The organism is Tropicimonas omnivorans (genome assembly GCF_031846565.1).
Taxonomy (GTDB): Bacteria; Pseudomonadota; Alphaproteobacteria; order Rhodobacterales; family Rhodobacteraceae; genus Tropicimonas_B; species Tropicimonas_B omnivorans.
The window spans coordinates 451,412-507,852 of record NZ_JAVRHL010000002.1 but is presented as its reverse complement, the minus strand read 5'-3'; the positions used below and the strand labels follow the sequence as shown (position 1 = coordinate 507,852).

53 protein-coding genes (2 of these 53 running past the window's edge) are annotated in these 56,441 nt (G+C 68.2%); 26 read left to right on the top strand and 27 right to left on the bottom strand.

Annotated elements, in window-relative coordinates:
• The 4 genes from RM543_RS07745 to RM543_RS07730 form a co-directional block, all read right to left on the bottom strand.
• Window positions 1-878 carry the 5' portion of a F0F1 ATP synthase subunit gamma gene (locus RM543_RS07745; RefSeq protein WP_311690317.1) on the bottom strand. 4 nt of this gene lie to the left of the window's left edge, so 878 of the gene's 882 nt are visible here — the first part of the coding sequence; it begins with the start codon at window positions 876-878; its stop codon lies beyond the left edge, outside the window.
• A 23-nt stretch (window positions 879-901) separates the two neighbouring features.
• Window positions 902-2,440, bottom strand: coding sequence for a F0F1 ATP synthase subunit alpha (gene atpA, locus RM543_RS07740; protein ID WP_311690316.1), 1,539 nt, complete (start codon window positions 2,438-2,440; stop codon window positions 902-904).
• Window positions 2,440-3,000 (bottom strand): F0F1 ATP synthase subunit delta, encoded by a 561-nt coding sequence (locus RM543_RS07735; RefSeq protein ID WP_311690315.1) that lies wholly within the window; start codon window positions 2,998-3,000, stop codon window positions 2,440-2,442. Before RM543_RS07735 ends, atpA begins: the two co-directional genes overlap by 1 nt.
• Before the next feature lie 425 nt (window positions 3,001-3,425).
• On the bottom strand, window positions 3,426-4,208 hold the full coding sequence (locus RM543_RS07730; protein WP_311690314.1) for a methyltransferase domain-containing protein: 783 nt from the start codon (window positions 4,206-4,208) through the stop codon (window positions 3,426-3,428).
• A gap of 69 nt (window positions 4,209-4,277) precedes the next feature.
• On the opposite strand from RM543_RS07730, the gene gloB reads away from it, so the two are divergent.
• Window positions 4,278-5,045, top strand: coding sequence for a hydroxyacylglutathione hydrolase (gene gloB / locus RM543_RS07725; RefSeq protein WP_311690313.1), 768 nt, complete (start codon window positions 4,278-4,280; stop codon window positions 5,043-5,045).
• Window positions 5,046-5,293: 248 nt separating this feature from the next.
• Complete coding sequence (clpA, locus tag RM543_RS07720; protein WP_311690312.1) at window positions 5,294-7,630, top strand: ATP-dependent Clp protease ATP-binding subunit ClpA; 2,337 nt, start codon at window positions 5,294-5,296, stop codon at window positions 7,628-7,630.
• Between the two features lie 354 nt (window positions 7,631-7,984).
• Here the strand turns inward: clpA and RM543_RS07715 are convergent, their stop codons facing one another.
• The 5 genes from RM543_RS07715 to RM543_RS07695 form a co-directional block, all read right to left on the bottom strand.
• Window positions 7,985-10,207 (bottom strand): TRAP transporter permease, encoded by a 2,223-nt coding sequence (locus RM543_RS07715; protein WP_311690311.1) that lies wholly within the window; start codon window positions 10,205-10,207, stop codon window positions 7,985-7,987.
• Between the two features lie 81 nt (window positions 10,208-10,288).
• A complete protein-coding gene (locus RM543_RS07710; protein WP_311690310.1) occupies window positions 10,289-11,275 on the bottom strand; it encodes a TAXI family TRAP transporter solute-binding subunit in 987 nt (328 codons plus the stop codon).
• 272 nt (window positions 11,276-11,547) lie between these two features.
• Window positions 11,548-13,608: a peptidoglycan -binding protein gene (locus RM543_RS07705; RefSeq protein ID WP_311690309.1), complete on the bottom strand. Its 2,061-nt coding sequence runs from the start codon at window positions 13,606-13,608 to the stop codon at window positions 11,548-11,550.
• Between the two features lie 3 nt (window positions 13,609-13,611).
• Complete coding sequence (locus RM543_RS07700) at window positions 13,612-14,820, bottom strand: biopolymer transporter ExbB (protein ID WP_311690308.1); 1,209 nt, start codon at window positions 14,818-14,820, stop codon at window positions 13,612-13,614.
• Between the two features lie 75 nt (window positions 14,821-14,895).
• Entirely contained in the window at window positions 14,896-15,483 is a 588-nt protein-coding gene (locus RM543_RS07695; RefSeq protein ID WP_311690307.1) for a gamma-glutamylcyclotransferase, read from the bottom strand.
• A 122-nt stretch (window positions 15,484-15,605) separates the two neighbouring features.
• On the opposite strand from RM543_RS07695, the gene RM543_RS07690 reads away from it, so the two are divergent.
• Entirely contained in the window at window positions 15,606-16,577 is a 972-nt protein-coding gene (locus tag RM543_RS07690) for a DUF2125 domain-containing protein (protein WP_311690306.1), read from the top strand.
• Between the two features lie 8 nt (window positions 16,578-16,585).
• Here the strand turns inward: RM543_RS07690 and RM543_RS07685 are convergent, their stop codons facing one another.
• From RM543_RS07685 to RM543_RS07670, 4 genes are all read right to left on the bottom strand, one after another.
• The gene (locus tag RM543_RS07685) at window positions 16,586-17,428 is read right to left on the bottom strand and encodes an extensin-like domain-containing protein (protein ID WP_311690305.1); all 843 of its coding nucleotides are present in this window, start codon (window positions 17,426-17,428) and stop codon (window positions 16,586-16,588) included.
• Complete coding sequence (locus RM543_RS07680; RefSeq protein ID WP_311690304.1) at window positions 17,425-18,360, bottom strand: prephenate/arogenate dehydrogenase family protein; 936 nt, start codon at window positions 18,358-18,360, stop codon at window positions 17,425-17,427. The genes RM543_RS07685 and RM543_RS07680 overlap by 4 nt, the downstream gene beginning before the upstream one ends.
• Window positions 18,361-18,370: 10 nt before the next feature.
• On the bottom strand, window positions 18,371-19,474 hold the full coding sequence (gene hisC / locus RM543_RS07675) for a histidinol-phosphate transaminase (protein WP_311690303.1): 1,104 nt from the start codon (window positions 19,472-19,474) through the stop codon (window positions 18,371-18,373).
• A gap of 96 nt (window positions 19,475-19,570) precedes the next feature.
• On the bottom strand, window positions 19,571-20,989 hold the full coding sequence (locus RM543_RS07670; RefSeq protein ID WP_311690302.1) for a homospermidine synthase: 1,419 nt from the start codon (window positions 20,987-20,989) through the stop codon (window positions 19,571-19,573).
• 218 nt (window positions 20,990-21,207) lie between these two features.
• Between RM543_RS07670 and RM543_RS07665 the strand changes: the two genes are divergently transcribed.
• Window positions 21,208-21,558, top strand: coding sequence for a hypothetical protein (locus tag RM543_RS07665; protein WP_311690301.1), 351 nt, complete (start codon window positions 21,208-21,210; stop codon window positions 21,556-21,558).
• Between the two features lie 81 nt (window positions 21,559-21,639).
• On the opposite strand, the gene rpsD is transcribed toward RM543_RS07665, so the two are convergent.
• The 3 genes from rpsD to RM543_RS07650 all read right to left on the bottom strand — a co-directional run bounded on the left by rpsD (window position 21,640) and on the right by RM543_RS07650 (window position 24,353).
• On the bottom strand, window positions 21,640-22,260 hold the full coding sequence (rpsD, locus tag RM543_RS07660) for a 30S ribosomal protein S4 (protein WP_311690300.1): 621 nt from the start codon (window positions 22,258-22,260) through the stop codon (window positions 21,640-21,642).
• Window positions 22,261-22,473: 213 nt separating this feature from the next.
• Window positions 22,474-23,568 carry a Hint domain-containing protein gene (locus RM543_RS07655; protein ID WP_311690299.1) on the bottom strand — a complete coding sequence of 365 codons (1,095 nt, stop codon included), beginning with the start codon at window positions 23,566-23,568 and terminating at the stop codon, window positions 22,474-22,476.
• Between the two features lie 122 nt (window positions 23,569-23,690).
• Entirely contained in the window at window positions 23,691-24,353 is a 663-nt protein-coding gene (locus RM543_RS07650) for an SOS response-associated peptidase (protein WP_311691342.1), read from the bottom strand.
• 103 nt (window positions 24,354-24,456) lie between these two features.
• Here RM543_RS07650 and RM543_RS07645 point away from each other — a divergent pair, with 103 nt between their 5' ends.
• Both RM543_RS07645 and RM543_RS07640 read left to right on the top strand, forming a co-directional pair.
• Window positions 24,457-25,356 carry a hypothetical protein gene (locus RM543_RS07645; protein WP_311690298.1) on the top strand — a complete coding sequence of 300 codons (900 nt, stop codon included), beginning with the start codon at window positions 24,457-24,459 and terminating at the stop codon, window positions 25,354-25,356.
• A gap of 159 nt (window positions 25,357-25,515) precedes the next feature.
• Complete coding sequence (locus RM543_RS07640) at window positions 25,516-26,073, top strand: nucleotidyltransferase family protein (RefSeq protein WP_311690297.1); 558 nt, start codon at window positions 25,516-25,518, stop codon at window positions 26,071-26,073.
• 142 nt (window positions 26,074-26,215) lie between these two features.
• Here RM543_RS07640 and RM543_RS07635 read toward each other — a convergent pair whose 3' ends face one another.
• Window positions 26,216-27,796 carry a bifunctional metallophosphatase/5'-nucleotidase gene (locus tag RM543_RS07635; RefSeq protein ID WP_311690296.1) on the bottom strand — a complete coding sequence of 527 codons (1,581 nt, stop codon included), beginning with the start codon at window positions 27,794-27,796 and terminating at the stop codon, window positions 26,216-26,218.
• A 183-nt stretch (window positions 27,797-27,979) separates the two neighbouring features.
• Here RM543_RS07635 and RM543_RS07630 point away from each other — a divergent pair, with 183 nt between their 5' ends.
• From RM543_RS07630 to RM543_RS07620, 3 genes are read left to right on the top strand one after another with little or no spacing between them, the layout of a single operon-like run.
• Window positions 27,980-28,318, top strand: a complete 339-nt coding sequence (locus RM543_RS07630; RefSeq protein ID WP_311690295.1) for a DUF952 domain-containing protein — start codon at window positions 27,980-27,982, stop codon at window positions 28,316-28,318.
• The gene (locus RM543_RS07625; protein WP_311690294.1) at window positions 28,315-29,364 is read left to right on the top strand and encodes a quinone-dependent dihydroorotate dehydrogenase; all 1,050 of its coding nucleotides are present in this window, start codon (window positions 28,315-28,317) and stop codon (window positions 29,362-29,364) included. Before RM543_RS07630 ends, RM543_RS07625 begins: the two co-directional genes overlap by 4 nt.
• 42 nt (window positions 29,365-29,406) lie before the next feature.
• Window positions 29,407-30,258 (top strand): alpha/beta hydrolase, encoded by an 852-nt coding sequence (locus RM543_RS07620; RefSeq protein WP_311690293.1) that lies wholly within the window; start codon window positions 29,407-29,409, stop codon window positions 30,256-30,258.
• Here RM543_RS07620 and RM543_RS07615 read toward each other — a convergent pair.
• Genes RM543_RS07615 through RM543_RS07605 form a run of 3 tightly spaced genes read right to left on the bottom strand, consistent with a single transcriptional unit; the run spans window position 30,225 to window position 32,540 of the window.
• On the bottom strand, window positions 30,225-31,580 hold the full coding sequence (locus RM543_RS07615; protein WP_311690292.1) for an MATE family efflux transporter: 1,356 nt from the start codon (window positions 31,578-31,580) through the stop codon (window positions 30,225-30,227). The two genes, RM543_RS07620 and RM543_RS07615, sit on opposite strands and share 34 nt — an antisense overlap.
• Complete coding sequence (locus RM543_RS07610) at window positions 31,573-32,085, bottom strand: PaaI family thioesterase (RefSeq protein WP_311690291.1); 513 nt, start codon at window positions 32,083-32,085, stop codon at window positions 31,573-31,575. The genes RM543_RS07615 and RM543_RS07610 overlap by 8 nt, the downstream gene beginning before the upstream one ends.
• Entirely contained in the window at window positions 32,082-32,540 is a 459-nt protein-coding gene (locus RM543_RS07605) for a PaaI family thioesterase (protein WP_311690290.1), read from the bottom strand. Before RM543_RS07605 ends, RM543_RS07610 begins: the two co-directional genes overlap by 4 nt.
• A gap of 129 nt (window positions 32,541-32,669) precedes the next feature.
• Here RM543_RS07605 and RM543_RS07600 point away from each other — a divergent pair, with 129 nt between their 5' ends.
• The 7 genes from RM543_RS07600 (at window position 32,670) to RM543_RS07570 (ending at window position 40,194) form a co-directional block, all read left to right on the top strand.
• Window positions 32,670-33,059, top strand: a complete 390-nt coding sequence (locus RM543_RS07600; protein ID WP_311690289.1) for a MerR family transcriptional regulator — start codon at window positions 32,670-32,672, stop codon at window positions 33,057-33,059.
• A gap of 355 nt (window positions 33,060-33,414) precedes the next feature.
• The gene (locus tag RM543_RS07595) at window positions 33,415-33,813 is read left to right on the top strand and encodes a MerR family transcriptional regulator (protein WP_311690288.1); all 399 of its coding nucleotides are present in this window, start codon (window positions 33,415-33,417) and stop codon (window positions 33,811-33,813) included.
• A gap of 91 nt (window positions 33,814-33,904) precedes the next feature.
• Window positions 33,905-35,683 (top strand): acyl-CoA dehydrogenase C-terminal domain-containing protein, encoded by a 1,779-nt coding sequence (locus tag RM543_RS07590; RefSeq protein ID WP_311690287.1) that lies wholly within the window; start codon window positions 33,905-33,907, stop codon window positions 35,681-35,683.
• Between the two features lie 64 nt (window positions 35,684-35,747).
• On the top strand, window positions 35,748-35,960 hold the full coding sequence (locus RM543_RS07585) for a hypothetical protein (protein WP_116083046.1): 213 nt from the start codon (window positions 35,748-35,750) through the stop codon (window positions 35,958-35,960).
• Between the two features lie 162 nt (window positions 35,961-36,122).
• The gene (locus RM543_RS07580) at window positions 36,123-36,749 is read left to right on the top strand and encodes a glutathione S-transferase family protein (RefSeq protein ID WP_311690286.1); all 627 of its coding nucleotides are present in this window, start codon (window positions 36,123-36,125) and stop codon (window positions 36,747-36,749) included.
• 20 nt (window positions 36,750-36,769) lie between these two features.
• A complete protein-coding gene (locus RM543_RS07575) occupies window positions 36,770-37,981 on the top strand; it encodes an acetyl-CoA C-acetyltransferase (protein ID WP_311690285.1) in 1,212 nt (403 codons plus the stop codon).
• Between the two features lie 14 nt (window positions 37,982-37,995).
• The gene (locus tag RM543_RS07570) at window positions 37,996-40,194 is read left to right on the top strand and encodes a 3-hydroxyacyl-CoA dehydrogenase NAD-binding domain-containing protein (protein ID WP_311690284.1); all 2,199 of its coding nucleotides are present in this window, start codon (window positions 37,996-37,998) and stop codon (window positions 40,192-40,194) included.
• Window positions 40,195-40,380: 186 nt separating this feature from the next.
• Here RM543_RS07570 and RM543_RS07565 read toward each other — a convergent pair whose 3' ends face one another.
• A complete protein-coding gene (locus RM543_RS07565; protein ID WP_311690283.1) occupies window positions 40,381-40,872 on the bottom strand; it encodes a thermonuclease family protein in 492 nt (163 codons plus the stop codon).
• Between the two features lie 195 nt (window positions 40,873-41,067).
• On the opposite strand from RM543_RS07565, the gene RM543_RS07560 reads away from it, so the two are divergent.
• The gene (locus tag RM543_RS07560) at window positions 41,068-42,084 is read left to right on the top strand and encodes a hypothetical protein (RefSeq protein WP_311690282.1); all 1,017 of its coding nucleotides are present in this window, start codon (window positions 41,068-41,070) and stop codon (window positions 42,082-42,084) included.
• A gap of 7 nt (window positions 42,085-42,091) precedes the next feature.
• Here the strand turns inward: RM543_RS07560 and RM543_RS07555 are convergent, their stop codons facing one another.
• The 5 genes from RM543_RS07555 to RM543_RS07535 form a co-directional block, all read right to left on the bottom strand.
• Window positions 42,092-43,003, bottom strand: a complete 912-nt coding sequence (locus tag RM543_RS07555) for a pseudouridine-5'-phosphate glycosidase (RefSeq protein ID WP_311690281.1) — start codon at window positions 43,001-43,003, stop codon at window positions 42,092-42,094.
• Between the two features lie 27 nt (window positions 43,004-43,030).
• Window positions 43,031-43,987 (bottom strand): PfkB family carbohydrate kinase, encoded by a 957-nt coding sequence (locus tag RM543_RS07550; protein ID WP_311690280.1) that lies wholly within the window; start codon window positions 43,985-43,987, stop codon window positions 43,031-43,033.
• 10 nt (window positions 43,988-43,997) lie between these two features.
• Window positions 43,998-44,288, bottom strand: a complete 291-nt coding sequence (gene rpmB, locus RM543_RS07545; RefSeq protein WP_311690279.1) for a 50S ribosomal protein L28 — start codon at window positions 44,286-44,288, stop codon at window positions 43,998-44,000.
• 114 nt (window positions 44,289-44,402) lie between these two features.
• Complete coding sequence (gene meaB, locus RM543_RS07540; RefSeq protein WP_311690278.1) at window positions 44,403-45,389, bottom strand: methylmalonyl Co-A mutase-associated GTPase MeaB; 987 nt, start codon at window positions 45,387-45,389, stop codon at window positions 44,403-44,405.
• Window positions 45,390-45,551: 162 nt separating this feature from the next.
• Window positions 45,552-46,364 carry a response regulator gene (locus tag RM543_RS07535; protein ID WP_311690277.1) on the bottom strand — a complete coding sequence of 271 codons (813 nt, stop codon included), beginning with the start codon at window positions 46,362-46,364 and terminating at the stop codon, window positions 45,552-45,554.
• Window positions 46,365-46,493: 129 nt separating this feature from the next.
• Here RM543_RS07535 and RM543_RS07530 point away from each other — a divergent pair, with 129 nt between their 5' ends.
• The 7 genes from RM543_RS07530 (at window position 46,494) to RM543_RS07500 (ending at window position 52,675) form a co-directional block, all read left to right on the top strand.
• Window positions 46,494-46,691 (top strand): NepR family anti-sigma factor, encoded by a 198-nt coding sequence (locus RM543_RS07530; RefSeq protein ID WP_311690276.1) that lies wholly within the window; start codon window positions 46,494-46,496, stop codon window positions 46,689-46,691.
• Entirely contained in the window at window positions 46,688-47,260 is a 573-nt protein-coding gene (locus RM543_RS07525; RefSeq protein ID WP_311690275.1) for an RNA polymerase sigma factor, read from the top strand. The genes RM543_RS07530 and RM543_RS07525 overlap by 4 nt, the downstream gene beginning before the upstream one ends.
• Entirely contained in the window at window positions 47,260-48,990 is a 1,731-nt protein-coding gene (locus RM543_RS07520; protein WP_311690274.1) for a sensor histidine kinase, read from the top strand. Before RM543_RS07525 ends, RM543_RS07520 begins: the two co-directional genes overlap by 1 nt.
• Window position 48,991: 1 nt before the next feature.
• The gene (locus RM543_RS07515; protein WP_311690273.1) at window positions 48,992-50,578 is read left to right on the top strand and encodes a phospholipase D family protein; all 1,587 of its coding nucleotides are present in this window, start codon (window positions 48,992-48,994) and stop codon (window positions 50,576-50,578) included.
• A 125-nt stretch (window positions 50,579-50,703) separates the two neighbouring features.
• Complete coding sequence (locus RM543_RS07510) at window positions 50,704-50,907, top strand: CsbD family protein (RefSeq protein WP_311690272.1); 204 nt, start codon at window positions 50,704-50,706, stop codon at window positions 50,905-50,907.
• Between the two features lie 83 nt (window positions 50,908-50,990).
• On the top strand, window positions 50,991-51,965 hold the full coding sequence (locus RM543_RS07505; RefSeq protein ID WP_311690271.1) for an amidoligase family protein: 975 nt from the start codon (window positions 50,991-50,993) through the stop codon (window positions 51,963-51,965).
• Window positions 51,962-52,675: a gamma-glutamyl-gamma-aminobutyrate hydrolase family protein gene (locus RM543_RS07500; RefSeq protein WP_311690270.1), complete on the top strand. Its 714-nt coding sequence runs from the start codon at window positions 51,962-51,964 to the stop codon at window positions 52,673-52,675. The genes RM543_RS07505 and RM543_RS07500 overlap by 4 nt, the downstream gene beginning before the upstream one ends.
• Window positions 52,676-52,679: 4 nt before the next feature.
• Here the strand turns inward: RM543_RS07500 and hrpB are convergent, their stop codons facing one another.
• Window positions 52,680-55,103: an ATP-dependent helicase HrpB gene (gene hrpB / locus RM543_RS07495; protein ID WP_311690269.1), complete on the bottom strand. Its 2,424-nt coding sequence runs from the start codon at window positions 55,101-55,103 to the stop codon at window positions 52,680-52,682.
• A 144-nt stretch (window positions 55,104-55,247) separates the two neighbouring features.
• Here hrpB and RM543_RS07490 point away from each other — a divergent pair, with 144 nt between their 5' ends.
• Window positions 55,248-55,904, top strand: a complete 657-nt coding sequence (locus RM543_RS07490) for an ABC transporter ATP-binding protein (protein WP_311690268.1) — start codon at window positions 55,248-55,250, stop codon at window positions 55,902-55,904.
• On the top strand, window positions 55,904-56,441 hold the 5' portion of the coding sequence (locus tag RM543_RS07485; RefSeq protein WP_311691340.1) for an ABC transporter permease. Its footprint extends 1,853 nt past the window's final position; the window shows 538 of its 2,391 coding nt (coding positions 1-538); its start codon is at window positions 55,904-55,906; its stop codon lies beyond the right edge, outside the window. Before RM543_RS07490 ends, RM543_RS07485 begins: the two co-directional genes overlap by 1 nt.

Genomic DNA, 56,441 nt, shown 5'->3' with positions numbered 1-56,441 from the left:
AGCGCCTCGGCGCCCGAAATGATCTCGATCAGCTCGTTGGTGATGACGGCCTGGCGCGAGCGGTTGAACTCGATGGTCAGGTCGTCGATCATGTCGCCCGCGTTGCGCGTGGCGTTGTCCATGGCCGACATGCGTGCGCCCTGCTCGGACGCGGCGTTCTCGAGGAGCGCCGTGAAGACCTGGGTCGCCACGGCACGGGGCAGCAGATCCGCAAGGATCTCCTCCTCGTTCGGCTCGTAGTCGTAGAGCGTCGCATCGCCTTCGTCGCCCGCATCCATGCCGGAGGTATCGGCCGGGATGATCTGCTGCGCGGTCGGGTTCTGGACGACGACGTTCTCGAACTCGCCGTAGAACAGGGTCGCCACGTCGAACTCGCCGGCATCGAACCGATCGAGGATGTCCTTCGCGACCTTCTGCGCATCACCGTAACCGAGGCGCTTGACCTCGCTCATGTCATGGTGGCCGACGAAGAGATCCTTGAAATCGCGGCGGAGCTGGTCACGCCCCTTCTTGCCGACGGTCAGGACCTTGACGGTCTTGCCGTCCGCCTGCGCATCGCGGATCGCCTTGCGTGCGATCTTGACGATGTTCGAGTTGAAGCCGCCGCAGAGGCCGCGCTCGGAGGTCATGACGACCATCAGGCGCGTCTCGTCCTGACCGGTTCCGGACAGGAGGCGCGGCGCGCCCTCCGATCCTTCGACGGACTTTGCGAGGCCTGCGATCACCCGTTCCATGCGCTCGGCATAGGGGCGCGCGGCCTCCGCCGCCTCCTGCGCACGGCGCAGCTTGGCGGCGGCGACCATCTGCATCGCCTTGGTGATCTTCCGGGTCGACTTGACGCTGTCGATCCGGTTTCTGAGGTCTTTGAGACTGGGCATTCAGTGCTCCTGGCGATCCGCGATCAGGCGAAGTCCTTCGCGAACTCGTCGATGACCGTCTTGATACGGTCGGCGGCGTCGCCCTTGATCTTCGGGTCCTCGGTGGTGATCCAGTCCAGCAGATCGGCGTGCTTGCTGCGCATGAACTGCAGCAGGCCCTTCTCGAACCGGCCGACATCCTTCACGGCGACCTTGTCGAGATAGCCCTGCGTACCGGCGAAGATGACACAGACAATCTCGGCATTGGTCAGCGGAGAATACTGCTGCTGCTTCATCAGCTCGGTCAGACGCGCACCGCGGTTCAGCAGCCGCTGGGTCGACGCGTCGAGATCGGAGCCGAACTGGGCGAAGGCGGCCATCTCGCGGTACTGCGCGAGCTCCAGCTTCACCGGACCGGCGACCGACTTCATCGCGTTCGTCTGGGCGGCGGAGCCCACGCGGCTGACCGAGAGGCCGGTGTTCACGGCAGGACGGATGCCCTGGTAGAACAGGTCGGTCTCGAGGAAGATCTGGCCATCGGTGATCGAGATCACATTGGTCGGGATGTAGGCGGACACGTCGCCGGCCTGCGTCTCGATGATCGGCAGCGCGGTGAGCGAGCCTGCGCCATGCTCTTCGTTGAGCTTGGCCGAGCGCTCCAGAAGCCGGGAGTGCAGGTAGAACACGTCCCCCGGATAGGCTTCGCGGCCCGGCGGACGGCGCAGCAGGAGGGACATCTGGCGGTAGGACACGGCCTGCTTGGACAGATCGTCGTAGATGATCAGCGCGTGGCGGCCGTTGTCGCGATAGTATTCGGCCATCGCGGTCGCGGTGTAGGGCGCGAGGTACTGCATCGGCGCCGGGTCGGACGCCGTCGCGGCGACGACCGTGGTGTATTCGATGGCGCCGGTTTCCTCGAGCTTCTTGAGAAGCTGGGCCACCGTGGAGCGCTTCTGACCGACGGCGACGTAGATGCAGTAGAGCTTCTTGCTCTCGTCGTCGCCAGCGGCTTCGTTGTAGCTCTTCTGGTTGAGGATCGCGTCGAGCGCCACGGCGGTCTTGCCGGTCTGGCGGTCGCCGATGATCAGTTCCCGCTGGCCGCGGCCGATCGGGATCATCGCGTCGATGGCCTTGAGGCCAGTCGCCATCGGCTCGTGAACCGACTTGCGCGGGATGATGCCCGGCGCCTTCACGTCCGCCACGCGGCGCTCGGCGGCGGCGACATCGCCCTTGCCGTCGACGGGCTCGCCGAGAGCGTCTACCACGCGGCCGAGGAGGGCATCGCCCACCGGAACGTCCACGATGGAGTTGGTCCGCTTGACCACGTCACCCTCGGAGATCGTCCGGTCGGAGCCGAAGATGACGACGCCGACGTTGTCGATCTCGAGGTTCAGCGCCATCCCCTGAATCCCGCCCGGGAATTCGACCATCTCACCGGCCTGGATGTTGTCGAGGCCATGAACGCGCGCGATGCCGTCACCGACGGACAGGACGCGGCCGACCTCGGCCACTTCGGCCTCTTGGCCGAAATTCTTGATCTGGTCCTTGAGGATCGCGGAAATTTCCGCGGCTTGCAGTGCCATCACCCGACCTCTTTCATCGAATTGCGAAGCGCGGCGAGCCTGGCGCGGACCGACGTGTCGATCATCTTGGAGCCCACCTTCACGATAAGACCGCCGATGAGGCTATCGTCGACGGTCGTGTTCAGTTTGATATCCTTGCCGAAGCGGGACTTCAGCGTCTCGGCGAGACGTCCGCGCTGGCTGTCGTCCAGTTCGATGGCGGAGGTCACGTCGGCCGTCACCTCCCCCTTCTCCTCGGCGATCATTTCCCGCGCGGCGGCGACGAAATAAGGCAGCGCGAAGAGGCGGCGATTGTCGGCCATGAGCCCGAGCGTGTTGCGGGTCAGCGGATCGAGGCCCGCCTTCTCGCCCACGGCGAGAACGCCCGTGCGCTGCTCCTGCCGGGTATAGACCGGCGAATGGATCAGCTCGCGCAGATCGGCGCTCTGGTCGAGCGCGGCCGCCAGCGTGTCCACATCCCGCTCGAGGACGTCGAGCTTGCCCTCGCCCTTGGCCAGATCGAACAGGGCAGCGGCATAGCGCCCGGCGATACTGTTTGAAATCGAAGCCGTTTCGGACACGTCCACCCTTTCGTTTGTCGGCCGCGATCGTGGCCGGCCCGGATCGTTGAATGGCGTCCCGGCCCCCGCGATGGGTGGACCGGGCAAACAACGACGGGCGCCGCGACCGGCCCCCGTCAGATCGAGAGCGGGTCTAGCAGCATGGTTCGGGCCGCGCAACTCTATTGCCCGCCTATCTTCATGCTTCGAAATCCGTTGTTTACTTGCCCGATGCAGTGTTTCGGCTGACCGGGGCGGAGTTTTTTCCGGGCGGGGGTCGGCACGTCACCGAGCCTCCCCTGCCCGCGCCAGCGCAGCGGAGCCCAAGCAGGGCGGATATCAATCAGGAGTGGAGTAGCCGGATCCGGCCCGCGAACCGGGCTCTGCGCGCGGGTGCCGGTCGGGCCGCGCCGCGGGGGGGACGTGCCCCCCTGCCCTGCCTCGCCTCAGCGCTCGATGCTCTTGCCGATCCGGGACGTCGCCCCGGCGGTTCCGGGCTGCTTCGCCCCATCCAGCACGTCGAGCGGGCGGCGGACCATGTCGCGGACACCGGGGGCGCGCGGCATCGTCACCTGCTTGCTGGCCTCCACGAGGATCACACCGCCCGCGAAATAGGAAGAGACGCGCCGTCCCATCCGCTCCAGGAGATCCGCCGACCGCAGCCAGAAGCGGCGCGAGGATGGCGGCGAGAAGAGCGCGGCGGAATGGCGTTCGGCGGTAAAGCCGTGGCGGCTCAGTTGCGCTTCGAGCTGGGACAGCGAATAGGGGCGGCCGTAGCCGAAGGGCGTGCGATCACGGCGGGCCCAGAGGCCGGCACGGTTCGGAACGATGAAGAGCGCCTTCCCTCCCGGACCCAAGACCCGGGCGCATTCCTCGAGGAGCGCCGGCGGGTGCTCCGACGTCTCCAGCCCGTGCATGACGATCAGCCGGTCCACCCGGCCCGTCTCGAGAGGCCACATGGTCTCCTCGCAGAGGACGGAGAGATTCGGCATCCCGGCCGGCCACGGCATCACGCCCTGCGGCCCCGGCATCAGCCCGATCACGCGCCGTGCGCTTCCCATGTAGGGCCGCAGGAGCGGCACCGCGAAGCCGTAGCCCGCGATGGTCTGCCCGCGCGCGCGCTCGACGTCCCAGAGGGCAGCGACCTGATGACGCACCGCGCGCTGCGCCACGCGCCCCAGCTGGGTCCGGTAGTAGAAGGTCCTCAGATCCAAAACGTCGAGATGCATTGAGGCGGCGGCGTCCCCGGCTAGGTGCAGTGGCTACACCTTACCCAAGCACCACGGAAAGGAAACGCCGTGCCGCTCGAAATCGTCACCGTCCCCTGTCTCTCTGACAATTACGCCTTCATCGCTCACAACCCCGTCACGAACGACACCGCCGTGATCGACGTGCCCGAAGCCGGACCGATCCAGTCCGTCCTCGAGGCCAGGGGCTGGGAGCTCGGCAAGATCTTCATCACCCATCACCATTCCGACCATGTCGGCGGCGTCGAGGAGTTGCGGACCCACTGGTCCCCGCGCGTCATCGGCGCGAAGGCGGATGCGCACCGCCTGCCCGCGCTCGACGTCGAGGTCGAGGAAGGCGACGAGATCATGATCGGCGGCGAGAAGGGCCGCGTGATCGATGTCTCCGGCCACACGATGGGCCACGTGGCCTTCCACTTTCCCGGATCGGATGCCGTCTTCACCGCGGACAGCCTGATGGCGATGGGGTGCGGGCGCTTGTTTGAAGGCGATGCCGACACCATGTGGAAATCCCTGAGCAAACTCGCGGCCCTGCCGCAGGACACCATCGTCTATTCCGGCCACGAATACACCGCCGCCAACGCCCGCTTCGCGATGACGGTGGACCCCGAGAACCCCGCCCTCGCCCGCCGCTCCGGTCAGATCGAAGCGGCCCGCGCCAAGGGTGACGCAACAATCCCCTCCAGCCTCGCCGAGGAAAAGGAGACCAACCCCTTCCTTCGCGCCGGCGACCCGGCCATCCGGTCGGGCCTCGGCATGGAAGATGCCTCGGATGCCGAGGTGTTTGCCGAGATCCGGCGCAGGAAGGACAATTTCTGAGCGTTCGCGCCTCGGATGCATCGGACGGGCCGGGGTTGCCCGGGGAGGGCGTCCGGCCGGTCCGGCGTCCCGCGACGCGGCCCGTTCGATCACAATTCGTGCACGAAGCCCGGAACCGGGCCGTGCAAGGCAAGAAAACACTTGAAGCGTGGCGTCCACCAACCAAACTTTAAGATCATGAGGCCACGGTTGGAGAAGGCGGGTCCGCCCCCCTTCGTTCGGCCCCGATGAGGAAAGGAGCACGCAACGTGCCGTCGTTTTCGAATACCCTCGAGCATGCCATCCACGCGGCGCTGGCCATCGCCAACGCCAAACGTCATGAATTCGCCACGCTGGAGCATCTGCTCCTCGCCCTGATCGACGAGCCCGACGCGGCCAAGGTCATGCGGGCGTGCGACGTGGACCTCAGCAGCCTCCGCAAGACCCTGGACGAATATATCGACGACGACCTGTCGACCCTCGTGACCGAGATCGAAGGCTCCGAGGCCGTGCCGACGGCCGCGTTTCAGCGCGTGATCCAGCGCGCCGCGATCCACGTCCAGAGCTCCGGCCGCACCGAGGTGACGGGCGCCAACGTGCTTGTCGCGATCTTCGCCGAACGCGAATCGAATGCGGCCTATTTCCTGCAGGAGCAGGAAATGACCCGCTACGACGCGGTGAACTTCATCGCGCACGGCGTGGCCAAGAACCCCTCTTTCGGCGAAAGCCGCCCCGTCACGGGGGCCTCCGAGGAGGACGAGGATGCCGAGACCGCCCAGGCCGAACCGCAAGCGGAGGATGCCTCCAAGGAAAGCGCGCTCGGCAAGTATTGCGTCGATCTCAACGTGAAGGCCCGCAAGGGCAACGTGGACCCGCTCATCGGCCGGTCCTCTGAGGTCGAGCGCTGCGTGCAGGTCCTCTGCCGCCGCCGCAAGAACAACCCGCTCCTTGTGGGCGATCCCGGGGTCGGCAAGACCGCCATCGCCGAGGGTCTCGCGCGGAAGATCGTGTCCGGCGAAACGCCCGAGGTGCTGTCCGGCACCACGATCTACTCGCTCGACATGGGCGCCCTCCTCGCTGGCACCCGATACCGCGGGGATTTCGAGGAGCGCCTGAAATCCGTCATGACGGAGCTCGAGGAGCATCCCGACGCGATCCTGTTCATCGACGAGATCCATACCGTCATCGGCGCCGGCGCGACCTCCGGCGGCGCGATGGATGCGTCCAACCTGCTGAAGCCCGCGTTGCAGGGCGGCAAGCTGCGCTGCATGGGCTCCACCACCTACAAGGAGTTCCGCCAGCACTTCGAGAAGGACCGGGCCCTGTCCCGCCGGTTCCAGAAGATCGACGTCAATGAACCCTCTGTCGAGGACAGCGTGAAGATCCTGAAGGGTCTGAAGCCCTATTTCGAGGACCATCACGAGATCAAGTACACCAACGACGCGATCAAGACCGCGGTGGAACTCTCCTCGCGCTACATCCATGACCGCAAGCTGCCGGACAAGGCGATCGACGTGATCGACGAAGCCGGCGCGGCGCAGCACCTCCTGTCGGAAAGCAAGCGGCGGAAGACCATCGGCACCAAGGAGATCGAGGCCGTCGTCGCCAAGATCGCCCGCATTCCGCCCAAGAACGTCTCCAAGGACGATGCGGAGGTGCTGAAGGACCTAGACGCCGCGCTCAAGCGAGTGGTCTTCGGTCAGGACGCGGCCATCGACGCGCTGTCTTCCGCGATCAAGCTGGCGCGCGCCGGCCTGCGGGAGCCCGAGAAGCCGATCGGCAACTATCTCTTCGCCGGCCCCACCGGCGTCGGCAAGACGGAGGTGGCCAAGCAACTGTCGGAAACGCTGGGTGTCGAAATGCTACGCTTCGACATGTCCGAGTACATGGAGAAGCACGCCGTCTCCCGCCTCATCGGCGCACCTCCGGGCTATGTCGGGTTCGACCAGGGCGGCATGCTGACGGATGGCGTCGATCAGCATCCGCACTGCGTCCTGCTGCTCGACGAGATCGAGAAGGCGCATCCGGACGTGTTCAACATCCTCCTGCAGGTGATGGATCACGGCAAGCTAACGGACCACAATGGCCGCTCGGTGGACTTCCGGAATGTCGTTCTGATCATGACGTCGAACGCGGGCGCGTCGGACATGCAGAAGGCCGCCATCGGCTTCGGCCGGGACAAGCGGGAAGGTGAGGATACCGCCGCCATCGAGCGCACCTTCACGCCGGAATTCCGCAACCGTCTCGATGCGGTGATCAGCTTCGGCGCCCTGCCGAAGGAGGTCATCCTTCAGGTGGTCGAGAAGTTCGTCCTGCAGCTCGAAGCACAGCTCTTGGATCGCGGCGTCACCATCGAGCTCACCAAGCCGGCTGCCGAATGGCTGGCCGAGCGGGGCTACGATGACAAGATGGGGGCCCGCCCGCTCGGCCGCGTCATCCAGGAGAACATCAAGAAGCCGCTCGCCGAGGAGCTTCTCTTCGGCAAGCTCGTCAAGGGCGGAAACGTCCGCGTGACAATCAAGGGCGACGCGATCGACCTCGAGGTGGAGGAGCCGAAGAAGCGCCAGCTCTCGTCCCGCAAGCCGCCCCTCCTGACGGCTGAATGAGTCTCGCATGAACGATCGGGGGGCGCTTTCGGGCGCCCCCGTTTTCGTGTCCGCACGCCCCCGCCCTTGCCTCGATCAAGACCGGGCAGGTGCCTTAGGCGGGCCGGGATCCCTTGGCCCTCGCCCTCCGGCCGCATGTGCTTGCAGACCCGGCCGGGGACGCCTTGCGCATCGAGATCACGGGATCGGGACAGAGGAGGTCGAGCCCGGTAAGGATCGGCCGGACCTCTTCCGCGCCCGGGACAACCCCGCACCGCGAGTCCGGGTCGGCAACACGCCCGATCAAGGGCAGGTCACGCTTTTCCGGGACGGTGCCGCCCTCGCGCGGAGGGCGGTCACGGTCCCCTACCCCCTTTAGCCGGCGGCCCTGGCCCCTGCGCCGGACGGGCCGGACAGCATCCGGCTCGCGCCGACCGCCGCCACGGCGAGCGCGACACCCAGCAGGTCGGACATCAGGCCCCCTTCGATCAGCGACAGCGCCGCCAGAACCGCCAGGCCCCGCACGATCCAGCCCGCACGCGCACCGAAGAACCATCCCTGCACGCCGGCTGACAGAAGGAACACACCGACCACGGCCGTCAGGCCCGCCCGGGCGATCTCGAACCACGTTCCGTCCATCAGGATGGCGGAGTTGTAGAAGAACATGAACGGCACGATGAACGCCGCGATGCCGATCTTGAACGAGGCGGTCGAGGTCTCCATCGCGTTCGCCCCCGAAATACCGGCAGCCGCGTAGCTGGCCAGCGCGACGGGCGGCGTGATTGCCGAGAGCACCGCGAAGTAGAAGACGAAGAAATGCGCCGTCAGCGCCGGAATGCCGAGTTGAACGAGGCCCGGCGCGACGACGGACGCTGCCACGGCATAGGCGGCCGTCGTCGGCATCCCCATCCCGAGCAGGATCGAGATGCACATCGCGAAGAACAGCGCCAGGAGCTGAGAGGCATCCGCGAGGCCGAGGAGCAGCGAGGAGAACCGCGCTCCCACGCCGGTCAGGCTGATGACGCCGACGATGATGCCGGCGCAGGCGCAGACCGCGATGATCTGGATCGACATGATACCGGCGAGCTCGAAGGCCTTGCCGACGGCCCTCGGCCCCATCCTGTGCCGGGTCAGCCAGCTGACGACGACGGCGGCGAGGGTGGCGTAGACGCCGGCACGGATCACGGAATAGCCCATGAAGAGCGCGACGATGAGGATGACGATGGGCAGGAAAAGGAAGCACTTCTTTGCCAGCGCCCGGGCGCTCGGGATCTCGTCCTCGTGCATCCCTTCCATGCCGAGCTTGGCCGCTTCGAAGTCCACCATGAAGTAGACCGAAACGAAGTAGAGGATCGCCGGAATGATCGCAGCGATCGCGATCTCGGTATAGGGGATGCCGGTGATCTCGGCCATGATGAAGGCGCCCGCGCCCATGATCGGCGGCACGATCTGCCCCCCCGTGGAGGCGGCGGCCTCGATCGCGCCAGCGGTCTTCTTCTTGTAGCCCACCTTCTTCATCAGCGGGATCGTGAGCGAGCCGGTGGCCACGACGTTGCCCGCCGAGGTGCCGTTGATCATGCCCATCAATCCGCTCGCGAAGATCGCGACCTTGGCCGGACCGCCGCGGGCCTTGCCGGCGAGCGCGAAGGCAAAGTTGACGAAGTAATCCCCGACCTTCGAGGCCTGCAGGAACGCGGCGAAGATGATGAACAGGATGATGTAGGTTGAGGAGACGGCCGTGGTCGGCCCGAGGATCCCGGCATCCGTATAGACCTGGCTGAAGAAACGGGTCCATTCGATGGGCGGCGAATTGAGGAAGCCCGGCAGGTACTGCCCGGCGAAGACATAGACGAGGAAGATCGCCGAGATCACCACGAGGGCGAGGCCGGCGACGCGGCGGGTCAACTCGAGGATCAGCGCGCTGCCGGCGACGGCGGCCATGGAGATGCCGATCGGGGCGAAGGGCGTGCCCGTCGAGTTGCGCATCAGGGTGCCGTAAATGGTGATCAGGTACGTCGCGACCGCCACTGCACAGATCGCGAGGACGAAATCAGGCGCGGCGAAGCCCTCCCGCACGCGGCGATGACGCCAGCTCAGGGCGATGGCGCCGCCGGTGGCAATCCAGAGCGGCGCGCCGAAAAACCAGGTTTCGTTGAAGCGGATGGTCTCGTCGATCCCGGTCCACTGCGCGCCCCCGTTGATCTGGAGGGCGAACCAGATCGCCGTGCCGAGAGCGAGAAGGGCCGGAACGGCGAGCGCGAGGGCAAGAAGGCCGAGGATCCGCGTCTCGCCACCGGCATCCTCCGGGAAGGCATTGGGCGCATAGATCAGGAAGCCGAGCATGAGGGCGCCGGCGACGTGGACGATCCGGAAGTTCCACGTCTCCATCGGGAATGTCGGCAGGAACGGCAGGTCCACGCCGGTCATGGAGGATATCGACAGCCCCGTCAGCGCAGCCATGTGGAACGCGGCATAGAGCCCCGCCGCCACGGCGATGGCGATGAAGCGCCAGCCGCCGAACAGGCGCCTGTTCTCCTCGATGGCCTCCTCGTCGACGCCTTCGGCGATGATGCGCTCGTCTTCGCGGCTCTCGGCCATTCCTCGGTCCCTCACCCTGTTCAATTGTGACGAAGGCCCCGGCCGCGCGGCCGGGGCCTCCTTTTTAGTACAAGCGTCTAATCAGCCGCCGTGGACCATGTCGTCCGGGATCTCGGCGTCGGTGTTCTCGCGGAACCACGCGGCCGCACCCGGATGCCAGGGCAGGACGGTGTTCTTGTCCGCGTTCTCCGGCGTCGTGGATTCGGCGGCGCGGTGGATGTTCACCATGCGCGCGTTGTCGGACATGACGGTATCCACCACCGCCTCGACGAAGGAGGCCGGAAGGTCGCAATTCGCCACCGCGAAGTTCCACATCGCAACCGATGTCGCCGGTTCCTCGAGGGTGGAATAGGTGTCCGCCGCGATGTCGAAGGCGGCGACGGGGAATGCGTCCAGGAGCGTCTGCTGCTCTTCGTCGGTGAACTCGATGATGTTCACGTCCGTCTGCACCTCGAGCTGGCTGACCGCGGGGACGGGGATGCCCGCCGCGAAGGCGATGACGTCGAGCAGACCGTCCTGGAGCTGACCGCCGAGGTCGGACCAGCCGCCGTTGCGCCGCTCGTAGTTGACGCCGAGCTCATCCATCATCCTCGGAAAGTAGGTGTCCGAGGTGGAGCCTGCCGGGCCGAAGCCGATCCTCGCGCCATCGGGGATATCGGAGATGCTCTCGATCCCCGAGGAGGACAGCGCGGTCACGGAGAACGGCGTCTGGTACATCGGGAACATCGCGCAGACATTGGTCATCTCGAGGCCGGGCGCGATGGGGTTGGTGCCTTCGAGGCTCTCGCGGGCGGGGCCCATCGTGGTCATGCCGAAGGCCGCGTCGCCGGTATGGACGAGCGCCATGTTCTGCATCGGGCCGCCGGTCACTTCGGCGCCGCCGCTGAGGCCGAGCTCCTCGCCGACGAGGTTGGCCCAGCCGGAGCCATAGGCGAAGTAGGTGCCGCCCTGGCTCGCCGTGCCGACGGTGAAGGAGGACGGCCAGTCCGTCCGGTCGTAATCATCCTGTGCGAAGGCGGGGGACGCGGCGAGCGCGCAGGCCGCGATGGCGGTGAAACGGAAAGTCATTCTTGTCCTCCTCTGGTGTAGGGCGACGCACGGGGGTGGAAAGGAGCGCTCAGCGCCCCCTCGCCCCCGGTGTCTGTCCATGAGGACGAGTTGAGCCTATGCGAGGGGAGCCATGCAACCCGCGCAACTCCGTTTTGCGCCGGAAGAGGGCCCTCGCAGGGGCGACATGTTCCGATCCGCACCCATAGGGGGCCAGGCGTGGGTGGATATGGCCCCAATCCCGTGGGGGCCGGCCGGGAACGCGGGGGAGCGATTCGCGCTTGAGGCGAATGCTACCGCTCGGTCAGTTTCAGTTCGATCCGGCGGTTCTGGGCGCGGGCAGCCGGGCTGTCGCCCTCGGCGATGGGCTGGTACTGGCCGAAGCCGTTGGCGGCGAGCCGGTCCGGCGGGAAGCCGAGCGCGTCGGTCATGTAGCGCACGACAGAGAGCGCCCGCGCCTGGCTCAGCTCCCAGTTGTCGGCATATTCGCCGGTCCCGATGAGGGGCACGTTGTCGGTGTGACCGTCCACCCGGATCACCCAGTCGATGCCGTCCGGGATCTCGCCGGCGACGTCGGAGAGGATATCGGCAACATTGGCCACCCCCCGGCGACCCTCGGGCGACAGGTCCGCCGAACCTTGCTGGAACAGCACCTCGGAGGAGAACACGAAGCGATCCCCCTCGATCCGGACGCCGTCCCGACCGCCGAGGATATCCCTCAGCGAGCCGAAGAACTCGGAGCGGTAGCTCTCGAGGTTGTTGGCCTGTGCGCGCAGTCGTTCGGCCTCCTCGGCGAGGCGCATGCGCTCCGTCTCTTCCAACTCGGCCCGGCGACGCTGCTCGGAGGCAGCCCGGGCGAGCGCGGTGTTGAGACGGCTGCCGAGGGATTGAAGCTGGACCTGCGCCGCCTCGTCCCGCTCCTCGGCAACCTCGAGAAGGCTCTGCAGGGAGCCGAGCTGGCGCCGGAGCTCGGCGACCTGCTCATTCAGAACGGTGACGCGCCGCTGCTGGTCGGCGCTCTGGGCCTCGACCTCGGACAGCTCCTCATTCGCCTGCCGCAGGAGGGCCTGACGTTGCTCCGCCTCGCTGCGGGCCTCGGCGGCGTCCCCTTCCGCCGCAAGCTTCGCGGCCAAGGCGGCAGTCAGTCGGTTGCGGATCTCCTCGGCGGAGCCCGCGTCCTGCCGCAGCGCCTCGTTCTCGGCGCGGAGCTCGGCGGCGACGGTCCGCGCCTCGGCCAAATCACTCTCCAGCGCGGCCAGCCTTTGCGCGCGATCCTCGGCTTCTGCCGTCACGGCCTCGGTCTCGCCGCGCATCTCGGACAGGGTCGCGGCCAGATCGTCGGCCCGCCCCGTGGCAGCCGCCAGATCGTCCCGGAGGCTCGCGATCTCCGCCTCGGCGCCGGTCAGCTCTTCGGCGGCACCCTCCTGCGTTTCCAGGCGGGTCTCGAGATCGGAGCGGGCGGCAAGAGCGGCGGCGAGGCGCGCATCGAGATCGTCCCCGGCCTCTTCGGCGGCGGCAAGAAGCGTCAGCGTCTCCTCCGCCTCGCGGCGCTGCTCCTCGAGGGAGAGCTGCATCGCGGTCAGCTCGTCCTCGGCCCCTTCGAGGCGCGCACGCAGGGCCTCCGCCGCCGCGGCTTCCGCGAGCCGGGCCTCTTCTTCCTCCGTCAGCTCGGCGCGCAGCTCGGCCTCCGCCGCCTCGGCCTCCGACACATCGGCCCGGAGCGCAGCGATTTGTGTTTCGTCTGCCTCGCCCTGGCTCTGCAGGTCGGCGACGAGGGCTTCAAGCGCCTCCCGCCGGGCGGCGGCGAGGCGGGCGGCTTCGGCGGTCTCGTCGATCTCCTCCCGCGCCGTGGCGAGGGCGGTCTCGAACGCGTCCCGTTCCTCGGCGGCTTCGTCGCGCGCGGCCGTCACGGTCGCGACCCGATCCTCGGCGCTGTCCCGCGCGGCGATCAGGCTCGCGACCTGCTCCTCGAAGCTCGCGATCCGCCCCTCTGCCGCGGCAAGAGCCCGGTCCCGGTTCTCGATCTCGCCGCCGAGTTCGTCGATCAGCGCGGCCTGCTCTGCGCTCGCGCTCCGGCTGTCCTGAAGCGAGGCGGACAGGTCGGTCACCTGTCCGCTGAGGCTGGCGCTGCGCTGGCGCTCGAGACCGAGGGCGCCGGACAGCTCCGAGATCTCCGCCGACAGCGCGTCGAGCTCGGAGGATTGCCCGCTGATCGTTTCCTGCAGCATGAACTGCACGATCATGAAGATCGACAGGACAAACATCAGCACCAGCAGGAGCGCCGTCATCGCGTCGACGAAGCCCGGCCAGATGGCGTTCGAGAAGCGGTTACCGCTGCGCCGCGAGAGCGCCATGGGTCACTCCCCCCTGAGGTTCGCGGCCGGCCCGGTGCGGGCCTGCCCTCTCGGGGCCTGCCGGCGGAGTTCGCGGGTCACGCCGGCGAGATCGGAGCGCAGGTCCGCCACGGTTTCCTGGCGGCCGGCGGCCAGTTCCTCGAGGATCCGCACGAGCTGCAGGTCGATGGAGCGCAGGCGCATCCGGCTTTCGGCGTCGCCGCCGTCATCCTCGCCCTCGCTGTCCGCCGTCCGTCCAAGCCGCTCGATCAGCCGCTCCTGCCCGTCGGCCACGCGCATGAGCGCCTCGGAGGTCGCATCGCCCCGCTCCAGCCGGGCGGTCAGCGCGGTGACCGAGGTGGCGACGTCCGAAAGGCGTTCGTCCATCATCGAGCGCGAGATGTCCGACTGGGTGAACATCTCCCGCATGGATTCCATCTGGTCGGCCATATGCTCCAGCACGCCGACCATGGTCGGAGCATCCGCCGCCTCCCCGTCGCCCGACGTGAAGCCCAGCTTGGTGATGGTGGAGAGCCATTCCTCCAGCTCGCGGTAGAAGCGGTTCTGGCCGTGGCTGGCGAAGAGCTCCAGAAGGCCCACGACGAGGGATCCCGCAAGACCGAGGAGCGAGGAGCCGAAGGCCGTGCCCATCCCGCCGAGCTGCGCTTCGAGACCGCTCATCAGGCGGGAGAACACCTCGACGCCGCCCTCCCCGTTCTGTGGCGCCAGGGACCGGATCGTCTCGACGACCGCCGGCACCGTCGTCGCGAGACCGTAGAAGGTGCCGAGAAGGCCGAGGAAGATCAGGAGCGAGACGAGGTAGCGCGTGATGTCCCGCGCTTCCTCGATCCGGGTGGCGACGGAATCGAGGATCGATGTCGCCGACGTGGCGCTGATCTTCCGCGTTGTGCCGCGGGTATAGAGAAGCTGGGCCAGGGGCGCGAGGAGCCGCGGCGCGGTATCCTCCGAAGTGACCTCACCGCCGACGAACCGCTCCACCCAGCCGACCGAGAAGAACAGTTGCAGCACCTGGAAGAAGCAGGCGGCCACGCCGACCACGAAGACGAACGCGATCAGGCCGTTCAGGAAGGGATTGGACAGGAAGATGGGCGCGACGCTGGGATAGATGAACCACGCGCCCGCGATGACGAGGACGAGCACGCCCAGCATGAGCGTGACCTGCCGAACCGGCTTCGAGAATTGCTTTTGCGCGCCGTGCGCGGTCACGTCCATGATGCGGGCGTCATCCTGCGTTTTGCGGTGCGGACCATAGGCCCGCCCAGATCAAGAGCCAATCAACAAATCCGTTCAGTCCGGATCCTGACCGGTGAGATCGCGAACGTGGGCCGCAAGATGATCGAGATCGGGGTCGGCAAGGCCGAGCTCGGCCAAGTGGGAGGCGGTGTTGTGCAGGTATTCCGCGTTCGTCCCGCGCCCGCCGGTCGCGGTGGCGATGATGCGGGCCTGCTCACCCAGGTCCAGCCCGCCGCAATACTGCTCGTGGTCGCGGTCGATGACATAGGCGACCGCCTCCACGCTCCGTCCGTCCCGGAGCGAGAGCGTCACGATCCGCTCAAGATAGGCCGAGGAAATCAGTTCCCTGTCCCGCAGGTCCTCGATCGCCTGTGCCTCCGTGCCGGGCTCGACGCGGAAGGCGACGCCGGAGCAGCTCTCTCCCTCGCCTTCGTCGAGCGCGAGCACCAGCCCAGGCACCTCGACGGACCCGCGATGGTGGATCGAGCGCATGCAGAAGCTGCGGGAATATCCCGGCAATGTTGCAAGCGCCCGCTCCGCGACCTCGAAGCCGGGATTCCACACAAGGGAGCCGTAGCCGAAGACCCACAAGGGATCGGGCAACACATTCGGGGGATGATCTCGCTTGGGATGGCTGGTCATGGAAGACTCCGGGACGCGCAAAGTGTAAAGGGCGACGGCAGCAGGATAAAGCCCCCTTCCCCGATGCCGGATCGGCCGGGCGGACGGCGTGGCGGCGACATGGAAAGGACCCGAAGCGCGCGATGACCCCCAAACGTCTGTTCCTGATCGTCCTCGTTCTCGCCGCGCTCTGGTCGGGGTACTGGCTTGCGGGGGCGCAGGGCGCGAAGGTGGCCATCGGCCGGCTGCAGGAGAACATGCAGGCCTCGGGATGGGAGGCCGAGTGGTCGGACGTCGCCCTCCGCGGCTTCCCGAATCGGTTCGACGTCACCCTCGACGAGCCCGCCCTCGCCCCGCCGGGCGGGGACTGGCGCTGGACCGCGCCGTTCTTCCAGGTGCTGTCGCTGAGCTACAAGCCGCACCACCTGATCGCGGTCTGGCCGAACCTGCAGACGATCGAGCTCGGCGGCGAGAGTGCGCAAGTCCGCTCCGATCGGATGCGCGCCAGCGTCGTCTTCGTGCCCGGCCTCGCGCTGGAACTGGACCATGCCGCCCTCGTGATCGAGTCCCCGCGGCTTCAGGGAGACACCGCCTCGGCCCGCGCGCGGGAGCTGCGGCTGGCGATCCGTCCCACGCCGGGGCGCGAGAATGCCCGGGATATCGGCATCACCGCACTCGAGCCGCGCATCACAACCTATCCCGGCGCGCCGGACGTGGCGGCGCGGAACGTGCGGGCGGACCTCGCCGTCACGTTGGATGGCCCGCTCGACCGATCGGCGCTGTCCCGTGCGCCCCGGGTGGAGCGCGTGGAGATCCGCAGCGCCACGGTGGAACTCGGCCAGTCGCGCCTGCGGGTCACCGGCGATCTGGCGGCCGGAAGAGGCGCCTATGCCGAAGGCGATCTGCGCCTCGTGGTCGAGAACTGGCGGGCGATGCTCGACGCGGCCGTCGCAAGCGGCCTCGTGCCGCAGCGCATGGCGGAGCAGATCCGCGGCGCGATGGGCCTTCTGTCCTCGGGCGAGGATGTGGACCTGACACTGAATTTCGCGGACGGCCAGACCCGGCTCGGCCCGGTCTCCCTCGGGCCGGCGCCGCGCCTCGGCTCTGGCGACTGAGCCGCCGGTCAGCGGCAATAGCTGCCGGAGCGATAGCGGGCGGTGTCGAAGTGGAAATGATCGCGGTGCGCGGCATTGGCTTCGGGGCCGAGAACGGTGCCGAACGTACCGCAGGCGGCGCGGTGCATCTGCCGGAGCGCCGGCCCGTCCCGTTTGCTGTTCCATCCGTTCAGGACCGTGATGGAGGTTCCGTCCGCCAGCGTGAGGGCGGAGATGTCCACCGCGCGGCCCTTGCCATGCTCGCTGATCCGAGCGTTCGGATTGTTGTATCGCCCGCGGCAGATGTAATGCGCCGCGATCCGGAGCGATGAGATGCCGCCTCCGCGGCCTCCGATGGCGGGATTTGCCCCCGTCACCACCCAGTTTCGCAGCGCCGACGCCGTCGGACAGTCCATCGTCGCGGCCGTGGAGAGGCGCACGCCTGCAACCTCGGTGATCCTGACCGGCGCCTCGACGCCGCAGCCCTCGACGCGGCCCGGGATCGGCGGAAGGGTCTCGCCGCGGATCGAGACGTCACCGCAGACGGAGCCGCGCGCCGGCAGGGCAGCCTGCCGGGCAGCATTCGGGAGACGGCCGTCCGGCCGCTCCTCTGGCCGGCCAACGCGGGCGGCGGGACCGGCAGCCACGACCTGTTTCTCGGGCGCCGTCGGGGCGACCGGGCGCGGGCGGGGCTTGAGCGAGCGGCGGACGATTACGCCCTGATCGGTGACGGTCACGTCCGGACCCGCGACGGGCTCGGGCGCGGCGGCGCGCCGCTGCTGCGGGCGGGGCGAGGTGTCCGGGGCGAAATCCGCCGATGCCGGAGCGCCGATCATCGCCAGGACAGCGACGAGGCGCAGGGCCCGCCTCACTCGGCGGCGCCCCTGCGACTGGCGGCGCGTCCAAAATCGGGGGCGTCCGTATCCTGGCCCGCCTCGAGGATGCCGCGGCGGATCGCGCGGGTGCGGGTGAAGTAATCGTGCAGCTCCTGCCCCTCCCCCGTCCGGATCGCGCGCTGCAGGGCGAAGAGCTCCTCGGTGAAGCGGCCGAGAATGTCGAGCACCGCCTCCCGGTTGGTCAGGAACACGTCGCGCCACATGGTTGGATCGGACGCGGCGATGCGCGTGAAGTCCCGGAAGCCCGCGGCGGAATACTTGATCACCTCGCTGTCCGTGACCCGGCCGAGATCGTCGGCGACGCCGACCATCGTGTAGGCGATGAGGTGCGGCACGTGGGAGGTAACGGAGAGGACGAGGTCGTGATGATCGGCCTCCATCCGGTCGGTCAGCGCGCCCATGCCCTGCCAGAGCGCCTCGAGGCGGGCAATCGCCGCCTCCTCCGCCCGGCTGCCGTCCGGCACGATCAGACACCAGCGGTTCGCGAACAGCTCGGCGAAGCCGGAATGCGGGCCGCTGTGCTCGGTGCCCGCCAGCGGGTGCGCCGGAACGAAATGGACGCCGTCCGGGATATGCGGGCCCACCGCGTCGATCACCGCCTTCTTGACGGAGCCGACATCGGTGACGGTTGCGCCTGGCTTCAGGTACGGGCCGATGGCCTCGGCGACGGCGGACATGGCCCCGACCGGCACGGCGAGGACAACGAGGTCCGCGCCCGTCACGGCCTCCCCGGCGGTCTCGACCACGCGGTCGACCAGCCCGATCTCGGCCGCGACGCGGCGGGTCTCGGCGGAGCGGGCCGTGCCGACGATCTCCCCCGCGAGGCCGTCCCGCCGCATGGCAAGCGACATCGAGCCCGCAATGAGACCAAGGCCGATCAGGGCCACGCGGTCGTAGATCACGCTCATCGCTTCGCCCTCACGCCATCGCCCGGAAGTCCGCGAGCGCGCGGGCGAGCCGCGTGCAGGCCGCCTCGTCCCCCACCGTGATCCGAAGGCCCTCCGGAATGTGGTAGCCCGCCACCTTTCGCGTGATGAGACCGGCCCGCATCAGGTGGGCATGGGCCGCATCCGCCTCCGCCGCGTCCCTGAACCGGGCGAGGACAAAGTTTGCAAAGGATGTATCCAACGCGATCCCTAAGCCACGAAGATCGGCGGTGAGCCGGCTCCTCAGACGGTCATTCTCCGTCCGGCACCACTCGGCCCAGTCCCGATCCCGCACGGCCGCCTCGGCGGCCATGAGCTGGGTGTTGGACAGGTTGAAGGGCTGGCGGACGCGGGTGAGCACGTCGATCATGTCCCGCGGCCCGTAGGCCCAGCCGATCCGAAGGCCGCCCAAGCCATAGAGCTTGGAGAAGGTGCGCGTCATCAGCACGTTCGGCCGCGTCGCCGCCAGACCGGCGCCACCGTCGAAGCCCTCGACGAACTCGGCATACGCGCCGTCGAGAATGAGGAGGACATGCTCCGGCAGACCGTCCGCCAGTCGCAGGACCTCCGCCTCGTCCATCATCGTGCCGGAGGGGTTGGCCGGGTTGGCGATGAAGACGAGCCGCGTGCGCTCGGTGACGGCCGAGAGGATCGCGTCCACGTCGACCACGCGCTCCCGCTCCGGCACCTCGACCGGCACGCCGCCGGCCCAGAGCGTGCAGATGCGGTACATCGCGAAGCCGTGGCGGGTGTGGATCGCCTCGTCCCCCGGCTCCAGGTACGCCATGCAGACCATGCCGAAGATCTCGTCCGAGCCGACGCCGCAGATGATCCGGTCCGCCTCCAGCCCGTGGACCTCGCCGATGGCGCGGCGCAGGGAGGCGTGGTCGGTGGACGGGTAGCGATGCACCCCCTCGGACAGGCTCTCCCGGATCGCCGCCCTGGCGCTTTCGGGCGCGCCGAAGGGGTTCTCGTTGGAAGACAGCTTGATCGGGTTCTCGGCACCGGGCGCGCTCGCCGCACCGCCCACATAGAGGGCGATGTCGAGGATGCCGGGCTTGGGGGTCGGTCCCTTGCGGGTCTCGCCTTGGGTCATGTCGTCCGTCCTGAAGTCACCGCCACCGGCCTTACCCCGCACCGCACGCACTGACCAGTCCCGCCCGCGCGCGGGGGACGCGCCCCCGCCCCCCCGTCAGGAGGCGAGGACGTTCCGGAAGAGCCAGGGATCGCTTTCGTCGATGTCCTCCTCGAAATGCTCCCACCGGTCCTGGAGCGGGGTCCAGTCCGTGTAGTGCCCCTCCACGGGTCCGAGGTAGGGACGCTGCACGCCGAGGCAGAAGGCGTGGTCCATCTCGTCCGTCTCGACGATGCCAGCCTCCGGATTCGCCAGCGCCCACGCCATGCCGGCGACAACCGCGCTCGTCACCTGCAGACCCGTGGCGTTCTGGTCCGGGGCGATCTGCATCGTCTCCTCGTTGGACAGGCGCGAGCCGTACCAGAGCGCGTTCTTCTCGTGGCCGAAGAGGAGGACGCCGAGCTCGTCGATGCCGGTGACGATCTCGCCCGGCTCGAGGATCTCGTGGACCGTCTGCTGCCGGCCGGAGCCGAACATCTCGTGCAGCGAGAGGACCGCGTCGTCGCAGGGGTGGTAGGCGTAGTGGCAGGTCGGCCGGTACTGCGGATCCCGCCCCTCGCCGACGGTGTAGTAATCCGAGATCGAGATCGCCTCGTTGTGGGTCACGAGAAAGCCGAATTGCGGACCGGGCGTCGGGCACCAGGTATGGACGCGGGTGATCGCGCCCGGCCGGCCGAGCCAGATCCCGGCATGGCAGCCCGTCTCGTGGCGGTTGCCGTTCTCGGGGAACCAGGTCTCGTGCGTGCCCCACCCGAGTTCGGCAGGCTGGAAGCCTTCGGCGATGAAGCCCTCGACCGACCATGTGTTGACGAAGACGTCACGCGGCCGGGGTTTGGCGCGGGCCTGCGTGTCCCGCTCCGCGATATGCACGCCCTTGACGCCGAGGGATTGCATCAGCAGGGCCCAGTCCTCGCGGCTGGCGGGCGTCTCGACATCACGCCCGGTATCCTCGGCGAGCTTGAGGAGCGCCTCCTTGACGAACCAGGACACCATGCCCGGATTCGCGCCGCAGCAGGAGACGGCGGTCGTCCCGCCGGGATTCTCGGCCTTCTCCGTCCGCACCGTCTGGCGCAGGGCGTAGTTCGTGCGGGCGGCGTTGTCGGTCGTGTCGAAGTAATAGCCGGCCCAGGGCTCCACGACCGTATCGATGTAGAGACAGCCCCGCTCCCGGCAGAACCGCATCAGCTCCAGAGAGGAGGTATCGACCGAGAGGTTCACCACGAAGCCCCCCGGCGCGATCACCTCGCCCAGGATCTCGCGGTAGTTTTCGCGGGTCAGCGCTTCCTGGCGATAGGGAATGCCGCGCTCTTTGAGAAGTGCGCAGGCCTCGCTGCCGGGCTCGATGACGAGGAGCTTCTCGCGGTCGAACTCGAAATGGCGCTCGATGAGCGGAAGGGTCCCGCGGCCGATCGAGCCGTAGCCGATCATCACGACGGGCCCGTCGATGCGGCCATGGATGGGGTGGGTCTCGGCCATCTCTCACTCCGTTGGTCTGACGTCGGGGGGCCTTCTAGCAGCGCCCGCCGAAAAGGAAACCGTGGGAAAGCCGGCATGTCCCGTCCGGCGGGGCGCCGTATGACGAAGACGTGACCCCGAGCGGCATCGCAATCGCCGCCCTGGCGCGCCTGCCGTCCCTCGGCAGAGGAACGCCCACCCCCCCTCTTCGCGTTGTTGACCCAAAGGAGGACACCTTCATGACAGATGAAAAACGAAACCCCACGACACCGCCCCGCGAGGCCTCGGCACCGCCGCGGCAGACCGGCCATCCGACGGAATCGGAGGCGGCTGCGGGCACCATGTCTCCCAATCTCGATCCCGAGGACGTCCACGATACCCCGCAGCCCCCCCGGTCAGGCGCAGGCGCGCCGCCGCCGAAATCGGGCGAAGACACGACCGCGAGCCGCGCCTCTCAGCGTCCGCTCGACGCGGTGACGGATCCAAAGCACAAGACCGCGCCCAAAGCCGACAGCCCGGTGAAAAGCGGCATGATCTGGGGCGTCGTCGCCGTGATCGTCCTGCTCGTCGTGGTCTTCATCGTCCTCTGAACGGCAGATTTGACGGCGCAAACGAAAATGGCCGGCCCCGAAGGGCCGGCCATTTCTGCAAAAAAAGGTCCCTGAAAGGGATCAGTTCTGCGCGTAGAATTCGATGACGAGGTTGGGCTCCATCTGAACCGCGAAGGGCACGTCGCCGAGGGCGGGCGTGCGCACGAAGGTCGCGGTCATCTTGGAGTGGTCGGCCTCGATGTAATCCGGCACGTCGCGCTCGGCGAGGCCCACGGATTCGAGGACCAGCGCCATCTGCTTGGACTTCTGGCGCACCTCGATCACGTCGCCTTCCTGCACGCGGTAGGACGGGATGTTGACCTTCTTGCCGTTCACCAGAACGTGGCCGTGGTTCACGAACTGACGCGCCGCGAAGACGGTGGGCACGAACTTGGCGCGATAGACGACGGCATCGAGGCGGCGCTCGAGGAGGCCGATCAGAAGCTCGCCGGTGTCACCGCGGACCCGCTCGGCCTCGGCGAAGATGCGGCGGAACTGCTTCTCGGTCAGGTCGCCGTAGTGGCCCTTGAGCTTCTGCTTGGCGCGGAGCTGCAGGCCGAAATCGGACAGCTTGCCCTTGCGGCGCTGGCCGTGCTGGCCCGGGCCGTACTCGCGGCGGTTGACCGGGGACTTCGGGCGGCCCCAGATGTTTTCGCCCATGCGGCGGTCGAGCTTGTACTTGGCAGAGGTGCGTTTGGTCACCGTCTGATCTCCTTCATGGCGCCCCGCAAAACGCAGCGGGGTCGATTTCGAAGGGCGTTGTCCTTTGCCTCAAGCGCCTCTTCACGAAGAGAAGCGGGATCGGCCGACAGGCATCCTCTTGCGAGGGCCCCCAACACCAATGGATACCGGTACGCGAGAGCCAGAGGCCCCCGTGATCCGGAGGGCGCCGTCTATCCCCGGCCCGGTGAGGTGTCAAGCGTGAAGCCGGGCGGTGCCCGCCATGAGGATCGCGGCCTCGGCCCGGCCGAGCACGCGGCGCGCCGGCGGCCCGTAGGCATCAAGGTTTTCGCCTGCGAGAACGTGCCTGATCCGGGCGCGATCCGCGTCGCCCAGCGCCCCGATCGCCGCCTCGTCCGGGTGGAAGCTCTCGCTCTCCACGCCGTTCGCGAACAGCACCTGATGCCGCTCCATGAGGACATGGACATAGCTCACGTCCCGCGCGGCGATATCGGTGGAAATACCGGCATGACCCAGCAGGTCCTCGGCGTGAACGAGAACCTCGGACTGGTTGAAGAGCGCCCGTGCCGCCGGCCCCGCCAGGAGGAGCCTGTGGCGCGGCGAGACGAGAAGGTCCCCCTCGGGCCGCTCGATCCCGAGCGCGCCCGAGCGCACGCGGATCGGGCGCAGATGCGGCATGACACGGAGGCGCGCCCCGCTCAGGTGCCGCGCACCGGTCCAGAGCACGGGCCGGGGGCCGTCATCCTTGGTCAGGACGAGATCGCCGGGCCGCAGCGCCTCGACCGGGCGCGAGCCCCCCGGCGTCGCGATGGAGGTTCCGGGCACGAAGCAGATCAGGCCTTCCGCGGAGGGCGCGGCGCGGTCCCGCGCGCGGCGGCGCGGGCAGACGTCGCTGCGCACCACGTGGAGATCCGTGCCGGAGGGCGGCACGCCGTCATCGAAAAGGACCAGCCCCTTCCCGCGCGGCCCACCCGGCACCCAGGCTCCCTGCCACGCGCAGCGTCCGTCCGTGACAACGAAGGTCAGGCCGAGCGCTCCGGGCTCCGCCCCCTTCGGCTCGGGCGCCGTCGCGGCATCCCTCGCCGCCAGACCAAGCCGTCGCGCCATCCGGCCCGCCGCCCGACCGGCGCGCGCGTTCATCTCCTCGTCTCCCCGGGCGCCGGTGAGCAGCAGCGGGCCGCCCCGCGCATCGATCCGCGAGGGGATACCGTCCCAGCGCCAGGTCTCGCCGGGAAGGATATCCGCCACCGGTCCGCCGGGAAGGCCTGCTGTCTCTGTCCGTGCCCAGGGAACGACATAAGCGCCTTGCTCGGCGCGTGCCCGTTCCATTTGCTCTGCTCTTTTGTTGTTTATGCGCGACAGCTTGCCCGGTGAAGCTCATGCGGCAAACCCCTCCCCCGACGGGTCTGCCCGCCTCCGTGGCGTTTGGGCCACGGGTCGGGTGGCCCCCTTCAGGCGGCGAGGGGCTCGATCAGGGAGGGCCCTTCGGCGCGGTTGGAGTTCACCGCCGGGTCCACGCGGTGAAAGGTGAACGTCCCCTCCGGCGCCGGCCGCATCAACCGGGCAGCCCCGTGCCCCGCCTCCCCGAGCCACAGCGCCCAGTCCTCGGGTCCGAGGACCAGCGGCGCACGGGAATGCAGCTCGGTCATCTCCCCGCTGGCCGCGGTCGTGACGATGGCGACCGTGTCGAACGCCCCGGCCTCCCCCTCCCAGCCTTGCCATATCGCGGCGAAGACCAGCGGCACGTCGTCAGCCCGGCGGATGAGCCACGGCAGGCGCGCCTCGCCCTCCTTCGTCCATTCATAGAACCCGCTGGCCGGGACGAGGCAGCGGCGCTCCCGGCAGGCGGAGCGGAAGGCGGGCTTCTCCGCCATGGTCTCCGATCGCGCGTTGATCAGGAGCGGACCGCCATCCGGGGCCTTGTACCAGTGCGGGATGAAGCCCCAGCGCATCGGTCTGAGCCGCCGCGCGCCCGCCTCGGAGGTGACGGTATGGATGCTGTCCGTGGGGCAGACGTTGTAATTCGGCGTGGGCGGCAGATCGTTCGACGGGGCTGCGTCGAAGATTTCGGCGATGGCCGGTCCGGGCGGGGTGATGATGAAGCGTCCGCACATGAAGGTGATGTAGTCCGCGCCCCCGCCGCGGGGAACCCCGGGGAGCCATGTCGTGTTTGGCCGCCACACCATGCCCCCCCCTTTTGCCCGCGAGGTCCTCCCCGTGAGACGCACCGCCCTTCTCGTTCTCGTCGCCGCGCTGCCCGCCGCCCCTGCCCTCGCGCAGAGCTCGCTATCGGACGAGGCACTGGTCGGACAGATCGAGCGGGCCCTCGAAGGCAGCGGAGCGACAAGCGGCGCACCTGCGCAAAGCGAACCGAGCGCCCCGATCCGCGGATCGGACGTCATCACGCCGCCGTCCGGCACGATCACGTCGCGACCTCTGGGCACGATCGACAATGCCGCCGCCAGCCGGTCCTCGAGCACGGATCGCCTGCCGCCGGAATATACCGGGGACTGGCGCATCGAAGGCGGGCGCTGCGACCAGCCGGGGGACGTGCGCAGCATCACGGCAAGCAGCATCGAGTCCGGCGGCACGGCCTGCAGCATCGCCAGCGTATCGGACCGGGTGACCTCGGTCTCCGCCACCGGCACATGTCCGCCCGCAAGCGCCGTCGAGGTCGAACAGACGCGCAGCTTCGATCTGCGCCTGTCCGGCCGGGACGGACTGTCGATCACGGATGAAGGCCAGTCGGAGCGCCTCCTGCGGTGCGGCGCCGCGCCGAGCGGCGGCGGTGGCGGGCTCGCGGCCCCTGCCCCCCAGCCGCAAGGGCCGACGCTGGCGCGCGAATGGGCCGATGACTATCCGGGCTCCTATGCCGTCGGCGGCGCCTGCGAGACGTCTGGCTTCGTCGTGTCGATCTCCCCCGAGACGGTGCGCGTCGCCGAAACGGTCTGCGATGTGGCGGATCTGTCGAGGTCCGGCAGCGGGATCGTCGCCTCTCTCGGCCAGTGCGTGGCGGATGGTCTCGGCGCCGACGACCGGACACGCTTCTTCGAGATGCGGGACGGTACGCTGATCTACGAGGACGGCTATGGAAGCTGGGCCCTGTCCCGCTGCTGAGGAGCGCCACACGGGTCTGATAACCGCCCAAAGAACCTGAGCGGCTAAATTCGGTGCCTGGAGGCACGACTGGCACGAGTGCGGCATGCGGACATCATCCGGTCATCATGAAACTGCGCTGGAGGTGGTGTCGCCGCGACCGGTGCCCGGTTCCAAACTATGAAGCAGATACGCGATTACGAAACGGCTGACTTGATACGGGCCGACAAGCTGCGCTGGGAGGCTCTTGGTGCCGTGGAGGAGTTGGACCTTCCAGGAGGCAGCATAGGCGCCGGGTTCGTCAGAAATCTCGTCTGGGACCATTTGCACGAACGAAAAAGCGACTGTCGAAATGAAGACGTGGACGTCCTGTTCTTTCATCCAGAGCGCCTCGACCGCGATTACGAGGCTGAGCTCGAAGAGCAGCTTGTGAAAAGCGCGCCACACCTTTCCTGGAGCGTGCGGAACCAAGCGCGCATGCACCATCGCAATGGCGATCAGCCATATTCTTCAGTCGAAGATGCCATGCGGTTCTGGCCAGAAACGGCAACAGCCGTAGCTGTGTCTCGCGCCGGTGAAAGGTGCCACATCTCCGCTCCATTCGGCCTGCAAGATTTATGGCGTATGGTTCTGCGACCGACCAGCATCGCAGATCATAAGGTTGCCGCCTTCGAGCACCGGATCATCTCGAAGAACTGGCTGACCCGCTGGCCGATGCTCTCCGTTCACCCGATTTGAATCGATGGCGTGAGGTGTCGGCCATCTTGTGGTCATGGCCAACACGGTTTGCGGACACCCCCAAAAATAAAGGGTGGCCCTCAAGCCACCCTTTACCAACTCGTTACGAAACGTACTGGTTACGAGCCCGTCTGCGCGGGGATTACTCGACCACGGTGATGCGGCCGTCAGTGTAGGGCGTGTAAGGTCCCTCTTCCGCGAGATACTCGGCAGTAACATCTGCGAGATCTGGGCCGAAGTCATACACGTTTTCGGCATTTTCGGCAAACATCGAATATCCGTCGCCGCCGTTGCGAACGTAGTTGTTGGTCGCGACGCCGTAGGTGGCGCTTTCGTCCAGAGGCTCCCAGTTGCCGTCCATGTCGACCATCACATCGGAAATCCGGCTGCCCGCTTCGGCGGAGGGATCGACGGTGTATTTCAGGCCCGACACCTGTGCGAAGCGGCCCGCCCCGTCAGCCATCTCGCTTGCGCCATTTTCGAGCGCGGCGAGAACGGTGGCCCCGTCGGTCTGGAACGTGGCGAGGGTGTTCTGGAACGGCAGCACCGTCAGGACCTCGCCCTGGGTGACCTCACCGGCATCGATGGTGGCGCGCAGGCCCCCGCCATTGGTGATCGCGAGCTGGATGCCCTGATCGGCGGTGCGCGCCAGCATCGCGTCCGCGACGAGGTTGCCCATCTGGCACTCCATGGCGCGGCAGGTCTCGCGGGAGCCGTCGATCACGTCGGTACTCTCGGCGACGACGCGGCTGCGAAGCTCCTCGAGGGGGCCCGCAAGCTCGCTCATCCGCGCAAGGGCCTCCTCATCCTCGGCCACGGACGCGTCGAGCACGATGGGATCGCCGGAAATCTCGGTGATCTCGCCCGCATCGTCGAAGGTCACGTCGACCTCGCCGAGATACTTGCCGTAGGCATAGGCGGTGAAGATCGGAACGTCGTTCACCATGACCGGATAGGGGCCCTCGGCGTCCTCGTCCGTGTTGGACAGAAGCGTATGGCTGTGCCCGCCGATGATGATGTCGACGCCGGTCAGCGCCTCGGCGAGACGGCGGTCCTCCGGCAGGCCCACATGGGTGAGAAGGACGATCTTGTTCACGCCCGCCTCGGTCAGCCGGTCGATCTCGTCCTGCGCCGCATCGACGGCCGAGGAGAAGATGACGGTATTGCCGGGGGACGACGTCTCGGGCGTATCCTCGGCGAGAACCGAAACGATGCCGACCTGCTCGCCGCCCACATCGAGGGTCACGGAATCGTCCACGCGGTCCGCGAGGAGGTTGTTCTGGGACACGTCGATATTCGCCGACAGGACCGGGAACTCGACCTGGTCGAGGAACTCGGCCAGCCCTTCCGGGCCATTGTCGAATTCGTGGTTGCCCACGGCCATCGCATCGTAGTCGAGCTGGGTCATGAACTCGGCCGCGAGATCGCCGCCGTACTGGTTGAAGAAGAGCGAGCCCTGGAACTGGTCACCGGCGTCCAGCAGGATGACGTTCTCTCCGGCGCGCTCCCGGCCCTCGGCAATGGCCGTGATCATCCGTGCGATCCCGCCGAAGCAGTCGCCGGCTTCGTTATCCTCGGCCGAGCAGCTCGAGTCGTAGGCGTTGATCGGCTCGAACCGGTCGTGAAAATCGTTCGTGTGCAGGATCGTCATGCTCAGATCGGCCTGCGCCGTTCCGGCCGCGAGCGCCATGGCGCCGGCGCTGAGGAGGAAACGGTGTTTCATTTTGAAGCTCCCTGTTGGTTATGGAGGACACGATGGCGCCGGCCTCTCTCGGAGTCAAAGATGCCTTGCGTCTCTTGCTGCACTCAGGTGTCATCCGCATGACGGTCGGCGCACCTCCCGAAGACCCCGGGGCAGCGCGCAAGACGGATTGACCCCGCACGCCCGTCGCGGCACATCCGGCCCATGCTCGTCTTCAAGATCCTCCGCCGCCCCGAATGGAACGCCCTCAGCCAGACGGGCCGCACACGGGGAGCGCCCGTCGACCTCGCGGACGGGTACATCCACCTGTCCACCTCCGGGCAGGTCGCCGAGACCGCGGCGAAGCATTTCGCGGAAGAGAGCGACCTTGTGCTTCTGGCGCTCGACGACACGCAGCTCGGCCCCGCGCTCAAGTGGGAACCCTCCCGCGGCGGGGCGCTCTTTCCCCACCTCTACCGGACGTTGACGCTGGAGGATGTCGTCTGGGACAAGTCCCTCCCCCTCGGCTCGGCCGGTCACATCTTCCCGGAGGGAATCCTGTGAGCGTGATCGAACGGGCGGGCCTCGCCCTGCTGCACCGGATGGATCCAGAGCGCGCCCACCGGATCGCACTCTCCGCGCTCGGGACTGGGGTCATGCCCCTGCCCGGCCCGGTCTCCTCCGCGCGGCTGGCGACCCGGCTCGCCGGCCTTTCGCTCCCGAATCCCGTCGGCCTCGCCGCCGGCTTCGACAAAAACGCGGTCGCCCTCGGCCCGCTCGCCCGCGCCGGCTTCGGCTGGATCGAGTGCGGCGCGGCGACGCCCCGCCCGCAGGACGGCAACGAGGCGCCGCGGCTCTGGCGGCTCAGCGAGGATCGCGCCGTCATCAACCGGTTCGGCTTCAACAATGACGGCGCCCCCACCATCGCCGGCCGCCTCGCCGCGCGCCGCAAGGGCGGCGTTCCCGTGGGTCTCAACCTCGGCGCCAACAAGGACAGCGCGGACCGCGCGCAGGATTTTGCCGCCGTTCTCACCGCCTGCGGCCCGCATGTCGATTTCGCGACGGTGAACGTGAGCTCCCCGAACACCGAGAGCCTGCGGGACCTCCAGGGATCGGCGGCGCTGGCGAAGCTCCTGGCCGGCGTCGTTGCCGCGCGGGATGCGCTGGAGGGACGGCCCGCCGTCTTCGTCAAGATCGCGCCGGACCTGTCGGACCGGGAGATAGAGGACATAGCCGGCGTCGCCGAGGCCTCCGGGATCGACGGGATCGTCGCGACCAACACGACGCTCAAGCGCGACGGGCTGACAAGCGCCGACAAGGACCGCCCCGGCGGTCTGTCGGGGCGCCCGCTCATGGCGCGCTCGACCGAGGTTCTGGCGAAGCTCTACCGCGCCACCGGCGGGCGCATCCCGCTCGTCGGCGTCGGCGGCATTTCCTCGGCGGAAGATGCCTTTGAGAAGATCCGCGCCGGCGCGACGGCGGTGCAGCTCTATTCGGCGCTCGTCTATGACGGGATCGGGCTCGCCGCGCGGATCGCCGAGGGGCTGGACCGGATCGCCGAGCGCGAGGGGCTGGGATCGCTCAGCGATGCGGTCGGCACCGGCGTCTGACGCAGGCCCGGGAACTGCCGGGCGCGCATGGCGTTCGGGCCGATGACACTCAAGACAATCGATGACGTCCGCGCCCTGATCACGGCCAACCCGGTTTCCGGCACGCCGCCCGAGATGCGCGCAGCCTTCGCCCGACTGGCGGCAGCACCCTCCGCGGACGATGTCGGCGCAAGGCCCCTCGTTCTCGGCACGATCGATGCGCTCTCCCTCGGAGAGGGGCCGACGCTGCTCTGGCTCCATGGCGGCGGGCTGGTCTTCGGCGGTCCGGAGACGCACCTCGCCCTTGCCGCGCATTTGGCCGGCCGCGGTCTGCGGGTGGTGCTGCCCGCGTACCGGCTTGCGCCGGATCACGTCTGGCCGGCCCAGATCGAGGACACCCTCGCCGCGCTCGATGCGCTTTCGGGACCCGTGGCGATCGGCGGAGACAGCGCTGGCGGACTGCTCGCCCTCGAAGCCGCGCAGCGGCGTCCCGGCCGCGCCTTCGCCCTCGCACTCCTTTCGCCCAACACCGACCGGACCGGCGCGACGGCGGAGGTTCGCGCGGCGCAGTCCGAGCTTGATGCGATGAACGACGACGAGCAGGACGCCGCGCTCGCCCGCCTCGCCTTCGAGGACCGGGACGGATGGGACCCCGAAGTCTCCCCCCGCCTCGGCCCGCTCGATCGTCTGCCGCCCACGTTCCTCGCCGCCTGCCCGGACGAGGTCCTGTCGGAGGATGCGCGGCTACTGGCGGACGGCATCCACGAGGTTGGCGGCGGCTGCGACTTCACCTTGTGGGACGGCATGTTCCACATGTGGCCGCTCTGGCCGAACGCGATTCCCGAAGGCGCCGAAGCGCTCGACCGGATCGCCGCCTTCGTTCAGGCCGAGGCCGCGCGCTCCAGCGCGGGATAGCGGGCGAAGAGCGTCACGGCGCGCAATCCGTTCAGCAGCATCAGCGACAGCCAGAGCCCGCCGTTCCCCATCATCGGCACGAGCAGGACGACACCGGCGACATAGGCCGCGACAGGGAGCACCATCGCGTTGCGCATGTCCCGCGTTCGCGTGGCCCCGATGAAGATGCCGTCCAACATCCAGCTTCCGATCCCGACGAGCGGCGCCGCGACGACCCACGGCAGGTAGTCCCGCGCCGTCTCCCTCACGTCCGGATCCGTCGCCATCGCGTCGATGATGAGCGGCCCGAACACTGCGTATACCATCGCGAGGAGAACCGCGCCCCCTGCGCCCCACTGGCTCGCCACGATGGCGGAGCGACGCAGGTGGGATCTGCTCTTCGCGCCGAAGGCCTGGCCCACGAGGGATTCGGCGGCGAAGGCGACGCCGTCGAGCGCGTAGGCGGTGATCTGGAGGAACTGCAGCAGCACCTGGTTGGCCGCCAGCGTCACGTCACCGAAATCGGAGCCGACGAAGAGGAAGGCGGTGAAGCTGGCCTGCAGGAGGACGGAGCGGAGCATGATGTCTCCGTTCACGGCCACCATCCGCCTGATCCGCACGGGATCGAGGACCCGCGCCCAGTCCCTCCACTGCTCCCCGGCAAACGCCGCGCGGCAGAGCCAGAGGCCGAGCCCCAGCCCGGTCAGCTCCGCGATGATTGTGGCCCCGGCGACCCCGCCGACGCCCCAACCGAGGCCGAGGACGAACCACAGATCGAGCACGATGTTCAGCCCGTTCATCCAGAGCTGGAGGAGCAGCACCGAACGCGTTCGCTCCAGCGCGATGAGCCAGCCCGTCAGCGCATAGATCGCGATCGCCGCCGGTGCGCCCCAGATGCGGATGGACAGGTAGATCCGTGACAGCTCCTCGACCTCGGCCGAGGCCGGTGCGAGCGCGAAGGCGGCGGCGAAGATCGGCCATTGCAGCACGATGCCGGCCAGTCCGGCCGCGCCTGCGATCATCAGAGCCCGCACGAGGATCGCGCCCGTCTCCGCCGCGTCCCCCGCGCCATGCGCCTGCGCCACGAGGCCGGACGTGCCCATCCGGAGGAAACCGAAGATCCAGTAGATCGAGGAAATGATGACCGCGCCGATCCCCACGGCCCCGATCGGCGCGGCGGCGCCGAGCTGCCCCACGACGCCGGTATCGACGGCCCCGAGGATGGGGATCGTCGCGTTCGACAGGACGATGGGCAGCGCGATCGCGAGGACGCGCCGATGCGTGACCGGTTGAAGATGCGCGGACGGGGCGGACGCCTCGGGCGTAACGCCCGGCTCAGACACCACCGCGATCGTCCCGTGGGCCCGCCGGCATCAGGAAGTGCCCCGTGGCCTGCGCGAAGAGGCGAGCCCGGTTGTCCTGCCACGCCTCGACATGGACGGATGCAAAGCGCCGCCCCGAGCGCACCACCCGCGCCCTTGCATAGGCGTCGCGCGGCAGGCCGGAGCGCAGGTAGTCGATGGTGAAGTCGATGGTCTTGGGCAGGCGCGGCCCGACATCGCCGCCCGACCCGCTCTCCATCTCGGGCCAGAGGATGGACCAGCTCAGCTCCACGATGGCCGCGGTTTCGAGAAACGAGGCCGTCACGCCGCCATGCAGCGCCGGGACCATCGGATCGCCGATGAGCATGTCCTTGAAGGGAAGAACGGCGGTCAGCTCGTCCCCGCGGCGATCGAATTCGATGCCGAGAAAGGCGGCGTAGGGCATCGAGCCGACGAGACGGGAGAGGTGGCCATCGCGCCGCTCCTTCAGGGCATCGACGGGCTCGGGAGACGTGCGGGGGCTCATGCCGCGCCCTCCCCGCTCGCCGCCGAGGGGCCGACGGTCATGGTGAAGGCCCCGGTGGCGGCGGCGACGGGCGGCCCGTCCTCTCCGTCCGTCGCGGTCGCCCGGATGAAGGCGACCGAGCGGGTGACGTGGTAGCACTCCGCCTCCGCCCGGATCGGCGCACCGGCCTTCGCGGCGCGCATGTAGTCGATCCTGAGATCGAGCGTGGCTGCAGCGGAGGGGCCGACGGGATGGCTCATCACCGCGGCACCGCCGCAGGTGTCCATCAGCGCGCTGATCACGCCGCCATGGAGAACGCCCCGCCGCGGATCGCCCACGAGGCGCGCATCGAAGGGCATCGTGATCACCGCATGTCCGCCGCCGACGCTCTCGATCGTCATGCCGACTGCGCGGGCGAAGGGGATCGCCTCGATGAACTGCCGGGCTAACTCTGTCTGCACCTGTGCATCGCTCATGGCGGAACCTGCTCTTTTGGACCGGTGGACTATCGGCTCGCGGGGCACGACGTACAAGGCAGGCCCGGGTTGCAAAGCGGAAGCACGGGCGCGATTATCCGGGGGGCCAAGCCACAACGCGCGGATGGGATGATAGAAATTCGTATCAGCTTCAAGGAAATGTGCGAGCGCTTCGGCGTGACGCCCCGCACGCTGCGCTATTACGAGTACATCGAACTGCTCTCCCCCGAACGCGAGGGCCGGTCCCGGTTCTACAGCGCGCGCGAGGTCGCGCGGATGACGCTGATCATGCGGGGTCGCCGGTTCGGGTTCTCCCTCGAGGAGATCCGGCAATGGCTGGAGATCTACGATCAGCAGGGCACCCGTGCACAGATGGAAGCCTGGGTCGTCATGGCGGACAGCCAGCTCGCCGACCTGCGCAAGCGGCAGGAGGAGCTCGCGCAGACCATCGCCGAACTCGAGGGCCTGCGCGCCGACACCTCCCGCTCGCTCGAAGAGTGCGACCGCGAGCAGGACTGACACTGCATCGGCGGGCGGACCATGACCGCCCGTGAGCAGCGCCCGACAAGGCCCCGAGACGGCCCCCACGACATGCCCGCCGACAAGCCCGACGACGCGCCCGAAGGGATCATCCCGGCCCGATGGCATTCCTTTGATTTATAGCCCCATCAAAGTTCGGCATAGCATCGCAAACGCATTGACCGACCGGTCAAAATTGCGCATCAACTGCTTCTGGCGCATTGATATTTCCCGAGCCCGTTCATGACGTCACGTTACGGTTACGCTAACGTCATGCGGGCTTGTGACTTGAGCGAAATCGAAACATCTGCGCTCCCACAAAGAAGCAATCTCCTGACTGGGAGGCCAACGAAAAATGACCACCGACACTCTCACCATCCGCGAGATGTGCGACTCCTTCGACGTGACGCCGCGCACCCTTCGATTCTACGAATCCAAGGAGCTGCTCTTCCCGATCCGGGAAGGCACGCGACGGTTGTTCACCCGCCGGGACCGCGCACGTCTCAAGCTGATCCTGCGCGGCAAGCGCTTCGGCTTCTCCCTCGAGGAGATCCGCCAGCTGCTCGATCTCTATGATCTCGGCGATCAGCAGGTCACGCAGATCAGCGCGACCTACGAGGCCGCCAAGGTTCACCTCGCCGACATGGAACGCCGGCGGGACGAGCTGAACGAGGCGATTTCCGAGCTCAAGGGCCACATGGAATGGGGGGAGAGCGTGCTGTCCTCCCTGCAGGCCAAGCAGGCCGCCGAGTAGACGATTTGCACTCGAAGTGACGGAACGGCGCGCGGGACATTCCCGCGCGCCGTTTTCTATTATGGGTCCAACCTAGTCGGGAGGATCAGACATGCCGAGTTACACCGCCCCCGTGCAAGACATCCAGTTTGTCCTGCACGACGTGCTTCGGGCCCATGAGCAGGACGTGCCGGGCTACGACGAGATGGACCGGGACTTCACCACCGCCGTTCTCGAAGAGGCGGGCAAGATCTCCTCGGAAGTGCTGGCGCCCCTCAACCCGGTCGGGGACCGGGAGGGCTGCACCCTCGAGAATGGCGTCGTCCGGACGCCCACCGGGTTCAAGGCCGCCTACGACCAGATGCGGGAGGGCGGCTGGCTCGCCCTCGATTCCGATCCCGAATACGGCGGCCAGGGCATGCCGTACCTCCTGGGCTCGGCCGTCGGCGAAATGTTCGTCTCCGCCAACATGGCCTTCAACATGTACCAGGGCCTGAGCCACGGTGCCGCTTCAGCGATTCACGCCCACGGCTCCGAACAGCAGAAGCGGACCTACCTGCCGAAGATGATCGAAGGCTCGTGGTCCGGCACGATGAACCTCACCGAGCCCCAATGCGGCACGGATCTGGGCCTCATCCGCACCAAGGCGGAGCCGCAGGACGACGGAACCTACCGCATCTCCGGTCAGAAGATCTGGATCTCCGCCGGCGAGCACGACCTGACGGACAACATCGTTCACCTCGTCCTCGCCAAGATCCCCGGCGGGCCGGACGGCACCAAGGGCATCTCCCTCTTCATCGTGCCGAAGTTCATGGTGAACGAGGACGGCTCCCTCGGCGACCGCAACCAGGTGGTCTGCGGCGGCCTCGAGGAGAAGATGGGCATCCACGGCAACGCGACCTGCGTGATGCACTACGACGGCGCGATCGGCTACCTCGTCGGCGAGGAGCACAAGGGCATGCGCGCGATGTTCACGATGATGAACGAAGCCCGGATCGGCGTCGGCCTCCAGGGCTACGCGCAGGGCGAAGTCGCCTACCAGAATGCGCTCGCCTTCGCGAAGGACCGTCTTCAGGGGCGCGACGTGACGGGGGTGCAAAACCCGGACGGGCCGGCCGATCCGATCATCGTGCATCCCGATGTGCGCCGGAACCTCCTCCACCAGAAGAGCTTCACCGAGGGCGCGCGGGCGCTGGCCTTCTGGGGCGCGTCGCTGATCGACCGCTCCCACCGCTCCGGGGATGCCGAGGCGGAGGCTCTGGTGTCCCTCCTCACCCCCGTCATCAAGGGCTTCCTCACGGACAAGGGCTTCGAGACGGCGGTCCTCGCGCAGCAGACCCTCGGCGGCTCCGGCTTCACCCGCGAGTGGGGCCTCGAGCAGTTCGTTCGCGATGCCCGGATCACGATGATCTACGAGGGCACGAACGGCATCCAGTCCCTCGACCTCGTCGGCCGCAAGCTCGGCCAGAACGGCGGCAAGACGGTGATGGCGTTCTTCGAGATGGTGAAGTCCTTCATCAAGGAGCACGAGGGCGACGAGACACTGAAGGCGGGCTATCTCGATCCGCTGAAAGCCGCTTCCAAGGATCTTCAGGCCGCCGGTATGTACTTCATGCAGAACGGCGCGAAGAACCCCAACGCCGCGCTTTCGGGAAGCTACGACTTCATGCATCTCTTCGGTCATGCGGCTCTGGGACTGATGTGGTCCCGGATGGCCGTCGCCGCGACGAAGATGCTGGCGGACGGCGAAGGGGATCCCGAGTTCCTGAAGGCCAAGATCGAGACCGGTCGCTACTACATGGCGCGCCAACTCCCGGCGACGAAGATGCACCTCGCGCGCATCGAAAGCGGCGCCGATCCGGTGATGACGCTGGACGAAGCCGCCTTCTGAGGGTGAGTATCGAGGGGGAAGGGCCGATGAGCGGCCCCTCCCCTGCCCCATGCCCGCGAGCCCCATGCCCAAACGCTTCCGCCTGACCCGTCGCCTGCCCGTCGCCATGACGGAGGATGCCTATCGCCGGCTCAAGAAGTTCTCCCGCGATGCCGGGCTCGACGAGGGGGAGGCCCTGTCGTTCGTGTTCGAGCATTTCGACGGCATCCTAGACGAGGAGAAGTTCCTGCATCGGTTGCGGACCTTCAATTCGACGCTCGATGCGCGCAAGCGGTGACGCGTGTCTGACGCGGGCAGTCGGCAAACGGGATAAACGGGGGGCGACCGGCGCCGTTTGCGGGAGGCGGGCTTCGTCGCAACGTCACGGCGGGGTCGGGGATGACATTTGCCGCCCGTGCGCTTTTCTCAGGCGCGGACCGGTAGCAGAGGAGACAGCCCGGTGACGATCCAGCTTCATTGCTTCGGTGAGAGCGGGAATGCCTACAAGGCGGCCCTGACGCTCACCCTGTGCGGTCTAGACTGGGAACCGGTCTGGGTCGATTTCTTCGGCGGCGGATCGAAGGATCCGGAGTTCCTCGCGCTCAACGAGATGGGCGAGGTGCCGGTGATGGTGGACGGGGATCTGGTTCTCACGCAGTCCAGCGTGATCCAGCTTCACGCGGCCGAGCGGACCGGCAAGCTCCTCGACGGGGACCGGGCCGAGATCCTGCGCTGGCTCTTCTGGGACGCGCAGAAGGGCAGCGGCCAGCAGGGCGCTTTGCGCTTCATGACGAATTTCCTGCCGGAGGAGAAACGCCCCGCCGGCGCGATCGAGTGGCTTTCGGGGCGCGTCGCGTCGTCGCTCAAGGTGCTCGATCGGCACCTCCATGGGCGGGACTGGATCGCGGGCGATGCGCCCACGATCGCCGACACCGCCGCCTGCGGCTACCTCTACTACCCCGAACCCTTCGGCTACGAGGCGGACCGCTTTCCCGCCATCGCCGCCTGGCTGGCGCGGATCGCCGCCCTGCCCGGCTGGACACACCCTTATGACATGATGCCCGGACACCCTTCGGACCGGGCCTGACGCATCTTCGGGAGGATTTGATGACAGACGCCTATATCTACGACGCCGTACGCAGCCCGCGGGGGCGCGGCCGCAAGGACGGCTCGCTGCACGAGGTGACCGCCGTGTCCCTCTCGAGGCAGGTCCTGAACGCCATCAAGGAGCGCAGCGATCTCGAGACCCGCGGCGTCGAGGACGTGATCTGGGGCAACGCCACGCAGGTCATGGAGCAGGGCGGATGCCTTGCGCGCACGGCTGTCCTCGCCTCCGACTTCGACGAGCGCGTTCCGGGTCTTTCCATCAACCGCTTCTGCGCGAGCGGCATGGAAGCGGTGAACCTCGCCGCCAACCAGGTCCGCGCCGGCGCGGGCGAGGCCTATGTCGCCGGCGGGGTCGAGATGATGTCCCGCGTGGCGATGGGCTCCGACGGCGCCGCGATCGCGGTGGACCCTTCGGTCGCGATGGACAGCTACTTCGTGCCCCAGGGCATCGCCGCCGACATCATCGCCACCGAATACGGCTTCAGCCGGGAACAGTGCGACGCCTTTGCCGTGGAGAGCCAGAACCGCGCCGCGGCGGCCTGGGATGCGGGCCGCTTCGACAAGTCCGTCATCACCATCAGGGACACGAACGGCCTGCCGATCCTCGACCGGGACGAGTACATGCGCCCCGATACGGACATGCAGAAACTCGGCGCCCTGAACGCGTCCTTCCAGCAGATGGGCGAGGTGATGCCGGGCTTCGACAAGGTCGCGATGATGAAGTACCCGCATCTCGAGCGGATCAACCACGTGCACCACGCCGGCAACTCCTCGGGGATCGTCGACGGCGCGGCGGCGGTGCTCGTCGGCTCCAAGGCGTTCGGCGAGGCACACGGGCTGAAGCCGCGCGCACGGATCCGCGCCACGGCGAAGATCGGGACCGATCCCACGATCATGCTGACGGGGCCGGTCCCGGTCACGCACAAGATCCTCGAGGATCACGGCATGAAGATCTCGGACATCGATCTCTTCGAGGTGAACGAGGCGTTCTCCGCCGTGGCCCTGCGCTTCATGCAGGCCTTCGACGTCGATCCCGGGCGCGTCAACGTCAACGGCGGGGCCATCGCCATGGGCCACCCGCTCGGCGCCACCGGCGCGATCATCATCGGCACCCTGCTCGACGAGCTGGAACGGTCGGACAAGGAGCTCGGCCTCGCGACACTCTGCGTCGCCTCCGGCATGGGCGCCGCGACCATCATCGAACGCGTGTGAGGGGAGACCGCGACATGACCGATTTCACGATGGACAAGGGCGCCGACGGCGTCGCCGTGATCACCTGGGACGTTCCGAACAAGTCGATGAACGTCCTGTCCTTCGACGCGCTCAAGACCCTGGACGGACTGGTGGAGGACGCGCTCGGCGACGATGCGGTCAAGGGCATCGTCATCACCTCCGGCAAGCCTGACTTCGCCGCCGGCATGGACCTCAATGTCCTTGCCAAGCTGCGCGACGATGCGGGCGCCAACCCTGCGAAGGGGCTCTTCGACGGGATCATGCAGATGCATGGCGCCCTGCGTAAGATCGAGCGCGCCGGGATGGACGACAAGAACAAGGGCGGCAAGCCGATTGCCGCCGCCCTTCCGGGCAGCGCGCTCGGCATCGGGCTGGAGATCCCGCTGGCCTGTCACCGCATCTTCGCCGCCGACAATCCCAAGGCGAAGATCGGCCTGCCCGAGATCATGATCGGCATCTTCCCCGGCGCCGGCGGCACCACGCGCCTCGCCCGGAAGCTGGGGGCGATGGCGGCCTCCCCGTTCCTGCTCGAGGGCAAGCTGTCCGAGCCGTCCAAGGCGAAGAGCGCCGGACTGATCGACGAGGTCGTGGCCGATCCCGTCGCGGCCGCGAAGGACTGGGTGCTCTCCGCATCCGACAAGGACATCGTCAAGCCGTGGGACGAAAAGGGCTACAAGATGCCCGGCGGCGCCCCCTATCACCCGGCCGGGTTCATGACCTTCGTCGGCGCGTCCGCCATGGTGAACGGAAAGACCAAGGGCGTCTTCCCCGCCGCGAAGGCGCTCCTGTCGTCGGTCTACGAAGGCGCTCTCGTGCCCTTCGACACGGCGCTCAGGATCGAGGCACGGTATTTCACCTCCATCCTCATGAACCCGTCCTCCTCGGCCATGATCCGGTCGCTCTTCATCAACAAGGGCGCGCTGGAGAAGGGCGCGAACCGGCCCGACGCGCCGGATCAGACGGTCCGGAAGGTCGGCATCCTCGGCGCCGGGATGATGGGCGCTGGCATCGCGCTCGTCTCCGCGCAAGCCGGCATCGAGGTGGTGCTGGTGGATCAGAGCCGCGAGGCCGCCGAGCGGGGCAAGGCCCACAGCGCGACCTACATGGACGAGGGCATCAAGCGGAAGAAGGCCACGCCCGAGAAGAAGGAGCAGATGCTCGGCCGGATCGAGGCGACGGACGACTATGCCGCGCTCGCGGCCTGCGACCTGATCGTCGAAGCTGTGTTCGAGGATCCGTCGGTGAAGGCCGAGGCGACGAGAAAGGTGGAGGCCGTGATCGGCCCCGACTGCATCTTCGCCACCAACACCTCGACGCTGCCGATCACCGATCTGGCCGAGGTCAGCCAGCGGCCCGAGCAGTATATCGGCATCCACTTCTTCTCCCCCGTCGAGAAGATGAACCTCGTCGAGATCATCAAGGGCGCGAAGACCGGTGACCGGGCGGTCGCCAAGGCGCTCGACTTCGTGCGGCAGATTCGCAAGACGCCGATCGTGGTGAACGACGCGCGCTTCTTCTACGCGAACCGCTGCATCATTCCCTACATCAACGAGGGGGTCCGGATGGTGGCGGAGGGCGTTGCGCCGCCGCTCATCGAGAACGGCGCGAAGCTCGTCGGGATGCCGCTCGGCCCCCTTCAGCTCGTTGACGAGATCTCCATCGATCTCGGGGTGAAGATCGCCAAGGCCACCCGCGCGGCAATGGGAGACGCCTATCCCGACGCGGCGGTCGACGAGGTGCTCTTCGCGATGGCGGATCAGGGGCGGATGGGTCGCAAGTCCGGCTCGGGCTTCTACGCCTACGAGGAGAGCGGCAAGCGCAAGGGCCTCTGGGAGGGGCTCGAGGCGGCCTACCCGGTCTCCGAGGGGCAGCCCGAGGTCAGCGAGGTCCAGCACCGGCTCCTGATGGCTCAAGTGCTGGAAGCGGTCCGGGCCTTCGAGGAAGGGGTGCTCACGGATATCCGCGAGGGTGACGTCGGCGCCATTCTCGGCTGGGGCTTCGCGCCCTGGTCGGGCGGTCCGTTCTCCTGGCTCGACATCATCGGCGCCACCCGCGCGGTCGCCATCTGCGACGTTCTGGAAGCGGATCACGGAACGCGGTTCAAGGCGCCGCAACTCCTGCGCGACATGGCCGCCAAGGGGGAGAGCTTCTACGGCCGCTACGGCGATGGCCAATCGGTGAAGGCCGCGTAAGGACCGGCGTCCACCGCCAGACCCACATGACACCGAGGCCCCGGGCTGCACGCGCGCAGTCCGGGGCCTCGTCCGTTCCGCCCCCTGCCCGCGCGGCGCACCGGCCCTCAGCCGTCGGGCTAGGCCCCGGCCACGTCCTCGGCGCAGACCTCCCCCCGGCCGCGGGTCAGGACCATGGCCGCCGGCTCAATATCCGGGCCACCGCCCGCAATAGCCGCCGGAAATCATCGCCTCCCCGAGGTCGTCCCCCGTGGCGAGGGCGCAGACACCGACCTCCCGGTCCCAGGATTTCCGCCCCTCCAGCATGCAGGACATGGTCTGATCACGGACGAGGTCCCGCACCTTGGCCGTGGCGCGCTCTCCGGCCGCGGTTCCCGTTTCGGCGCAGTCGAGATTGGCGATGCGGATCGGCACGCCGGCCACCTCGATCGTGTCCCCGTCGCGGACATGGGTGACGCGGCCGATGAGGTCCGCCGCCTTGCCCGGCTCCACGTCGCTCCCGCTCGCGGGATCGGGCCCGGCGTTTCGCGCACGCCTCTCCGATTCCTGCCCCCCCAGACTTATCAGAACGAAGAGGACGAGGAGGACCACCAGGACGGCACCCTTCACCCCGATCGGCGCGTCGTGGCTGGACCTGCCGCGGCGGCGTTGCTTTCGAAACGGGGACTTCGATCTCATGTCGGACATCGCATCAGGGGGACGGAGCGGCATACTCCCCGCGCCGGCGGGCGACCGCAACATCGAAACCGCGCAACTCCTTTCAGCCGATGGAAAACCCCGGACGCGCGAGTTAAGCTGACCGGACCCGACGCGGCCCGAGACCCCGGCCGTCGGAGCCACTGGACCGGCGAGGAAAGGCCAAGTGCCCCCCACATGACGGCGTTGAAACAATATTCGCGGCTTGAATGCGACGGGATCTGGCGTCCCGGACAGGATGCGCAGCGGCGGGAGGTGATCGTGTCCTTCGGCAATGCGTCCCTCGTCATCTCGGACACGGCGAACCGCGCCCTGGATCATTGGTCCCTCGCCGCGGTTGCCCGGATGAACCCCGGCGAGGAGCCAGCCCTCTACACCCCCTCCGCCGAAGCCTCCGATACGCTGGAAATCGAAGATTCCACGATGATCGAGGCCATCGAGAGGGTCCGTGCCGGCCTCGACCGGGCGCGACCGCGGCAGGGCCGGGTGCGCTGGCTCGTGACCGCCGGCATCGCCGCCGCGGTGATCGGCCTCGGCGTCTTCTGGCTGCCGGAGGCGCTTCTGCAGCAGGCCGTCGGCGCCCTGCCGCCCTCCGCCCGCGCAGATATCGGAACGGAGCTCTTTCGCGCCATCGGCCGCGTCTCGGGTGCCCCCTGCCGCACGCCGCGGGGGGACCGGGCACTGGCGCAACTCCACAATCGCCTCGTTGCCCCCCGCGAAGGCGCGATACTCGTCCTGAGGGACGGGCTCAGCGGCACCGTGACCCTGCCCGGCGGTCTGATCCTGCTCGACCGGCGCCTGGTGGAGGACCACGAAACGCCGGACGTCGCCGCGGGCTACATCCTGGCCGAGGTGGTCCGGACCGAGGCCGAATCCCCGATGGAACGCCTGCTCCGCACTTCCGGCCCCTTCGCGACCCTGAAGCTGCTCACGAGCGGCGAGATTTCGGACAAGACGCTGAACGCCTATGCCGAGCATCTCGTTGGCACGGAGCGTCCCCAGGTCGCCCCGACGGCGCTCCTGCCCAAGTTCCAGGCTGCCCGCGTCTCGTCCACCCCCTACGCTTACGCCAGAGACATCAGCGGGGAGGCCACGCTGCCGCTCATCGAGTCCGACCCGATGCGCGGCGGCGATGCCGAGCCGGTCCTCACGGACAGCTCATGGGTGGCCCTGCAGAACATCTGCGGGACCTGACCCGAAGTCAGCGGGCGGCGGCCACCGCGATCTCGGCCGCAAGCCGGGCGTTGTTCCGAACGAGCGCGATATTCGCCGTCAGGGAGCGCCCGCTCGTCGCCTCGTTGATCGCCGAGAGGAGGAACGGCGTGACCTCCTTGCGGGAGATGCCCCTCGATTCGGCCGCCTTGAGCGCCTCGTCGATGGTCGCCGCGATCTCGGCGGCAGGGATCTCGTCATCGGCCGGGATCGGGTTCGCGATCAGAAGGCCGGTGCCGGAGCCGAAGGCGTGGTGCGCGGCGATGGCTCTCGCGATCTCCTCCGCCCCGTCCAGCCGGTGATCGGCGGCGATGCCGCTCTGGCGCGAGAAGAAGGCGGGAAACTCTTCGGTGCCGTTCGCGATGACCGGAACACGGTTGGTCTCGAGCACTTCGAGGGTGCGCGAGATGTCGAGGATGGACTTCACGCCGGCGCAGACGACCGAAACGGGCGTGGTCGCGAGCTCCATCAGGTCCGCGGAGATGTCCATCGTGACCTCGGCGCCGCGGTGCACGCCGCCGACGCCGCCGGTCGCGAAGATGCCGATCCCGGCGAGGTGCGCGAGCCGCATCGTGGCGGAGACGGTGGTGCCGGCGGAGAGACCTTTCGCGATCACCGCCCCGAGGTCCCGCCCGGAGGCCTTGACGACGCCCTCGGCCGCGCCGAGCCGGTCCAGCGCCGCCGCGTCGAGGCCGACCTTCGCGCGGCCGTCCAGGATGGCGATGGTGGCGGGCACGGCTCCCGCCGCGCGCACCTCGTCCTCGACCGCGCGAGCCGTCTCGACATTCTGCGGCGCGGGCATGCCGTGCGTGATGATCGTCGATTCGAGCGCGACGACGGGCCGCCCGGAGGAGAGCGCGTCGGCCACGTCGGGGGAGATGTCGATCAGGTCGGGTGTCATGGCAGGTCTCGCTTGAAGGTCAGGGTATCAGGAAAGGAGAAGAGCGGGGTCGAGCCCGGCGACGGCGCCGTCCCGCTCGATGGTCAGGGCGCCGGCCCGTGCCCCGCAGGACAGTGCATCGCGAAGCGGCGCGCCGGCCGCAAGCCGCCAGAGCGTCGCCGTGATCGTCGCATCGCCCGCGCCGGTCGCATCGCGCATCTCGGCCGGAACGGGGGGAACGTGGAAGGCCCCATCGGGACCAGCGGCGGCGACCCCGCCAGCCCCGAGGAAGATGGCCGCGGCACCCGCGCCCCTCGCGCAGAGCGCCGCCGCCGCGTCCAGCGCCTCGCCCGGCGTCGTCGGCATGGCGGTTCCAAGAAGCGCCCCCGCCTCCTGCGCGTTGGCGAACAGCAGGGAAATACCGGACAGATCCACAGGAAGGCGCCCGGACTTCGCAACCGAGACGACATCGACCGCGAGCGGCGCTCCGCCCGCGAGCCGCCGCGCCATCAGCGCCCGGAGGCTTTCGGCGGGCAGGTTGCAATCGGCGAAGAGAAGCGCCGTGTCGCCGGGTTCGGGCGGCAGGCGATCCGGCGTCATGCAGTCGAGGACGCCCATCTCGGCGAAGGCCACCGCCATCTCGCCGTCCGGGTTCAGGACCGCCGTGTAGCTTGCCGTGGCCGCTCCCGGCTCCGCGCCCAGAAATCGAAGGCCGACGCCCGCTTCCGCAAGCCGCGCGCGCATCTCCGATCCGGAGGGATCGTCGCCGGTCAGGGACACCAGATCCACGCCCTGCCCCAGCCGCGCCAGTCCCTCGGCCACGTTGCGCGCGACGCCGCCCCAGCTGGTTCGCCCGGCCGCGATATTGGAGGTGTGGAGCTCCAGCGGGACGCCGAGCTGCAAAGTGCGGTCCTGAGCGGCGCCGCCGATGCAGAGGATCCGCGTCCCCGCGTGGCTCAAACGGAAAAAGCCCGGCGTCTCCGCCGGGCCGTTCTGGTCAGGCATCCAAAGCGCCTCAGGCTGCTTCGGTGTTTGCCTTGGCGATATCGCGCTTGATCTTCAGCGCCTTCGCCGACAGTTCGGGACCCTTCGCACGGGCGAGGAACGCATCGAGCCCACCGCGGTGGTCCACGGTCCGCAGCGCGGCGTTGGAGACCCGCAGGCGGAAGGACCGGCCCAGCGTGTCGGAGATCAGCGAGACATCCTGCAGGTTCGGCAGGAAGCGCCGCTTCGTCTTATTGTTGGCGTGGCTGACGTTGTTGCCAACCATGGGGCCTTTTCCGGTCAGTTCGCACACGCGCGACATAAGGGCGTCCTCGCAGATCGTCAGTTCAAGTAAATCGGGCGCCGCCCGGCCGGGATCGGCGGGGGCGCCCTGAAGAATTCAGTCCGCGCCTTCAACAGGACGGCGGCGACGGTGTCAAGCCCCATTGCCTCCTTCGCGCGCGAGGCGGTCCAGAAGACGCCGCGCCGCCGCGCCCGGCGTCTCGCGTCCCGCCGCGACGCGGGTCCCGGCATCCTCGAAAGCTGGCCCTGCATCGCGGGACAATCGGTCGAGGAGCCCCCGACGCACCTCCTCCTCGAACCAGCCTCGCGCCTGCGCCGCACGGGTGCGGGCCCAGTGGCCGCTCTCGCGGCGGAAGCGCTCCAGCGCCCGGATCTCGGCCCAGAGCTCGGCCAGTCCGACCTCTTCCAGCGCCGACACCGTCATCGCCTTGGGTATCCCCTCGGGATCGCCCGTCCGCCGTCGCAGAAGCCGCAGCGCACCGGCATAATCGGCGCAGGTCCGACGCGCGGCGGGCGCAAGGTCTCCGTCCGCCTTGTTGATCACGACGAGGTCCGCGATCTCCATGATTCCGCGTTTCACGCCCTGCAATTCGTCCCCGCCGCCGGGCGCCAGCAACAGCACGAAGATATCCGACATGCCGGCGACGGCGGTCTCGGACTGGCCCACGCCCACCGTTTCGATCAGGATGATATCGAAGCCCGCCGCCTCGCAGAGCGCCACGCTCTCCCGCGTGCGGCGCGCGACGCCTCCGAGTTCCCGGCCAGCCGGCGACGGGCGGATGAAGGCTCCGTCCTGACGCGACAGCTGCTCCATGCGGGACTTGTCGCCGAGGATCGATCCTCCGGACCGCGCCGACGTGGGATCGACCGCCAGCACGGCGACCCGCAAGCCCTCCCCGAGAAGCTGCATCCCGAGCGATTCGACGAATGTTGACTTGCCGACGCCGGGCGTGCCCGACAGCCCGATCCGGAGTGCCTCGCCCCGCCCGGACAGCTCTTCACCAAGGGTCAGGGCCGCCGCGCGATGATCGGCCCGCGCGCTTTCAACAAGGGTGATTCCGCGCGCCAGGGCCCGCCTCTCACCCGCCACGATCCGCGCTGCCAGGTCGGCGATCTCCATGGCTGTTGGCTCCTCGGCGCGCCCCTGCACAGCCTGCATCGCCCGCCCCCCGTCATCTTGTCCAGTCGGCGCCTGCAAAAAAAGGGGCCGCGAGGCTTGCGCCCGCGGCCCGCTCATCGGTTCTCGGCACCCCCCGCCGTTCGCGGGGTCCCGCAGCCCGCCTCAGGCGCGCAGCGTCTCGGTCGAGGAGAAGAACATCGCCTGGCTGATGGCCGAGCGAACCTGTTCCTCGTTGTAGGGCTTCGAGATCAGGAAGGCCGGCTCGGGGCGCTCGCCGGTCAGCAGACGCTCGGGGAACGCGGTGATGAAGATCACCGGGATCTCGCCGAAATGCGCCAGAAGATCGTTCACCGCATCGATGCCGGACGAGTTGTCCGCCAGTTGGATGTCCGCGAGGATAAGGTGCGGCTGATCGCTCTTGCCGAGCTCCACCGCACCCTGACGTGTCCGGGCGACGCCGGTGACCTTGTGGCCGAGATCGCTGACCATGCTCTCGAGATCCATGGCGATGATCGCCTCGTCCTCGATGACGAGGACCCGGCCGGACACGCTGTCGGCCATCTCCTGACGGGCACGCTCCACCAGCGCCTCCGCCTCGGAGCGATCGGCCTGCATGATCTGAGCCACTTCGTCGAAGCTGAACTCCTCGATCGTGTGCAGAAGCAGCGCCTCGCGTGTGTTCTCGGTCAGCTTGCCGAGGTGCCGCTGCGCCGCCGTCTCGAGGGTCGTCTCGCTATCCGCGACCGGCGAGCCGGAACTGGACCAGATCGAGTGGAACGTGCGGAACAGGGCGACCTTGGCGGACATTCCGGAATTGAAGTTGGACCGGTCGATCAACACGGCCTCGAGGGTAGCCGCTGCGTAAGCATCACCTGAAGACTGGTTGCCGGTCAGCGCCCGGGCGTAGCGGCGGAGATACGGAAGCTCGACGCCGATCGCCGATGTGATTTGCGAAGCGTCCTGACTGTCTGTCATTCTCGGATGGATCCCTCGAAAAATTGCCTGTTTATCGTCGGAACCGAACAGCATCGGGCCGGTTTCGGTTCCGTGTCTGCCGGGGTAGATAGGCCCCGGCGCCCGCGATCAACAGTAATTGGGATTGAAATGTCTGAGAAGAAGCGATCCGCCGCGGACCTGGACACGAACCTCCGGCGGGTTTTCCAGCAGAAGGTGGACGAGGACCTCCCCGATCGGTTCACATCCCTGCTCCAATCCCTCAGAGCACAGGACGAGGCCGCCGCGTCCGGCCCCTCCGCTGCCGGCGGACGCGACGCCCCCCCGGGCGAGGACGAGTCCGAGTGACGAAGGCATCCGGAACGCCAGCGACCGACCCCCGCGAGGAGATCGTCGAGCACCTGCCGGCGCTCCGCGCTTTCGCGTTCTCGCTGACGCGCAACTCCGCGGCGGCAGACGATCTCGTGCAGGACACCGTCGTCAAGGGCTGGTCGAACATCGACAAGTTCGAGGTCGGCACGAACATGCGGGCCTGGCTGTTCACGATCCTGCGCAACACCTTCTATTCGAACCGCCGGAAGATGCGGCGCGAGGTCGCCGATTCGGAGGGCACCTTCGCGGAGGGCCTCGCCGAGAAGCCCGCACATGACGGCCGCCTCCAGATGGCGGATTTTCAGCGCGTGTTCGCCAAGTTGCCGGACGAACAGCGCGAGGCGCTGATCCTCGTCGGCGCCTCCGGGTTCTCCTATGAGGAGGCCGCCGAGATGTGCGGCGTCGCCATCGGCACGATCAAGAGCCGCACCAATCGCGGCCGCGCCCGCCTCGCCGAACTCCTCGGCCTGGGGTCGGACGAGATCGGAATGACCGATAGCGCCACGATGGCGGTCCTGTCCCGCTCCTCGTCGAAGCCGCTCTGATGCCCAAGTCGACCCTCCCGTCACGCCTCTTCAGCGGGCTCGGCACGCGTCTCGTGATGCTGCTGTCGATCGCCCTGCTGCCGCTCGGCCTGATCGCCGTCTGGCAGACGCGCGAGGTGACGCGGTCGATCAGGGAGGTCGCCGAAGTCTCCGTTCTGGCGCTGACCGAACAGGCGGCCCTCGGAGAGCGGCGCCTGCTCTACTCCGCCATCGGCGCGGCCAGCGCGCTCGGCTCCGTCCTGCCGGAGATGTCGGACGATCCGGAGAGGTGCGAAACCTATCTCGGCAGCTTCGTCGAGGAATCGCGGCTCTACACCTATGTCGGCTTCCTGCCGCTCGACGGCCAGGTCACATGTTCCTCCCTCGGGGAAGCCCGCGACGTCACCGAGTCACCTCTCTACATCGCCCAGAGCGAAGATCCCCGGCTGCGGGTCGCTCCCCTCCGCAACGCCATCTTCAGCCGGGAGGACGTCGTGACCGTCAGCCTCCCGGTGCGCCGGGGCGACGAGCTGATCGGGTTCATCAACATCTCGATCCCCGACCGGGCGCTCCCCGAATCCGACGACGGCACGCTGACGGAGGTGCCGCTCAGCATGATCCTGTTCAATCGGGACGGGCAGGTGATCGCGGCGCGCGGTGACGTGGCCACCGCCGAGCAGCGCCTGCCGGCGAACTTCGCCCTGACCGATTTCGTCGGCCTCGGGCCTCTCGTGTTCTCGGGCGAGGACGGGCTCGGGCAGCAGCGCAGCTTCGCCATCACCCCGGTCGTTCCCGACGTCGCCTTCGCCATCGGAGCATGGAGTCCGTCGCAGTTTCAGCTCGAACGCCCCGCCCTCGCCTTCCCGCCCTGGCTCTTCCCGATCATGATGTGGATCGCCAGCCTCGTCGTCGCCTTCTTCGCCGTCCACCGCCTCGTGATCCGGCATGTCCGGTCCCTCGGCCAGCAGATGCGCCAGTTCGCCCGCAACCGCCGCCTCGTTCCAGGCGCCGGCGAATCTGAGATGGCGTTGGAGCTGTCGGAGATGGAGGACGATTTCCTGCAGATGGCCGACGCCCTGATCCAGGACGAGGCCGCTCTCGAAGATGCCGTTCACGAGAAGAACATCCTCCTCAAGGAGGTGCATCACCGGGTCAAGAACAACCTCCAGCTCATCTCCTCGATCATGAACATGCAGATCAGGAGAGCCCAGTCCCGCGAGACCAAGGCCATCCTGAAGCGTCTGCAGGAGCGGATCCTCGGCCTCGCGACCATCCATCGAAATCTCTACGAGACGCAGGACCTCGGGCGCACGGATGCCGGGCGACTCGTCAAGTCCATCGTCGAGCAGCTGACGTCGTCCGACGAGAAGCGCCGCCCGCTGGAGCTGGACGTGGAGCACATCGAGATGTTCCCCGATCAGGCCGTTCCCCTCTCCCTTCTGGTCGCCGAGGCAACCACGAACGCCACCAAGTACATGGGCACGCACGGCGAAGGCGGCGCGCATCCCACCTTCGAGGTCCGTCTCAACCGGCTGGAGGGCAAGTCCGTCCGTCTTCTGGTCCGCAATTCCATGGCCGCGCGAACGGAGGCCGATTACGGAGACGAGGGCGTGGGGCTCGGCAGCCAGCTGATGCAGGCCTTCGCCAGCCAGCTCGGCGCGGATATCGACATCGACATCTCGAATGGACTTTATACCGTGACAGCCGAATTCGACGTGGTGCACTTCAAGCCCGACACTCAGGATTATTGACGTGACGGAGACCGCGCTCCAGACGCGCGCCACCGCCGTCGAGGGCGCACCCGGCGATCCCCGGCGCCCGTTCGAGCTGCTGATCACCGCGGAGGAAGCGTATCCCGTCCTGGAGAGGTGCTTTCTCGAGGCGAAGGAGGAGATCCGCGCCGGCTTCCGCATCTTCGACACGACGACATTCCTGCGGGCGCCCGAATGCATCCAGATCGGCGAGACGTGGCGGGACCTGATCGTCCATACCCTCAATCGCGGCGTTCGGATCACGTTCGTGATCAGCGATTTCGACTGCGTCGCGCGGCCGAACCTGCACCGTCTGACCTGGCGCTCGATACGGCACCTCCACGAGATCGGCGCCCGCTCCGACCGGCCTGACCTCCTGACTGCCACCGCTGCACTTCATGCCGCGCAGGTCGGCCTTCTTCCGCGCACGATCTTCGCACCGAAGGTGCTGAGCGCGCTGAAGGAAATCTGCCGCGAACTGAACGAGATGGAACCCGAGGACCGGGAACGCCGGCTGACCGACATGCCCGGCATCCGTGCCCGGACGACGCTGGACAAGACCGGCAACCTCAGGCCGAAGGCCTGGCCGCCCTCGATCACGCCGGCCACGCATCATCAGAAGATCGCCGCCTTCGATCGCAAGGTCGCCTATATCGGCGGGCTCGACCTGAACGAACGCCGCTACGACACGCTGAGCCACAACCGCGCCGCCGAAGCGACCTGGCACGACGTGCAGGTCCGCATCGACGGCCCCGTCGCGGAGGAGGTCCACGACCATATCGGCCGCTTCCAGGCAGAGACGGCCGGGGCGCGACCGAAGGCCACGAAGCATCTTCTGCGCACGCTGTCGGCCAGGCGCCGGGTGGAATGGCCGCGCCTGTCGCCGCGAACCCGCTGCAAGGAGATCGCGGACCGGCATTTCGACGAGATCGACGCCAGCCACGACCTGATCTACCTCGAAAGCCAGTTCTTCCGGGATCGTCGCCTTGCCTACGCGCTCGCCAAGGCGGGAACGGATCGGACGGACCTGGCCCTCGTGATGACGCTGCCCGCCGCCCCCGAGGACGTTGCCTTCGAAGGCGCGAACGACCTTGATGCGCGGTTCGGTGAGGCTCTTCAGGCCGATTGCGTCGAGATCCTCCAGGACGCCTTCGGCGACCGCGTCTTCTTCGGCTGCCCGGCCCAGCTCCGCAGCGACGAACATGGCGGACGGGACACGATCTTCGGCGCGCCCCTGATCTACATCCACGCGAAGGTCTCCATCTTCGACGACCGCACCGCGATCGTCTCCTCCGCGAACCTGAACGGCCGCTCGATGCGGTGGGATACCGAGGCCGGCGTCGCGCTCGAAGGAAACGATGCGGCGAACGCGGTCAAGGCGCGCTGCATGGGCCACTGGCTTCCGCCCGGGGAGGACCACACGCCCTATCTTTCGGGCATGGATGCCCCGAAGCGCTGGAGGGAGCTGGCCGAGGCGAACCGTGCCGCGAAGCCGGAAGACCGGCGCTCGTTCATCCTGCCCTACACCCGGACCCCAGCCCGTGAATTCGGCCGCCACCTGCCGGGCGTGCCCGACGAGATGGTCTGAGGTGGGGGTAACCGGCGCTTGTCAGCCGATCCACCGGGACATTCTTCGCTCCAGTCGAGTCATCTCTGGAACGCCGGCCGGCCGGGCCGCGTTTTACATGCATAACTCGGATATAGGAGATCATCATGAACTGGGATCAAGTCAAAGGTAACTGGAAACAGGCCAAGGGCGCCGTGCGTCAGCAGTGGGGCGATCTCACCGACGACGAAGTCGAGCAGGCCGGCGGCGACCGCGAGCGGATGGAGGGTCTCCTCCAGGAGCGTTACGGCAAGTCCAAGGAAGAAGCGAAGGCGGAACTCGATCGCTTCGCGGCCGACTACAATCACTAACATCATCTGACGTGCGCGGGGGCCAGTTTGGGTCCCCGCGCGCTTCTCGCGAGACCACACAGATCGGCAGGGCATTGAAACGGATGGGCGATCCTGATCCGCGGACCGATTACCTGCCGCTCCCCTATCCGATGACGGACCGGGGCACGGTCCGAAAGGTCGGCGTCGAGATCGAGCTGAGCGGGCTGAACGAGGTTCGTGTCGCCCGTATCCTGCGCGATATCTGCGGAGGCACCATCGACCGGACGGGGGCTTATGAGCTCCGCCTCAGGGACAGCACCCTCGGGACGATCAAGGTCTACCTCGACACCGCCTACCGCGACCGTGTGACTTCCGAGATTGCCGATGTGGGGATGTCCATGGCCCGGGCCGTGGTTCCAGTCGAGCTCGTCTTTCCGCCCCTCCCGGCCTCATCCCTCGCAACTCTCGACGACATCCGGGAGGCTCTTCGCCGCGCCGGCGCGTCCGGTAGCCGGAACGGCCTCTTCCTGGGCTTCGGCGTACACTTCAACCCCGAGTGGCGCGCGCCGGAGTTGGCCGCGATCCTGCCTGTCCTCCGCGCCTTCGCCTTTCTCGAGGACTACCTGCGCGACACGGACCAGATCGATCCCGCGCGGCGTGTCCTGCCCTTCGTCGATCCCTATCCCCGACGCCTCGTCGATGCCCTTGCCGCTGATCCTCCCGGCTCGATCGAGGCGCTGATCGACCTTTACCTTTCCCTGACGCCCACCCGGAACCGCGCGCTCGATATGCTCCCAGCATTCAAGGAGCTCATGCCGGAAAAGGTGCGCGGCGGGATGGGCGGCGGTATTTCGGCCCGCCCGACCTTCCACTATCGCCTGCCCGATTGCCGGATCGACGAGGAGGGATGGACGCTGGCCTACGAATGGAATCGCTGGGTGCTCGTGGAGAATGTCGCGAGCCACCCGACGCTTCTGGGCACGCTGGCGGAGGACTGGAAAGCCCATCGCGCCTCCTGGATCACGTCGCGCTTCGACTGGCCGCGCATGGTCGCGAAGCGCCTCGCCGCCGCGGGACTGGTGGAGGAGCGCGCATGAAGCCCAGGATCGGCGTCACCGTCTCCAGGCGGTCGGGCTGGCGTATCTTCCCGCTCGTTGCCTTCAACATCTGGCTTGCCGGCGGAAAGGCGGTCAAATGGGTCACTGAAGCGGATGTCGATATCGACGCGGTGCACGGGGTCATCATCGGCGGAGGGGACGACATCTCCCCCGATCTCTACGGCGGCGAACTCGTCACGTCCGCCCGGCTGGACCCGGAGCGGGACGCTCTGGAGCAGAACATCGCCCGCATCGCCTTCGAGGACGGCACCCCCATCCTCGGGATCTGCCGCGGCAGCCAGATGCTGAACATCACGCTGGGCGGCACACTCAACCAGGACGCCTACAGCACGTACGAGTCCAAGAAGTATCGCACGATCCTGCCTCGCAAACGGGTCCTTCTGGAGCCGGAGCGGCGGCTCTCCACGATCTGCGGACCGCAGGAGATGCGTGTGAACGCGCTGCATTCGCAGGCGGTGGACACGCTTGGACAGGGGCTCGCGGTCGCCGCCCGGGACGACGGCGGAATGATCCAGGCCATCGAGCGGGTGCGCGATCCCTTCGCCGTCGGCGTCCAGTGGCATCCCGAACACCTTTTTTACGCCCGGCGTCAGCGCAGCATCTTCCGCGCCCTCGTGACCGCCGCGCGCGCCTACCGCGAGAGCCGCGACCAGCTCGCCCATGTCGATGCCGAGGGCATTTCCCCCTGACGGGTCAGGTCCGGCGCTTCGCCCGGAGCGTCGGATCAGACAGGCGCGGATCCTCGGGCCACGGGTGCCTCGGATAACGCGCGCGCATGTCCTTGCGCACATCGGCGTAGCTCGACGTCCAGAAGTTCGGCAAGTCCATCGTCGTCTGCACCGCGCGGCCGGCGGGAGACAGGAGGGTCACGCGAAGCGGTCGGCGCCGCGGACCGATCACCGGATGCTCGGTGACGCCGAAGAGTTCCTGCACCCGGACCTCGATCTCGGGGTGATCGCCCTCCCATTGGATCGGGACGAGGCGGCCGAGCGGGGTCTCCCAGACGGGCGGCATCTGGTCCTCCATACGCTTCATCGCCTCCCATCCGAGCCGGGCCTGAAGCGCATCGAACGTGTCGAGCTTGCGGATGTCGGCCGCGGTCCTGATGCCGGTGAGGTAGGGCAGCAGCCACTCCTCCGCCTCCGCCATCAGCGTCTCCTCCGACATGTCCGGCAGATCGCCGCCCTCCGCCCGAAAAAGCTCCGCCCGATCCCGCAGGCGCGCCGCGCGCGGCCGCCAGGGCAGACCGATGGTCCGGACCCCGTCCAGCGCCGCGCGCGCCACGTCCGCGGGGTCCGCATCCAGCTTCGTCTCGGACAGCACTAGCGCCCAGAGTCGCTCCTGCGTGACGGCCACGACCCTGCCCTCCCGCACCGACCAATAGGTCCGGTCCACCTCCTCGATCCGCTCCGCGAACAGCCGTCTCAGAGACGCCTCGGCAATCGGGACGGCCTGCCGGATCCTCGCCTCCCGCGTGTCACCGCCCAGATCGGTCGCGACGAGAAGCCGGGTTCCGGCGAGCGGGTCACCCGCCTCCATCGCCGCACCCTTGCCGCCCGAAAGCAGCCAGCGCGGCGCCTCGCCGGGCCGTCTGAGGCCGATCCGGTCGGGATAGGCGAGCGCGGCGGCCTCTTCGGGCGGAAGGTCATCGCCCTTCGGGGCCAGCTTCGAGAGCCGTTTCGTCTCCTCCTTGATGCGCATGAGCGGCCCGGTCAGGACCTCCGCCGCCACGTGCTCCCCCCGAACGGCCCGAAGCCGCGCCTTGAGATCCACCAGGGCGCCCTTCAGCGGATCCCGTTCGGAGAGGAGCGCGGCGAGCGGCGCGGCGGACCGGCCGGCGACGAGCAGCATGTGCGCCAGGCGTGGATGGAGCGGCAGGCGCGCCATGGCCCGCCCGTGCTCCGTCAGTCCGCCCTCCGCTTCCAGCGCGCCGAGGTCCGCGAGAAGCGCGCGCGCCTCGGCCAGGGCCGGCGCCGGCGGGGCGGTGAGGAACGGCAGGTCCGCCGCGTCCCGCGCCCCCCATAGCGCGAGGTCGAGCGCGAGGCCGGCAAGGTCCGCCGCCTCGATCTCGGCCGGGGGATGGGAGGCAAGCGAGCCCTCCTGACCCTTCGTCCAGAGCCTGTAGCAGATCCCCGGCCCAAGCCGCCCGGCCCGGCCGGTGCGCTGCTCCGCCTCGGCCCGTGTCACCCGCTCGGTGACGAGGCGGGACATGCCGGAGGCCGGATCGAACCGGGCCCGCCTGGACTTGCCGCCATCGACGACGCAGGCGATCCCCTCGATCGTGAGTGAAGTCTCGGCGATGGACGTGGCCAGAACGACCTTCCTCGCCCCCGCCCGGCACGGCGCGATGGCCGCGCGCTGCTCCGCGAAGGGCAGCGCCCCGAAGAGCGGCCGGATCTCGGTATCCGAGGGGACGGACAGGCGCCGGGCGACGCCGCGGATCTCCCCCTCGCCCGGCAGGAAGGCAAGGATGGAGCCGTCCGTCTGCGTCAATGCTTGCGCGACCAACTCCGCCATCGCCTCCTCGAAGCGCTTGCCCTTGGGAACCGGAGTGTCCAGGTGCCGCACGTCCACCGGAAAGGCCCGCCCCTCGGCCGTGATCACGGGCGCTCCGCCCATAAGCCCGGCCACCGGTCCCGCCTCCAGCGTGGCGGACATCGGCAGGATCACGAGGTCCTCCCGCAACGCTCCGCGCACTTCGAGACAGAGGGCGAGACCGAGATCGGCATTGAGGGACCGCTCGTGGAACTCATCGAAGATCACCGCGCCGACGCCGTCCAGCCCGGGATCCGATTGCAGCCGGCGGGTCAGGACACCCTCGGTCACGACCTCGATCCGCGTCGCATCCGACACCTTCGCCTCGCCCCGGATCCGGTAGCCGACGCGCTCGCCGACCTTCTCGCCGAGCGCGCCCGCCATGCGCTCCGCCGCCGCGCGGGCGGCGAGGCGGCGCGGCTCCAGCATGACGATCCGTCCCTGCACCAGCTTCGCCTCCATGATCGCCAGCGGCACCCGCGTCGTCTTCCCCGCACCCGGAGGCGCCTGAAGCACGGCCTGTCCCTCCCGGCGAAGGGCATCGAGAAGGTCGGGGAGAACGGCATCTATCGGCAAGGTCATGACGCCTACCTGCCTGAGGCGGGTGGCCGGGTCGAGGGGGAGGGGCGGGGCGCAGGAGATGGCGTCCGCCCTGCCCGGCCAGCCCGCGCGCCGCGGCCTCCCGTCGCCTAGGCGTGCCGCTCCCTCGTGCTATCTGACGCCGCAATGCTCATCGAAGCCAATCAGATCGAGAAATCCTTCGGCACGGGGGAGGCGCGACGGACGGTCCTGTCGGGCGTGTCCCTGTCTCTCGCCTCCGGGGAAACGCTTGCCCTCACCGGCGAGTCCGGCAGCGGCAAGAGCACCCTCTTGAACATTTTCGGTGCCCTGGAGCCCGCGGACGGGGGCAATCTGCGCATCGCGGGCACGGACCTCGCCGGCCTCGGGGATACCGCCCGGGCGCGCCTGAGGCGCGACCGGATTGGCCTCGTCTTCCAGCAGTTCAACCTCGTCCCCTCCCTGACCGTCGCGGGCAACCTGTCGCTTCAGGCCCGTCTCGCGGGACGTCAGGACAAAGGTTGGGAGCAGCACCTCGCGGGCCAGCTCGGCCTGACCGATCACCTGTCGCGCTATCCCGACCAGCTCTCCGGCGGGCAGCAGCAGCGTGTCGCCATCGGGCGGGCGCTCGCCTCCCGCCCGGCCCTCGTCCTTGCTGACGAACCGACCGGGAACCTCGACGAGGAGACCGCGGACAGGGTCATGACCCTCCTCACGGACCTCGCCGCCGAGAGCGGTTCGGGCCTCGTCATGGCGACACATTCGGAGCGCCACGCCGCCCGTCTTGCCCGGCGCGCGCATCTCAAGCTCGGACGCCTCAGGTGATCCGGGCCGCGCTTCTTACCCTCCTGTCGCACTGGCGACGCCATCCGGGGCAACTCGCCGCGCTCCTTCTCGGGCTGGTCATGGCGACCGCGCTCTTCTGTGCCGTGCAGGCGATCAACGCCGAAGCGCGGGCGAGCTACGCAAGCGCCTCCGCCCGCCTCGGCGCAGGGGCCCTGCCCTCCATCTCCGGCCCCGGCGGCGGACCGGTGCCGGTGGAGACCTACGCAGCCCTCCGCCGGGCCGGCTGGCCGGTCACCCCGGTCATCGAAGGCGTCGTGCAGGCAGGCGAGGACAGCATCCGTCTCCTCGGCATCGAGCCGCTGACCGCACCGGGGGACATGCTGCCTGCGGGCGAGACCGGGAATGACGGGCTGGGTCTCATCTCAGGTGCCTCCCTCGTCCTCTCTGCGCCAGATGTCGCGGACGCGGCACGGTCCCTGAACGGGATCGACGAGGTACGCGAAGCCAGCTCGCTTCCTCCTGGCGAGATCGTCGCGGACATCTCCGTCGCCGCGCGGCTCCTTGGGGCCGGCACCT

Excerpts from the sequence above, each read along its gene's own strand:
- RM543_RS07500 (WP_311690270.1), top strand. The coding sequence starts at position 51,962 with ATGAAGCCCAGGATCGGCGTCACCGTCTCCAGGCGGTCGGGCTGGCGT.
- RM543_RS07665 (WP_311690301.1), top strand. The coding sequence starts at position 21,208 with ATGACAGATGAAAAACGAAACCCCACGACACCGCCCCGCGAGGCCTCG.
- RM543_RS07650 (WP_311691342.1), bottom strand. The coding sequence starts at position 24,353 with ATGTGCGGACGCTTCATCATCACCCCGCCCGGACCGGCCATCGCCGAA.
- meaB (WP_311690278.1), bottom strand. The coding sequence starts at position 45,389 with ATGGAGATCGCCGACCTGGCAGCGCGGATCGTGGCGGGTGAGAGGCGG.
- RM543_RS07520 (WP_311690274.1), top strand. The coding sequence starts at position 47,260 with ATGCCCAAGTCGACCCTCCCGTCACGCCTCTTCAGCGGGCTCGGCACG.
- hisC (WP_311690303.1), bottom strand. The coding sequence starts at position 19,474 with ATGACCCAAGGCGAGACCCGCAAGGGACCGACCCCCAAGCCCGGCATC.
- RM543_RS07600 (WP_311690289.1), top strand. The coding sequence starts at position 32,670 with ATGATAGAAATTCGTATCAGCTTCAAGGAAATGTGCGAGCGCTTCGGC.
- RM543_RS07690 (WP_311690306.1), top strand. The coding sequence starts at position 15,606 with ATGACCCCCAAACGTCTGTTCCTGATCGTCCTCGTTCTCGCCGCGCTC.
- RM543_RS07505 (WP_311690271.1), top strand. The coding sequence starts at position 50,991 with ATGGGCGATCCTGATCCGCGGACCGATTACCTGCCGCTCCCCTATCCG.
- RM543_RS07510 (WP_311690272.1), top strand. The coding sequence starts at position 50,704 with ATGAACTGGGATCAAGTCAAAGGTAACTGGAAACAGGCCAAGGGCGCC.
- RM543_RS07550 (WP_311690280.1), bottom strand. The coding sequence starts at position 43,987 with ATGCCTGACCAGAACGGCCCGGCGGAGACGCCGGGCTTTTTCCGTTTG.
- RM543_RS07655 (WP_311690299.1), bottom strand. The coding sequence starts at position 23,568 with ATGGAACGGGCACGCGCCGAGCAAGGCGCTTATGTCGTTCCCTGGGCA.
- hrpB (WP_311690269.1), bottom strand. The coding sequence starts at position 55,103 with ATGACCTTGCCGATAGATGCCGTTCTCCCCGACCTTCTCGATGCCCTT.
- RM543_RS07565 (WP_311690283.1), bottom strand. The coding sequence starts at position 40,872 with ATGAGATCGAAGTCCCCGTTTCGAAAGCAACGCCGCCGCGGCAGGTCC.
- RM543_RS07595 (WP_311690288.1), top strand. The coding sequence starts at position 33,415 with ATGACCACCGACACTCTCACCATCCGCGAGATGTGCGACTCCTTCGAC.
- RM543_RS07710 (WP_311690310.1), bottom strand. The coding sequence starts at position 11,275 with ATGACTTTCCGTTTCACCGCCATCGCGGCCTGCGCGCTCGCCGCGTCC.
- RM543_RS07575 (WP_311690285.1), top strand. The coding sequence starts at position 36,770 with ATGACAGACGCCTATATCTACGACGCCGTACGCAGCCCGCGGGGGCGC.
- RM543_RS07730 (WP_311690314.1), bottom strand. The coding sequence starts at position 4,208 with ATGCATCTCGACGTTTTGGATCTGAGGACCTTCTACTACCGGACCCAG.
- RM543_RS07715 (WP_311690311.1), bottom strand. The coding sequence starts at position 10,207 with ATGGCCGAGAGCCGCGAAGACGAGCGCATCATCGCCGAAGGCGTCGAC.
- rpmB (WP_311690279.1), bottom strand. The coding sequence starts at position 44,288 with ATGTCGCGCGTGTGCGAACTGACCGGAAAAGGCCCCATGGTTGGCAAC.
- RM543_RS07490 (WP_311690268.1), top strand. The coding sequence starts at position 55,248 with ATGCTCATCGAAGCCAATCAGATCGAGAAATCCTTCGGCACGGGGGAG.
- RM543_RS07555 (WP_311690281.1), bottom strand. The coding sequence starts at position 43,003 with ATGACACCCGACCTGATCGACATCTCCCCCGACGTGGCCGACGCGCTC.
- RM543_RS07630 (WP_311690295.1), top strand. The coding sequence starts at position 27,980 with ATGCTCGTCTTCAAGATCCTCCGCCGCCCCGAATGGAACGCCCTCAGC.
- RM543_RS07535 (WP_311690277.1), bottom strand. The coding sequence starts at position 46,364 with ATGACAGACAGTCAGGACGCTTCGCAAATCACATCGGCGATCGGCGTC.
- RM543_RS07695 (WP_311690307.1), bottom strand. The coding sequence starts at position 15,483 with ATGACCAGCCATCCCAAGCGAGATCATCCCCCGAATGTGTTGCCCGAT.
- RM543_RS07590 (WP_311690287.1), top strand. The coding sequence starts at position 33,905 with ATGCCGAGTTACACCGCCCCCGTGCAAGACATCCAGTTTGTCCTGCAC.
- RM543_RS07620 (WP_311690293.1), top strand. The coding sequence starts at position 29,407 with ATGACACTCAAGACAATCGATGACGTCCGCGCCCTGATCACGGCCAAC.
- RM543_RS07680 (WP_311690304.1), bottom strand. The coding sequence starts at position 18,360 with ATGAGCGTGATCTACGACCGCGTGGCCCTGATCGGCCTTGGTCTCATT.
- RM543_RS07585 (WP_116083046.1), top strand. The coding sequence starts at position 35,748 with ATGCCCAAACGCTTCCGCCTGACCCGTCGCCTGCCCGTCGCCATGACG.
- RM543_RS07700 (WP_311690308.1), bottom strand. The coding sequence starts at position 14,820 with ATGGACGTGACCGCGCACGGCGCGCAAAAGCAATTCTCGAAGCCGGTT.
- RM543_RS07610 (WP_311690291.1), bottom strand. The coding sequence starts at position 32,085 with ATGAGCCCCCGCACGTCTCCCGAGCCCGTCGATGCCCTGAAGGAGCGG.
- RM543_RS07605 (WP_311690290.1), bottom strand. The coding sequence starts at position 32,540 with ATGAGCGATGCACAGGTGCAGACAGAGTTAGCCCGGCAGTTCATCGAG.
- RM543_RS07530 (WP_311690276.1), top strand. The coding sequence starts at position 46,494 with ATGTCTGAGAAGAAGCGATCCGCCGCGGACCTGGACACGAACCTCCGG.
- atpA (WP_311690316.1), bottom strand. The coding sequence starts at position 2,440 with ATGGCACTGCAAGCCGCGGAAATTTCCGCGATCCTCAAGGACCAGATC.
- RM543_RS07670 (WP_311690302.1), bottom strand. The coding sequence starts at position 20,989 with ATGGCCGAGACCCACCCCATCCATGGCCGCATCGACGGGCCCGTCGTG.
- RM543_RS07635 (WP_311690296.1), bottom strand. The coding sequence starts at position 27,796 with ATGAAACACCGTTTCCTCCTCAGCGCCGGCGCCATGGCGCTCGCGGCC.
- RM543_RS07560 (WP_311690282.1), top strand. The coding sequence starts at position 41,068 with ATGACGGCGTTGAAACAATATTCGCGGCTTGAATGCGACGGGATCTGG.
- RM543_RS07640 (WP_311690297.1), top strand. The coding sequence starts at position 25,516 with ATGAAGCAGATACGCGATTACGAAACGGCTGACTTGATACGGGCCGAC.
- RM543_RS07705 (WP_311690309.1), bottom strand. The coding sequence starts at position 13,608 with ATGGCGCTCTCGCGGCGCAGCGGTAACCGCTTCTCGAACGCCATCTGG.
- RM543_RS07570 (WP_311690284.1), top strand. The coding sequence starts at position 37,996 with ATGACCGATTTCACGATGGACAAGGGCGCCGACGGCGTCGCCGTGATC.